Annotated in this window: 57 protein-coding genes and 3 pseudogenes (1 of these 60 running past the window's edge); 30 read left to right on the top strand and 30 right to left on the bottom strand. The window is 63.2% G+C overall.

Annotated features, from left to right (window positions below; translation table 11 throughout):
- Nucleotides 1–45, bottom strand: partial view of a 16S rRNA (cytidine(1402)-2'-O)-methyltransferase gene (gene rsmI / locus NKK47_RS05015; RefSeq protein ID WP_352575342.1) — the start only. Its footprint begins 882 nt before the window's first position; 45 of the gene's 927 nt are visible here — the first part of the coding sequence; it begins with the start codon at nt 43–45; its stop codon lies off the left edge, out of view.
- A 176-nt stretch (nt 46–221) separates the two neighbouring features.
- Between rsmI and NKK47_RS05010 the strand changes: the two genes are divergently transcribed.
- The gene (locus NKK47_RS05010) at nt 222–407 is read left to right on the top strand and encodes a hypothetical protein (protein ID WP_023678975.1); all 186 of its coding nucleotides are present in this window, start codon (nt 222–224) and stop codon (nt 405–407) included.
- Nucleotides 408–670: 263 nt separating this feature from the next.
- On the opposite strand, the gene NKK47_RS05005 is transcribed toward NKK47_RS05010, so the two are convergent.
- From NKK47_RS05005 to rph, 5 genes are read right to left on the bottom strand one after another with little or no spacing between them, the layout of a single operon-like run.
- Nucleotides 671–994: a low molecular weight protein tyrosine phosphatase family protein gene (locus NKK47_RS05005; protein ID WP_023678977.1), complete on the bottom strand. Its 324-nt coding sequence runs from the start codon at nt 992–994 to the stop codon at nt 671–673.
- 4 nt (nt 995–998) lie between these two features.
- Nucleotides 999–2,162, bottom strand: coding sequence for a radical SAM family heme chaperone HemW (hemW, locus tag NKK47_RS05000; protein ID WP_352575340.1), 1,164 nt, complete (start codon nt 2,160–2,162; stop codon nt 999–1,001).
- The gene (rdgB, locus tag NKK47_RS04995; protein WP_352575338.1) at nt 2,159–2,821 is read right to left on the bottom strand and encodes an RdgB/HAM1 family non-canonical purine NTP pyrophosphatase; all 663 of its coding nucleotides are present in this window, start codon (nt 2,819–2,821) and stop codon (nt 2,159–2,161) included. The genes hemW and rdgB overlap by 4 nt, the downstream gene beginning before the upstream one ends.
- Complete coding sequence (locus tag NKK47_RS04990) at nt 2,821–3,231, bottom strand: VOC family protein (RefSeq protein ID WP_023678980.1); 411 nt, start codon at nt 3,229–3,231, stop codon at nt 2,821–2,823. The genes rdgB and NKK47_RS04990 overlap by 1 nt, the downstream gene beginning before the upstream one ends.
- A gap of 32 nt (nt 3,232–3,263) precedes the next feature.
- A complete protein-coding gene (rph, locus tag NKK47_RS04985) occupies nt 3,264–3,980 on the bottom strand; it encodes a ribonuclease PH (protein WP_023678981.1) in 717 nt (238 codons plus the stop codon).
- Nucleotides 3,981–4,126: 146 nt separating this feature from the next.
- Between rph and hrcA the strand changes: the two genes are divergently transcribed.
- The 6 genes and pseudogenes from hrcA (at nt 4,127) to NKK47_RS04955 (ending at nt 9,560) form a co-directional block, all read left to right on the top strand.
- Complete coding sequence (hrcA, locus tag NKK47_RS04980) at nt 4,127–5,239, top strand: heat-inducible transcriptional repressor HrcA (RefSeq protein ID WP_502904973.1); 1,113 nt, start codon at nt 4,127–4,129, stop codon at nt 5,237–5,239.
- Nucleotides 5,240–5,275: 36 nt separating this feature from the next.
- A complete protein-coding gene (locus NKK47_RS04975) occupies nt 5,276–5,473 on the top strand; it encodes a hypothetical protein (RefSeq protein ID WP_023678983.1) in 198 nt (65 codons plus the stop codon).
- A gap of 99 nt (nt 5,474–5,572) precedes the next feature.
- Nucleotides 5,573–6,928 carry a PQQ-dependent sugar dehydrogenase gene (locus tag NKK47_RS04970; protein ID WP_352575336.1) on the top strand — a complete coding sequence of 452 codons (1,356 nt, stop codon included), beginning with the start codon at nt 5,573–5,575 and terminating at the stop codon, nt 6,926–6,928.
- Between the two features lie 87 nt (nt 6,929–7,015).
- Nucleotides 7,016–7,614 (top strand): annotated as a pseudogene (locus NKK47_RS04965) (LysE family translocator).
- Nucleotides 7,615–7,780: 166 nt separating this feature from the next.
- The gene (gene cysK / locus NKK47_RS04960) at nt 7,781–8,761 is read left to right on the top strand and encodes a cysteine synthase A (RefSeq protein ID WP_023678986.1); all 981 of its coding nucleotides are present in this window, start codon (nt 7,781–7,783) and stop codon (nt 8,759–8,761) included.
- A gap of 175 nt (nt 8,762–8,936) precedes the next feature.
- A complete protein-coding gene (locus NKK47_RS04955) occupies nt 8,937–9,560 on the top strand; it encodes a glutathione S-transferase family protein (protein ID WP_352575452.1) in 624 nt (207 codons plus the stop codon).
- 15 nt (nt 9,561–9,575) lie between these two features.
- On the opposite strand, the gene NKK47_RS04950 is transcribed toward NKK47_RS04955, so the two are convergent.
- Both NKK47_RS04950 and NKK47_RS04945 read right to left on the bottom strand, forming a co-directional pair.
- Nucleotides 9,576–10,832, bottom strand: a complete 1,257-nt coding sequence (locus NKK47_RS04950; protein WP_352575335.1) for an RNA polymerase sigma factor — start codon at nt 10,830–10,832, stop codon at nt 9,576–9,578.
- Nucleotides 10,832–11,185: a YciI family protein gene (locus NKK47_RS04945; RefSeq protein WP_023718846.1), complete on the bottom strand. Its 354-nt coding sequence runs from the start codon at nt 11,183–11,185 to the stop codon at nt 10,832–10,834. Before NKK47_RS04945 ends, NKK47_RS04950 begins: the two co-directional genes overlap by 1 nt.
- 258 nt (nt 11,186–11,443) lie before the next feature.
- On the opposite strand from NKK47_RS04945, the gene NKK47_RS04940 reads away from it, so the two are divergent.
- The 3 genes from NKK47_RS04940 (at nt 11,444) to NKK47_RS04930 (ending at nt 15,041) form a co-directional block, all read left to right on the top strand.
- Nucleotides 11,444–12,403, top strand: coding sequence for a TAXI family TRAP transporter solute-binding subunit (locus NKK47_RS04940; protein WP_352575333.1), 960 nt, complete (start codon nt 11,444–11,446; stop codon nt 12,401–12,403).
- A 161-nt stretch (nt 12,404–12,564) separates the two neighbouring features.
- On the top strand, nt 12,565–14,661 hold the full coding sequence (locus NKK47_RS04935; protein WP_352575331.1) for a TRAP transporter permease: 2,097 nt from the start codon (nt 12,565–12,567) through the stop codon (nt 14,659–14,661).
- Entirely contained in the window at nt 14,658–15,041 is a 384-nt protein-coding gene (locus tag NKK47_RS04930) for a DUF1850 domain-containing protein (protein WP_352575329.1), read from the top strand. Before NKK47_RS04935 ends, NKK47_RS04930 begins: the two co-directional genes overlap by 4 nt.
- Here the strand turns inward: NKK47_RS04930 and NKK47_RS04925 are convergent.
- The 4 genes from NKK47_RS04925 to NKK47_RS04910 form a co-directional block, all read right to left on the bottom strand.
- On the bottom strand, nt 14,954–15,478 hold the full coding sequence (locus NKK47_RS04925) for a DUF4166 domain-containing protein (RefSeq protein WP_352575327.1): 525 nt from the start codon (nt 15,476–15,478) through the stop codon (nt 14,954–14,956). The two genes, NKK47_RS04930 and NKK47_RS04925, sit on opposite strands and share 88 nt — an antisense overlap.
- A 27-nt stretch (nt 15,479–15,505) precedes the next feature.
- Nucleotides 15,506–16,681, bottom strand: a complete 1,176-nt coding sequence (locus NKK47_RS04920; protein ID WP_352575325.1) for a saccharopine dehydrogenase family protein — start codon at nt 16,679–16,681, stop codon at nt 15,506–15,508.
- 49 nt (nt 16,682–16,730) lie between these two features.
- Nucleotides 16,731–17,111 carry a thiol-disulfide oxidoreductase DCC family protein gene (locus NKK47_RS04915; RefSeq protein WP_245274773.1) on the bottom strand — a complete coding sequence of 127 codons (381 nt, stop codon included), beginning with the start codon at nt 17,109–17,111 and terminating at the stop codon, nt 16,731–16,733.
- A gap of 257 nt (nt 17,112–17,368) precedes the next feature.
- Nucleotides 17,369–17,515: a hypothetical protein gene (locus NKK47_RS04910; protein ID WP_023678994.1), complete on the bottom strand. Its 147-nt coding sequence runs from the start codon at nt 17,513–17,515 to the stop codon at nt 17,369–17,371.
- Between the two features lie 407 nt (nt 17,516–17,922).
- Here NKK47_RS04910 and NKK47_RS04905 point away from each other — a divergent pair, with 407 nt between their 5' ends.
- From NKK47_RS04905 to ligD, 3 genes are all read left to right on the top strand, one after another.
- On the top strand, nt 17,923–18,429 hold the full coding sequence (locus tag NKK47_RS04905) for a YciE/YciF ferroxidase family protein (RefSeq protein WP_352473615.1): 507 nt from the start codon (nt 17,923–17,925) through the stop codon (nt 18,427–18,429).
- A gap of 119 nt (nt 18,430–18,548) precedes the next feature.
- A complete protein-coding gene (gene ku / locus NKK47_RS04900; RefSeq protein WP_352575323.1) occupies nt 18,549–19,400 on the top strand; it encodes a non-homologous end joining protein Ku in 852 nt (283 codons plus the stop codon).
- Nucleotides 19,401–19,409: 9 nt separating this feature from the next.
- Nucleotides 19,410–21,911 (top strand): DNA ligase D, encoded by a 2,502-nt coding sequence (gene ligD / locus NKK47_RS04895; protein ID WP_352575321.1) that lies wholly within the window; start codon nt 19,410–19,412, stop codon nt 21,909–21,911.
- A 119-nt stretch (nt 21,912–22,030) separates the two neighbouring features.
- Here ligD and NKK47_RS04890 read toward each other — a convergent pair whose 3' ends face one another.
- Nucleotides 22,031–22,705 (bottom strand): ArsR/SmtB family transcription factor, encoded by a 675-nt coding sequence (locus tag NKK47_RS04890; RefSeq protein ID WP_023678998.1) that lies wholly within the window; start codon nt 22,703–22,705, stop codon nt 22,031–22,033.
- Between the two features lie 69 nt (nt 22,706–22,774).
- On the opposite strand from NKK47_RS04890, the gene NKK47_RS04885 reads away from it, so the two are divergent.
- The 3 genes from NKK47_RS04885 (at nt 22,775) to NKK47_RS04875 (ending at nt 23,760) form a co-directional block, all read left to right on the top strand.
- On the top strand, nt 22,775–22,990 hold the full coding sequence (locus tag NKK47_RS04885; protein ID WP_352575319.1) for a DUF1127 domain-containing protein: 216 nt from the start codon (nt 22,775–22,777) through the stop codon (nt 22,988–22,990).
- A 96-nt stretch (nt 22,991–23,086) separates the two neighbouring features.
- Entirely contained in the window at nt 23,087–23,419 is a 333-nt protein-coding gene (locus NKK47_RS04880; RefSeq protein WP_352575317.1) for an NIPSNAP family protein, read from the top strand.
- Nucleotides 23,416–23,760 (top strand): antibiotic biosynthesis monooxygenase family protein, encoded by a 345-nt coding sequence (locus tag NKK47_RS04875; protein WP_352575316.1) that lies wholly within the window; start codon nt 23,416–23,418, stop codon nt 23,758–23,760. Before NKK47_RS04880 ends, NKK47_RS04875 begins: the two co-directional genes overlap by 4 nt.
- 6 nt (nt 23,761–23,766) lie before the next feature.
- Here NKK47_RS04875 and mbfA read toward each other — a convergent pair whose 3' ends face one another.
- On the bottom strand, nt 23,767–24,750 hold the full coding sequence (mbfA, locus tag NKK47_RS04870; protein WP_352451856.1) for an iron exporter MbfA: 984 nt from the start codon (nt 24,748–24,750) through the stop codon (nt 23,767–23,769).
- Between the two features lie 181 nt (nt 24,751–24,931).
- Here mbfA and NKK47_RS04865 point away from each other — a divergent pair, with 181 nt between their 5' ends.
- The 3 genes from NKK47_RS04865 to NKK47_RS04855 all read left to right on the top strand — a co-directional run bounded on the left by NKK47_RS04865 (nt 24,932) and on the right by NKK47_RS04855 (nt 27,175).
- Nucleotides 24,932–25,249 (top strand): hypothetical protein, encoded by a 318-nt coding sequence (locus tag NKK47_RS04865; RefSeq protein ID WP_023718860.1) that lies wholly within the window; start codon nt 24,932–24,934, stop codon nt 25,247–25,249.
- 202 nt (nt 25,250–25,451) lie between these two features.
- Nucleotides 25,452–26,429, top strand: coding sequence for a threonine ammonia-lyase (locus NKK47_RS04860; RefSeq protein ID WP_352575314.1), 978 nt, complete (start codon nt 25,452–25,454; stop codon nt 26,427–26,429).
- Between the two features lie 92 nt (nt 26,430–26,521).
- Nucleotides 26,522–27,175: a glutathione S-transferase family protein gene (locus tag NKK47_RS04855; RefSeq protein WP_352575312.1), complete on the top strand. Its 654-nt coding sequence runs from the start codon at nt 26,522–26,524 to the stop codon at nt 27,173–27,175.
- 36 nt (nt 27,176–27,211) lie between these two features.
- On the opposite strand, the gene NKK47_RS04850 is transcribed toward NKK47_RS04855, so the two are convergent.
- From NKK47_RS04850 to NKK47_RS04835, 4 genes are read right to left on the bottom strand one after another with little or no spacing between them, the layout of a single operon-like run.
- Nucleotides 27,212–28,348, bottom strand: a complete 1,137-nt coding sequence (locus NKK47_RS04850; protein WP_023679006.1) for an ABC transporter permease — start codon at nt 28,346–28,348, stop codon at nt 27,212–27,214.
- Nucleotides 28,349–28,356: 8 nt separating this feature from the next.
- Nucleotides 28,357–29,277, bottom strand: coding sequence for an ABC transporter ATP-binding protein (locus NKK47_RS04845; protein WP_023679007.1), 921 nt, complete (start codon nt 29,275–29,277; stop codon nt 28,357–28,359).
- Nucleotides 29,274–30,227, bottom strand: a complete 954-nt coding sequence (locus NKK47_RS04840) for an HlyD family secretion protein (protein WP_352575311.1) — start codon at nt 30,225–30,227, stop codon at nt 29,274–29,276. Before NKK47_RS04840 ends, NKK47_RS04845 begins: the two co-directional genes overlap by 4 nt.
- Nucleotides 30,224–30,940 (bottom strand): CerR family C-terminal domain-containing protein, encoded by a 717-nt coding sequence (locus tag NKK47_RS04835; RefSeq protein ID WP_352575450.1) that lies wholly within the window; start codon nt 30,938–30,940, stop codon nt 30,224–30,226. Before NKK47_RS04835 ends, NKK47_RS04840 begins: the two co-directional genes overlap by 4 nt.
- Before the next feature lie 88 nt (nt 30,941–31,028).
- Here NKK47_RS04835 and NKK47_RS04830 point away from each other — a divergent pair, with 88 nt between their 5' ends.
- From NKK47_RS04830 to NKK47_RS04820, 3 genes and pseudogenes are all read left to right on the top strand, one after another.
- The gene (locus tag NKK47_RS04830) at nt 31,029–31,502 is read left to right on the top strand and encodes a CYTH domain-containing protein (protein ID WP_352571575.1); all 474 of its coding nucleotides are present in this window, start codon (nt 31,029–31,031) and stop codon (nt 31,500–31,502) included.
- Entirely contained in the window at nt 31,499–32,446 is a 948-nt protein-coding gene (locus NKK47_RS04825) for a CHAD domain-containing protein (RefSeq protein WP_352575310.1), read from the top strand. The genes NKK47_RS04830 and NKK47_RS04825 overlap by 4 nt, the downstream gene beginning before the upstream one ends.
- A 41-nt stretch (nt 32,447–32,487) precedes the next feature.
- Nucleotides 32,488–33,284, top strand: a pseudogene (locus NKK47_RS04820) (C40 family peptidase).
- 126 nt (nt 33,285–33,410) lie between these two features.
- Here NKK47_RS04820 and NKK47_RS04815 read toward each other — a convergent pair.
- Complete coding sequence (locus NKK47_RS04815) at nt 33,411–34,214, bottom strand: helix-turn-helix domain-containing protein (protein WP_352575308.1); 804 nt, start codon at nt 34,212–34,214, stop codon at nt 33,411–33,413.
- A gap of 115 nt (nt 34,215–34,329) precedes the next feature.
- Here NKK47_RS04815 and NKK47_RS04810 point away from each other — a divergent pair, with 115 nt between their 5' ends.
- Nucleotides 34,330–35,190, top strand: a complete 861-nt coding sequence (locus tag NKK47_RS04810) for an SMP-30/gluconolactonase/LRE family protein (protein ID WP_352575306.1) — start codon at nt 34,330–34,332, stop codon at nt 35,188–35,190.
- A 36-nt stretch (nt 35,191–35,226) separates the two neighbouring features.
- Here the strand turns inward: NKK47_RS04810 and NKK47_RS04805 are convergent.
- From NKK47_RS04805 to NKK47_RS04795, 3 genes and pseudogenes are all read right to left on the bottom strand, one after another.
- Nucleotides 35,227–35,450: pseudogene (locus tag NKK47_RS04805) on the bottom strand (sodium-independent anion transporter); the annotation flags it as partial.
- A gap of 259 nt (nt 35,451–35,709) precedes the next feature.
- Complete coding sequence (locus tag NKK47_RS04800; RefSeq protein WP_023679016.1) at nt 35,710–36,411, bottom strand: phosphatase PAP2 family protein; 702 nt, start codon at nt 36,409–36,411, stop codon at nt 35,710–35,712.
- A gap of 14 nt (nt 36,412–36,425) precedes the next feature.
- Nucleotides 36,426–36,764 carry a hypothetical protein gene (locus tag NKK47_RS04795; RefSeq protein ID WP_023679017.1) on the bottom strand — a complete coding sequence of 113 codons (339 nt, stop codon included), beginning with the start codon at nt 36,762–36,764 and terminating at the stop codon, nt 36,426–36,428.
- Between the two features lie 201 nt (nt 36,765–36,965).
- Between NKK47_RS04795 and NKK47_RS04790 the strand changes: the two genes are divergently transcribed.
- Nucleotides 36,966–38,957, top strand: a complete 1,992-nt coding sequence (locus NKK47_RS04790) for a PhoX family protein (protein ID WP_352575305.1) — start codon at nt 36,966–36,968, stop codon at nt 38,955–38,957.
- A gap of 101 nt (nt 38,958–39,058) precedes the next feature.
- Here the strand turns inward: NKK47_RS04790 and NKK47_RS04785 are convergent, their stop codons facing one another.
- From NKK47_RS04785 to NKK47_RS04770, 4 genes are all read right to left on the bottom strand, one after another.
- Entirely contained in the window at nt 39,059–39,739 is a 681-nt protein-coding gene (locus tag NKK47_RS04785) for a GNAT family N-acetyltransferase (protein ID WP_352575304.1), read from the bottom strand.
- A complete protein-coding gene (locus NKK47_RS04780; RefSeq protein ID WP_352575302.1) occupies nt 39,736–40,227 on the bottom strand; it encodes a MarR family winged helix-turn-helix transcriptional regulator in 492 nt (163 codons plus the stop codon). Before NKK47_RS04780 ends, NKK47_RS04785 begins: the two co-directional genes overlap by 4 nt.
- 161 nt (nt 40,228–40,388) lie before the next feature.
- On the bottom strand, nt 40,389–41,150 hold the full coding sequence (locus tag NKK47_RS04775; RefSeq protein ID WP_352575448.1) for an ABC transporter permease: 762 nt from the start codon (nt 41,148–41,150) through the stop codon (nt 40,389–40,391).
- 14 nt (nt 41,151–41,164) lie between these two features.
- On the bottom strand, nt 41,165–42,091 hold the full coding sequence (locus NKK47_RS04770) for an ABC transporter ATP-binding protein (protein WP_352571566.1): 927 nt from the start codon (nt 42,089–42,091) through the stop codon (nt 41,165–41,167).
- A 263-nt stretch (nt 42,092–42,354) separates the two neighbouring features.
- On the opposite strand from NKK47_RS04770, the gene NKK47_RS04765 reads away from it, so the two are divergent.
- The 3 genes from NKK47_RS04765 to NKK47_RS04755 all read left to right on the top strand — a co-directional run bounded on the left by NKK47_RS04765 (nt 42,355) and on the right by NKK47_RS04755 (nt 47,468).
- Nucleotides 42,355–43,728 carry a cytochrome ubiquinol oxidase subunit I gene (locus tag NKK47_RS04765; protein ID WP_352571565.1) on the top strand — a complete coding sequence of 458 codons (1,374 nt, stop codon included), beginning with the start codon at nt 42,355–42,357 and terminating at the stop codon, nt 43,726–43,728.
- Nucleotides 43,725–44,729, top strand: coding sequence for a cytochrome d ubiquinol oxidase subunit II (locus tag NKK47_RS04760; protein WP_352571564.1), 1,005 nt, complete (start codon nt 43,725–43,727; stop codon nt 44,727–44,729). The genes NKK47_RS04765 and NKK47_RS04760 overlap by 4 nt, the downstream gene beginning before the upstream one ends.
- 204 nt (nt 44,730–44,933) lie before the next feature.
- Nucleotides 44,934–47,468 carry a mechanosensitive ion channel family protein gene (locus NKK47_RS04755; RefSeq protein ID WP_352575300.1) on the top strand — a complete coding sequence of 845 codons (2,535 nt, stop codon included), beginning with the start codon at nt 44,934–44,936 and terminating at the stop codon, nt 47,466–47,468.
- A 201-nt stretch (nt 47,469–47,669) separates the two neighbouring features.
- On the opposite strand, the gene msrA is transcribed toward NKK47_RS04755, so the two are convergent.
- From msrA to NKK47_RS04735, 4 genes are all read right to left on the bottom strand, one after another.
- Nucleotides 47,670–48,398 (bottom strand): peptide-methionine (S)-S-oxide reductase MsrA, encoded by a 729-nt coding sequence (gene msrA / locus NKK47_RS04750; protein WP_352575298.1) that lies wholly within the window; start codon nt 48,396–48,398, stop codon nt 47,670–47,672.
- 75 nt (nt 48,399–48,473) lie between these two features.
- Nucleotides 48,474–48,794, bottom strand: coding sequence for a hypothetical protein (locus NKK47_RS04745; RefSeq protein ID WP_352575296.1), 321 nt, complete (start codon nt 48,792–48,794; stop codon nt 48,474–48,476).
- Nucleotides 48,795–48,873: 79 nt separating this feature from the next.
- Nucleotides 48,874–49,584 (bottom strand): DUF1223 domain-containing protein, encoded by a 711-nt coding sequence (locus tag NKK47_RS04740; protein WP_352575294.1) that lies wholly within the window; start codon nt 49,582–49,584, stop codon nt 48,874–48,876.
- 179 nt (nt 49,585–49,763) lie between these two features.
- Nucleotides 49,764–50,834 carry a TadE/TadG family type IV pilus assembly protein gene (locus tag NKK47_RS04735; protein WP_352575292.1) on the bottom strand — a complete coding sequence of 357 codons (1,071 nt, stop codon included), beginning with the start codon at nt 50,832–50,834 and terminating at the stop codon, nt 49,764–49,766.
- Between the two features lie 157 nt (nt 50,835–50,991).
- On the opposite strand from NKK47_RS04735, the gene lepA reads away from it, so the two are divergent.
- The 3 genes from lepA (at nt 50,992) to NKK47_RS04720 (ending at nt 54,221) form a co-directional block, all read left to right on the top strand.
- Nucleotides 50,992–52,797, top strand: coding sequence for a translation elongation factor 4 (lepA, locus tag NKK47_RS04730; protein ID WP_352575290.1), 1,806 nt, complete (start codon nt 50,992–50,994; stop codon nt 52,795–52,797).
- A 213-nt stretch (nt 52,798–53,010) separates the two neighbouring features.
- Nucleotides 53,011–53,565 carry a hypothetical protein gene (locus NKK47_RS04725; protein WP_352575288.1) on the top strand — a complete coding sequence of 185 codons (555 nt, stop codon included), beginning with the start codon at nt 53,011–53,013 and terminating at the stop codon, nt 53,563–53,565.
- 281 nt (nt 53,566–53,846) lie between these two features.
- Nucleotides 53,847–54,221 (top strand): hypothetical protein, encoded by a 375-nt coding sequence (locus tag NKK47_RS04720; protein ID WP_352575286.1) that lies wholly within the window; start codon nt 53,847–53,849, stop codon nt 54,219–54,221.
- The last annotated feature ends 167 nt before the right edge of the window (nt 54,222–54,388 follow it).

Genomic DNA, 54,388 nt, shown 5'->3' with positions numbered 1-54,388 from the left:
GGTCTGCCCGACCACATAACTGCGTTTGGCCGATTCGCCGGTCACCTGCACAACTCCGTTCGACCCTGTTTGGCACGGCTCACGCTTGGTTGCAAAAGCCTGGGTTGCAAAGGCCCTGGTTCCAAAAGGGATGCCGACGTGAACCGGCCGCCATGCCTTCGCCACAGTAGGGAACGAAACCGTTGCCGGCGAATTTTACCCCTGATCTCGGGAGGAGCAGGATGAACAGCCTGACGATACAGGACGTTTTCGAACCCTACTATGCCGGCCGCAAACGCTTCGCCGCGCCATGCGACAAGAGCCTGCCTGCCGAAGCCGCAGATGGCAGAGCCAAGAAGCCGCTTGCACGCCAGCGATCGGCAGAGAGCAAGCCCGCAAACGAAACCGACCGCACGATGGAGCACTGACCGGACGATGCCCAATCGCTTCGACATTTTCATCACCCGCCTCGAAACAAAAAGCGCCCGCGATGGCGCAGCGTCACATTCCACAGACGACCAGCACCATGCCTCACGCGACAAAAGCGAGATCAAGCCGGCCCGTTCCGGAGAGACCAGCGAAAAAGATCGCGCCAAACACCGCCACAAGCACGAGGCTTGACCCCGCAAACCTTAGCGATCGGTCGAGACAGTTCTCGAAGCGCGGTTGCGAATGCTCCGCGATGTATCATTCAACCCAGATACTTCGAGACACGCGCCTCCAGCAGGCCCACCAGAGCCGGGTCCATGAATGCATAGTCGTCGGGAATATCGAGGCAGATTACTCGAGCCTTTTTCAGGCTTGTCTTGAATTTCTGCTGCAGTTTGGCGCGGTGCGTTTTTTCCATCACGAAGATGATGTCGGCCCAGGCGACGAGTTCATGCGTCAACGGTATGTCGGCATCGTGATTAGTGCCGGCCGAAGCGACCTCGATGTCCCGCCGCTTGGAAAACACCTGCTCCGCCGTCGGGCTGCGCAAGCGATTCTGGCTGCAGATGAAGAGAACGTTCTTCAACGTGCTATCTGGCCAAATCCGCCACGACCGCATCGAGCACGATCATGCCGGCCGGCGTGGCGCGCAGGCGGGCATTGCCGATCGGCGCCACCAGGCCTTCGTCCTGCAGCACCGACAGCCGTGCCGTCGACAGGCCGCGCCCTGAAAATGCCTCGTAGCGGGAAAGGTCGATGCCTTCCGCCAGCCTCAGCCCCATCAGCAGGAACTCGTCGGCCTCTTCCGACCGCGTCAGGACCTCGCCGCCGGTAACGCCATGACCCTTGGCCTCGACCAGATTGGCCCAGGTCTCCGGCATTTTCTCGGCGATCGTCACCACGCGGCGGCCATTTTCGACGAACCGGCCATGCGCGCCGGGACCGACGCCGACATATTCGCCATAACGCCAATAGGTGAGATTGTGCCGGCTTTCGGCGCCGGGCCTGGCGTGGTTGGAAATCTCGTAGGCCGGCAGTCCGCGCGCGGTGGTGATCTCCTGTGTCAACGCGTAGAGATCGGCGGCAAGCTCATTGTCTGGAATGATGAATTTCCTTGCCGCATGCAGTGCATGGAACGGCGTGCCTTCCTCGATGGTCAGCTGATAGAGCGACAGATGGTCTGCGGCGTGGCCGATCGCCTGCTCGAGCTCCGTCTGCCACGCTTTAAGCGTCTGGCCCGGCCGCGCGTAGATCAGGTCGAACGACAGCCGTGGGAATATCTCGCGCGCCAGGCCGATCGCATGCAGGGCCTCATCGACATTGTGCAAACGGCCGAGGAAGCGCAGATCCTTGTCGTGCAGCGCCTGCACGCCAAGCGATACCCGGTTGACGCCGGCCGCGCGATAGCCGCGAAAGCGCTCGGCCTCGACCGAGGAAGGATTGGCCTCCAGCGTCACCTCGATGCCATCAGGCACCGTCCAGTTCTTCGCCACTGCATCCAGCACCGCCGCCACGGTCTGCGGCTTCATCAGCGATGGCGTGCCGCCGCCAAGAAAGATGCTGGTCACCTCGCGCGGTCCGGTGCGGCCGCGCATCGTCGCCAGCTCGGTCTCGAAGGCGCGGGCAAAACGCTCCTGGTCGACCGGCTGGTGGCGGACATGGCTGTTGAAGTCGCAATACGGGCATTTGGCCGCGCAGAACGGCCAGTGGACGTAGACGCCGAAACCAGGCCTGCGGTCGAGCAGCATGGTCATACGCCAGCCAATCGGGCTTGCGCGAATTTCTGGAAGGCGCGGGCACGGTGCGACAATGTGGTTGGCTGGCCGGGCTTCCAGCCATGCTTTTCCTTCGCGCTCATCTCGCCGAAGGTCTTTTCGAACCCGTTGGGCAAGAACACCGGATCGTAGCCGAAGCCGAGCTCGCCGCGCGGTGGCCATACCAGCGTGCCCTCGACCTCACCGCGAAAATATTCCGCCTGGCCATCGGGAAAGGCCAGGCAGATGACCGCGACAAAGCGGCCCTTGCGCTGGGCAGGCGTGATCGCGCCAACTTCTTGCAAGGCCACTTCCGTGCGCTGCATGGCCATGCCGAAGTCGCGGGAGCCGTCCGGCGTCTCAGCCCAGTTGGCGGTGTAGACGCCGGGTGCGCCGTCGAGCGCATCGACACACAGGCCGGAATCGTCCGACAGCGCCGGCAGTCCAGTGGCCTTGGCGGCGGCCAAGGCTTTTATGAGGGCGTTCTGCTCGAAAGTGGTGCCGGTCTCGTCCGGCTCCGGCAAGCCGTATTTCTTTGCGGACTTCGCTTCTATGCCGAATGGCGCCATCAGATCGGCGAATTCCCGCAATTTACCGGCATTATGGCTGGCGACGACGATCTTATGCCCGTCAAGCGAATGGACAGTTGGCGAATGCATCAGATGCCCCAGATTCTTGGCTCGGCGAATTCGATCGAATTGCCCGACGGGTCGCGAATATAGATCGAGCGGCCGCCCTGCGGCCATTCGAACTCGCTTTCGATGGCAATTTTCTTCGCCTCAAGATGCGCTTTCCAGCGTGGGATTTCATCCGCGCTTGCGGCGAAGCAAAGATGGCCCTGGCCGACCGCGCCATGCGGCGGTACTTTGAGCTTGGCGTCGGCCGGCGGCGGCACTTTGGTCGCCTCGGCATTGAACATAAGCAGCACGCTGTCGCCGCAGCGGAAGAAGAGATGCCTGCCATCGACCTTGCCGAGCAGATCGAGCCCGAGCACGCCCGAATAGAACCGTTCCGCGGCAGCAAGGTCCGTCACGTAGAGTGCTGATTCCAGGATTGCAGAAGGGGTCACAGGATCGCCAATCTCATCAATATTGACCGCAGCTAAGCCACCGCCATTTGCTGCAAGCTGACCAGGCGCTGAATACCTTTCTTGGCGAGCCCCATCAGCGCCGCGAACTGCTCTTCCGAGAACGGCTCGCCCTCGGCCGTGCCTTGGATCTCGACGATGCCGCCCTTGCCGGTCATGACGAAATTGGCGTCGGTGCCGGCCGAGGAATCCTCGATATAGTCGAGGTCGATGACCGGCTGGCCATCATGGATGCCGCAGGAGATCGCCGCAACGTGATCCTTCAGCACCTTGCCCAGGCTCGCCATCTGGCGGGTTTCCATCCAGCGCAGGCAGTCGTAGAGCGCCACCCAGCCGCCGGTGATCGAAGCGGTGCGCGTGCCGCCGTCGGCCTGGATCACGTCGCAGTCGACGGTGATCTGCTGCTCGCCGAGCGCCTGCAGATCGACCACGGCGCGCAGGGAGCGGCCGATCAGCCGCTGGATTTCCAGCGTGCGGCCGCCTTGTTTGCCGGCCGAAGCCTCGCGGCGCATGCGCTCGCCGGTCGAACGCGGCAGCATGCCGTATTCCGCCGTCACCCAGCCCTTGCCGGAGTTGCGCATCCAGCCCGGCACCTTTTCCTCCAGGCTGGCCGTACACAGCACATGCGTGTCGCCGAACTTCACCAGGCACGAGCCTTCCGCATGCTTGGAGACGCCGCGCTCGAAGGAGATGGGGCGCATTTCGTCGAATTGGCGTTTGGAAGGGCGCATTCAGGCTTCTTTCTTTCTTCGGAATCTTGGCCGGGGAATCTTGGCCGGCTTGTAGCCGCACGGGGCGTGAGGCGCAAAGGAAAATGGACCGGTTGCGCCGACACCGCGGAAGTCTATATCTTCGGGGCGGAGGTTTTTGGCTCGAAATGACAAAGGCAGTCGATCCCGGTTTGCAGTCGCACGTGCTCCCGTCGCACGCGCTGCAATCGCCCGCGCTTCAATCGCTCGACATGCGTTCGCGCGACATCTTCCGGCGCATCGTCGATTCCTATTTGAGGGATGGCGAGCCGGTCGGTTCGCGCAGCCTGTCGCGCATCCTGCCGTCGTCGCTGTCGCCGGCCACCATCCGCAACGTGATGAGCGACCTTGAGCATCTCGGCCTGATCTATGCGCCGCACATTTCGGCTGGCCGGCTGCCGACCCAGGCAGGCCTGCGCTTCTTCGTCGATGCTTTCATGGAACTTGGTGACCTCTCCGACGAGGAGCGCCGCACCATCGAGGCCCAGGTGCGCGCCTCCGGCTCGGGCGCGACGCTGGAGCATATGCTGACCGAGGCCAGCCAGATGCTGTCCGGCATGTCGCGCGGCGCCGGCCTCGTGCTCGCCGCCAAGAATGAGGTGGCGCTTAAGCACATCGAATTCATCCAGCTAGAGCCGACCAAGGCGCTGGCCGTGCTGGTCTCGCAGAACGGCGACGTCGAAAATCGCGTCATCGATCTGCCCGCCGGCATCACCATCTCGCAATTGCACGAAGCCTCCAACTTCCTCAACGCCCATATCCGCGGTCGCACCCTGGCCGAGGCGCGGGTCGAGATCGCCCGCCTCAAGGAAGAGACCAGGGCAGCCCTCGACACGCTGTCGCAGGATCTGGTCGAGAAGGGCCTGGCGGTCTGGGCAGGCGCTGAAAGCGGCGTGCCTGGGCGGCTTATCGTGCGCGGCCGCGCCAATCTCCTGGAAAACGTCACTGCCCAGGCCGACATAGAATTGCTGCGGCATCTGTTTGAGGATCTGGAGACGCAGGATGGGCTGATCCAGCTTCTCGACCTCGCCGAGGCAGGCCCAGGCGTGCGCATATTCATCGGTTCGGAAAACAAGCTGTTTTCGCTGTCTGGCTCCTCGCTGGTGGTGGCACCCTATCGCGACAAGGACGCGCGCGTCGTCGGTGCGCTCGGCGTCATCGGGCCGACGCGGCTGAATTATGCGCGCATAGTACCGATGGTCGACTATACCGCGCAGCTGATTTCGCGCATGCTGAGCTAGGAGCCGCCGCGGGCCTGCCGCAAGGAGGAGAAAAGAATGGCGCTGGAATCGTTCAAGGCCCAGATCAGTCTGCTGCTCGAAGAAATGATCAACCAACCAGAGGATCAGCACGAGGTGCAAGAGCAGTTGCGCGAGAAGCTGCAAGAGATGCGGGCGATGGGTTTGCCGCTGCCGGCCGATCTGGTCGCGCTGGAAAAGCGCCTCGACGACGACTTTTACGCCTCGGGCAACTGAACGGGTTCGGCTTCAAATCCTCGTGTGCTGGACGGCCGCTTGGAACGATCAATACCTGATGCCGTTTGCCCTGTTCGAGGCGAATCCCGGAGGACGTTGATGATCCGATCTGGCGGCTTTGCGGCCGTTGCCGCTGCCCTCCTTGTTGCGACACCGGCAGCCGCCCAGCAGGCGGACCAGAATGTGCTCAAAGGCGAAGCCGCGTTTGGCGATTGGCACGCCGACAGGCCTGGCGTCAGACGCCTGATTGGGCCGCGAGACATGCCGGCAGCCGACCCCGCCCAATCCGCTTCGAACGGCGCCGGCGTGGCGGAACGGCCCGAGAGCGCCAAGCCAGAATTGCCGTCGGGCTTTTCGGCTGAAATGATCGCATCCGGCATCGTCAATCCACGTGTCGTGCGCGTCGCTCCGAATGGCGACCTGTTTGTTGCCAACAGCCATGCCGACCAAATACGCGTCTATCGTCTCGCCGAGGGCAGCGCCAAGCCCATCGAGAAAGCGATCTTCGCCAAGGGGCTCAATTATCCCTACGGCATCGCCTTCTATCCGCCAGGAGACAAACCGCAATGGGTTTATGTCGCGAACAGCGACAGCATCGTCCGCTTCCCCTATCGCGATGGCGACCTGAAGACATCCGGCAAACCAGAAACCATTGTCGCCCAAATCCCGTCGGGTGGTCACACGACCCGCGACATCGCCTTCTCGCAGGACGGCAAAACGCTTTATTTGTCGGTTGGCTCCGCCTCGAACGTCGCCGAGGATATAGGCAAGGAGCCGGATAGCGGCCTCGACGCCTGGGCCAAATCAAAGCCGCTCGGGGCGGCCTGGGGCTCCGAGGACGGCCGTGCCGATGTGCTCGCCTTTGACCCGGATGGGAAAAATCCCCGAACTGTCGCCACCGGCCTGCGCAACTGTACGGGCATGACCGTGCAGCCCTCCACCGGCGCATTGTGGTGCGTCGTCAATGAGCGCGACGAACTCGGCGACAATGTGCCGTTCGAATTTGCAACAGCGGTCAAGGACGGCGGATTCTATGGTTGGCCTTGGTACTACATCGGCAATAACGAGGATCCGCGCCATCAGGGCGAGCGGCCAGACCTCGCCGGCAAGGCCACTGTCCCCGATGTATTGATGCAGGCGCATTCGGCGCCGATGAATATAGCCTTCTACGACGGCAAGAACTTCCCGGCGGATTACCAGGGTGACGCCTTCGTCGCCATGCATGGTTCGTGGAACCGTGGCGCCAGGACCGGCTACAAGGTGGTGAGGCTCAAATTCAGGGATGGCAAGCCGACCGGCGAATATGAGGACTTCATGACCGGCTTCGTCATCTCGAACGACGCCGTCTGGGGCCGCCCGGTCGGTGTCGCGATGGCCAAGGACGGCTCGCTGATCGTCACCGAGGACGGCAACGGCACCATCTGGCGCATTACCTACGAAGACCGCCGCTCCTGAACGGCGGGGTCGCCAGCTGCGCTGGCGCAATCGAATCCGGGCCGAGGGAATTCACCCAACTTCAACATTGTGCGACAAGCGCGAATCATGACACTCACCGGGTTTCTCGCCTATAGTGCTGCCCTCGGCATCGCCGCGGCCATCCCCGGCCCCGGCGTCACCGCGCTCGTTGCGCGTGCGCTGGGCTGGCCATGTCGTTCGGGCTGATGCTCGGCGACCTGACCTATCTCACTGCCGTGGTGCTCGGCCTGGCTTTCGTCGCGCAAACTTTCGGCATGGTCTTCCTGGCCATCAAATGGCTGGGCGTCGCCTACCTCGCCTTTCTTGGCTGGCGTTTCTGGACGAGCGGCATCACGCCGGAGACGGTGGAGGCGAAGAAAGGCAAGGGCGGCTTGGCATCCAGCTTTGTAGCCGGCCTCGCCGTCACGCTCGGCAATCCGAAGACGATGATCTTCTATCTTGCCATCACCCCGACCATCGTCGATCTGAAGACGATCACGCTGGCCGATTACGGCATCCTCGTCGCGCTCACCATCGTCGTCCTGCTCGTCGTGCTGGTGCCCTATCTGGCGCTGGCGGCCAAGGCGCGCTGGTTCCTGAAGTCGCCGCGGGCGCTGAGGGCACTCAACCGCACCGCCGCGGGCTTCATGGTCGGTGCGGCGGCGGCAATTGCCGCCCGCCAATAGATCTCCTTCGCCAATCCGCCCAAGGATTGCCACGCCTTGCAAGGGCGGGGGTACTCAGCACGAACTTCACTCGGATATTTTTCGATCGACAGCCTATCTTGCGCGGCGGATGGCTCTATCCTAGGCCCCGCCCGACTCTTGCCGCTTGACCTCTGGGAGGAAATCAATGAACAAGCCCGCCACCCCCGCACACGTGCCCGGCCGCGGCCGCATCTACAATTCGATCACCGAGACGATCGGCGACACGCCGCTGGTGCGGCTTGATAAATTCGCCAGGGAGAAGGGCGTCGTCGCCAATCTGCTGGCCAAGCTCGAATTCTTCAACCCGATCGCCTCGGTCAAGGACCGCATCGGCGTGTCGATGATCGAGGCATTGGAGGCTTCGGGCAGGATTACGCCCGGCAAGACCACCCTGATCGAGCCGACCTCGGGCAATACCGGCATCGCGCTCGCCTTTGCCGCCGCTGCCAAGGGCTACAAGCTGATCCTGACCATGCCGGAAACCATGTCCGTCGAACGCCGCAAGATGCTGGCTCTGCTCGGTGCCGAACTGGTGCTGACCGAAGGGCCGAAAGGCATGAAGGGCGCCATCGCCAAGGCGGACGAGCTGGCGGCAACGCTGCCCGACGCTGTCATTCCGCAGCAATTCGAAAACCCGGCCAATCCGGAAATCCATCGCCGCACCACGGCCGAGGAAATCTGGAACGACACCCATGGCGAAGTCGATATCTTCGTTGCCGGCATCGGGACCGGCGGCACCATCACCGGCGTCGGCCAGGTGCTGAAGAAGCGTAAGCCCTCGGTGCATGTCGTCGCCGTCGAACCGGAAGCCTCGCCGGTGCTGTCGGGCGGCCAGCCAGGCCCGCACAAGATCCAGGGCATTGGCGCCGGCTTCGCGCCAAAAATCCTCGACACGACGATCTATGACGAAATCGTCAAGGTCTCGAACGAGGATTCGGTTGCCAATGCACGGCTCGTCGCTCGGCTCGAAGGTGTGCCGGTCGGCATCTCGTCGGGGGCCGCCCTGCAAGCGGCGATCGTCGTCGGCTCGCGGGCCGAGAACAAGGGCAAGAACCTCGTCGTCGTCATCCCCTCTTTCGCCGAGCGCTATCTCTCGACGATCCTGTTCGAGGGATTGGGCGCTTAGACACGAGCGTTTTTGACCGGTCAGTAGCGATCCTTCGCGATGCCCTCCGACATCAAATACTCTGTATCACGCGTCGGCGTGGACCGCTGAAAAACCACCTGTGGCGGGCGTCGTTCGCTTGAGCGGCGGGTCCCTTCCGTATCAAATCGTCGCTGCCCGGCAGGTGGAGGACTTCATGTACAAGCTCTATACGCGTGCCAATACCGGCGGCTTTGTCATCGAGGCGGCGCTCGCTTTGGCGGGCGTGCCTTTCGACCAGATCGACGTTCCGAAGGGCCGACCCGACCAGGCCTTTTTAGATATCAGCCCCTTGAACCAGGTGCCGGTCCTGATCTTGCCGGACGGACGCTCGATGACCGAATCGGCGGCGATCTGCATCCTGCTGGCCGAGCGCCACCCGGAAGCAGGACTGGCGCCCGCAGCAAGTTCGGCTGACCGTGCCGACTTCCTGCGCTGGATGTTTTTCATGTCCTCCGTCATCTATTCGGCTGACCTGCGGTTCTTCTACGCTCATCGCTACACGACCGATCCCCGCGGCGTGGACGCTGTCAAACGGGCGGCGGTCTCGGAAATGGATCGCAGCTTCGCCATTCTCGATGCCGCCCTCGCAGGCCATGACTGGCTGGCCGGCGACCGGCTCTCGCTGGCCGACATCTATCTCGTCATGTTGGTGGCCTGGCATCCGGAGGTCGCGAAGGTTCCAACCGCTTGGCCGAATATCGAACGCCTGTGGGCCAATTTGCGGGAACATCGAGTGATAAAGAGGCTGAATGCTTCCCACGACATGTGGCCGGCCTAAGCACTCCGCCTTGTCTCAGTGTCTTTCCACGTGGCCGAGCCATGCCCGTCGTTCCTGCAGGAACCGGCGCACGGCCGGATCGCGTTCGAGGCCGATAGCCCGGTCATAGGCCTCGCTCGCTTGCGGAACTTTGCCGAGTCTGGCCAGCAGGCCCGCGCGGGCGGCCCAGTAAGGTTGATAGTCATACAGCCGCTTGTCGCCGCTGAGTTGATCAAGCGCGCCCAATCCTGCTGAAGCACCTTCGGCCTCGGCAATCGCCACCGCACGGTTGATCGACACCACCGGCGAGCCGGCAATCACCGACAGCGCGTCGTAGAGCTCCTTGATCGCGACCCAGTCGGTACAACCGGTCAGCCGCCGTGTCGTATGGGCGGATTGCACGGCGGCCTCGAGCTGGTAGCGGCCGACAACACCCTCGGCGGCCGCGCGCCCGAGCAGCGCCTCCGCTTCATCGATCAGGGTGTCGTCCCACAATGCAAGATCCTGCTCGGCCAGCGGCACATAGTCACCCGCCGCATTGCGCCGGGCTGCACGCCGCGCCTCGGCGAACAGCATCAGCGCCAGCAGGCCGAGTGCTTCCGGCTCATCCGGCATCAGCGAGGCGATCAGACGGCCGAGCCAGATGCCTTCGGTCGCGAGATTGCGGCGCCGCGTTTCGGTGCCGGCCGGGTCGGACCAACCTTCGGCAAACGCCGCGTAGATCGCTTCCAGAACGGTGCCCAGCCGCTCGCCGAGCTCGGCCCGCTCCGGCACGCGGAACGGAATGCCTGTCTCGCGAATTCGCGTCTTGGCGCGCACCAGCCGCTGGCTCATCGTGGCTGGCGAGACAAGAAAAGCCGAGGCGATGGTCGCTGCGTCGAAGCCCAGGACCGTCTGCAGGATCAGCGGTGCTCGCACGCCGGCCTCAATCGCGGGATGGGCGCAGGCAAACATGAGCCTGAGCCGCTCGTCCGGCAGGTCTTCCTCGGCCATGCGCGCCTCCATCTCCTCGGCGATCAGTCTCAGGTGGTCGCGGCCCGCCTCGCGTGTCAGCCGCCGTCTGACCGCGTCGACGCGGCGCTTGCGTGCCACCGCCAGCAGCCAGGCTTCCGGCTTGTCGGGCACGCCCGCCTGTGGCCAACGCTCGAGCGCCGCTGCAAAGGCATCGGCCAATGCGTCCTCTGCAGCGGCCACGTCGCGCGTGCGTGCGGCGAGATAGGCGACCAGCTTGCCGTAGCTTTGCCGGGCGGCCGCTTCCGCCGCCGCCCGCGCAGTATCGGGCAATTCCGGCATCACATGGTGAGTTCCCAGATCGGCCGCACCTCTACCGTGCCGGTGCTGGCGCCCGGGCAGCGCGCCGCCCAGGCAATGGCGGCGTCGACGTCCTCCGCTTCGATCATATAGAAGCCGGCAAGCTGCTCCTTGGTGTCGGCATAGGGGCCGTCGAGCACGTTGGTCTTGCCATTGGCCATCCGCACCGAGGTAGCGGATTGCGTCGGCTTCAGCCGGTCGCCGGCGAGCCAGGCGCCGGATTTCTTCAACGCTTCGGTGTAGGCGACGTACGCGCTCGACATCTGTGTCACCGCATCTGCTGGCGCGGCTGCCATCCCCGCTTCGTTTCCATAGATCAAAAGCATGTATCGCATGGTCTTCTCCCGTTTCTCGAAGGCCGCATCGTTGCGAGCCGGACTTATGTCGCGCGGCCCTGCCGGATTTCGACAAGCGCTGGAAAAATCTTTCTGCCGCGATGCGACCTCGCGCAAGCGCCAACGTGTTGCGGCACTGCTTAGCCGTTCGTCTAATCGCTGCTATTGCGGGTTGGCATTTCCCGCCCGCTGTCTAAACTCGCTTCGCTTCGTGCCGCCGAGGAGGGCACGGCGGCGAATTTTCAGGGAGGAAATCGCATGCTCAATTTCAGGACGAAATTTGTTGCAGCCGGCGTGCTGGCGCTGTCGCTTGGCCTTGGCGCGGTATCGGTCAAGGCACAGGAATTCATCAACGTGCTGACCGGCGGCACGTCCGGCGTCTACTATCCGCTCGGCGTCGCCCTGTCGGAAATCTACGGCAAGGGCATCGAAGGCGCGCGCACCCAGGTGCAGGCGACGAAAGCGTCGGTCGAAAACCTCAATCTCTTGCAGCAGGGCAAGGGCGAGATTGCTTTCGCGCTTGGCGATTCCGTCAAGCTGGCCGCCGAAGGCAATACCGAAGCAGGCTTCCCAGGCAAGCTCGACAAGCTGCGCGGCATTGCCGCCATCTATCCCAATTACATCCAGATCGTCGCCAGCAAGGAATCCGGCATCAAGACGCTCGCCGATCTCAAGGGCAAGAGCCTTTCGGTCGGCGCGCCGGCCTCAGGCACCGAGCTCAACGCCCGCACGATATTTGCCGCTGCCGGGCTGAAATACGAAGACCTCGGGCGGATCGAATATCTGCCCTTCGCCGAATCGGTGGAGCTGATCAAGAACCGCCAGCTCGACGCCACGCTGCAGTCGGCTGGCCTTGGGGTCGCGTCGATCCGTGACCTCGCCACCTCAGTGCCGGTAAACGTCGTTGCCGTGCCGGCGGAGGACGTCGCCAAGATCGGCTCGCCCTATCTTTCCGTGGTCATCCCCAAGGGCACCTACGAGGGCCAGACCGAGGATGTTGCGACCGCCGCCGTCGGCAATTTCCTGATCACCAGCGCCGATGTCTCCGACGAGACCGCCTACCAGATGACGAAACTGCTGTTCGAGCATCTCGACCAGCTCACCGCTGCCCACGCCGCCGCCAAGGCGATCGACCCGGCCAAGGCGCTCGACGGCATGCCGGTGCCGCTGCATCCAGGCGCCGAGAGGTATTACAAGGAAAAGGGATTGGTGAAGTAAGGAGCCATCCCTCCCCCTTGAGGAGAAGGTGAACAGCTGCCGAAGGCGAATGGACGGGTAGGGTCGGTTGAGGCCGCGCACTGCCGCACCGACCTCACCCGCCTCGCTTCGCTCGGCACCCTCCCCTCGAGGAGGGGACCGCCCCGCCAGGAACCCCGCTAATGACCGTAACCCCGACCGTTCTTTCCCCCACAGCGGAAGCTCCTGTCGAAGGATTGCCGCCTGGCTTCGGCGAAGGCATCGCCGGCAAGGCGGCTTTTTTTATCGCCATCGCCTTCTCCATCTTCCAAATCTACATCGCCGCCTATGGCAGCCTGCCGAGCCAGGTCATACGCGCCATGCATGTCGGCTTCCTGCTGCTGCTCGGCTTTGCCCTAATCGCCAATCTGCGCGCCAAAAGCGTCCCGGCGAAAGCAGTGTTCTGGACGCTCGGCCTGCTTGGTTTCGCCACCGGTCTGTACAATTGGGTGTTCTATGCCGACCTCATCCGCCGCTCCGGCTTTCTCACCACGCCTGACCTGATCGTCGGCGCGGTGCTGGTCGTGCTGGTCTTCGAGGCGGCGCGGCGGTTAATGGGGCTGCCGCTCGCCGTCATTGCCTTCATCTTTCTCGCCTACGCATTTGCCGGCAATCATCTGCCGCCGCCGTTCATCCATCGCGGTTATGATTTCGCCCAGCTCGTCGACACCTTCGCCTATGGCACCGAAGGCATCTACGGCACGCCGATCTATGTCTCGGCCGCCTACATCTTCATCTTCGTCGTTTTCGCCGCCTTTCTTGAGCGCGCCGGCATGATCGCGCTGTTCAACGATTTTGCGCTTGGCCTGGTCGGCTCATGGCGCGGCGGCCCGGCGCAAGTCTGCGTGCTGTCCTCGGCGCTGATGGGCACCATTTCCGGCTCCGGCGTCGCCAATGTGGTGGCCAGCGGCCAGTTCACCATCCCGCTGATGAAACGCTTCGGTTTCCGCTCGGCTTTCGCTGGCGCCGTCGAGGCGACCTCGTCGATGGGCGGCCAGATCATGCCGCCGGTGATGGGAGCGGTTGCCTTTATCATGGCCGAGACCCTGAACATCCCCTATGCCGCGGTGGTCAAGGCGGCGATCATTCCGGCGCTGCTCTATTTCGGCGCCTGTTTCTGGCAGGTGCACCTGGAAGCTGGCAAGGCCGGCCTGCACGGCATGGCCAAGGCCGACCTGCCCAATCCGTGGGATGCGGTGAAACAACACTGGCCGCTGGTGCTGCCGCTGGCAGCGCTGATCTACCTGCTGTTTGCCGGCTATACGCCGGTCTTCGCCGGCACCATGGGCCTGGCGTTGACCATTGTGCTTATCCTCGGCACGCCGCTGGCAGCATCGATCGGGCCGCTCGCCTTCCGCATCGTCTTCTGGCTGGCGCTCGGGCTTGCCGCGGCTTCCTTCATGAAATTCGGCGTCAACATCCTCAGCCTGGTCATCGCCGTGCTGGTCGCCGCCTGCCTCACCTTCAAGGGCGGGCGCGAGACGCTGCGCATATGCGTGGATTCCCTTGCCGAAGGAGCGAAGAACGCGCTGCCGGTCGGCATTGCCTGCGCCATTGTCGGCATCGTCATCGGCACGTTGACGCTTACCGGCATCGCCTCGACCTTCATCGGCTGGATCATCTCGATCGGCGAGAACAATCTGTTCCTGTCGCTGCTTTTGACCATGCTCACCTGCTTGGTGCTCGGCATGGGCATACCGACAATTCCCAACTACATCATCACTTCGTCGCTGGCCGGGCCAGCGCTGCTGTCGCTCGGCGTGCCGTTGGTGGTCAGCCATATGTTCGTCTTCTATTTCGGCATCATGGCCGATCTCACCCCGCCTGTGGCGCTGGCCGCCTTCGCCGCCGCGCCCATGGCCAAGGAAAGCGGCCTCAAGATCGGCATCCAGGCCACCAAGCTTGCCATTGCCGGCTTCGTTGTGCCGTTCATGGCGGTCTATACCCCGGCGCTGATGCTGCAGGACCCCGGCCCGATCGCCGCCCAGTTCGGCTATCCCGTCGAGGTCGCCTATATCGTCATCAAAGCCTGCATGGGTATCGTCCTGTGGGGCGCCGCGGCCGTCGGATTTCTCGCCCGGCGCATGGCGTGGTGGGAACGCCTCGTCGCCTTCGCCGCCGGCGTGCTGCTGGTTGCGGCGCTGCCGCTCACCGACGAGGCGGGCTGGGCGCTGTCCCTTGCCTGGATCGGCTGGCACTGCTGGCGCGCGCGGCAGGCTTCGCTGGCTAATTCAGCATGAGCCTCTGCATCGTCGCGGCCGGCAAGACGGTGACGCTCGCGGTCGCTGCCTTCACGCTCTCCTGGGTGCATTCGGTGGAGAAGACCCAGTGGCAGGAAGACTGGAAGGTGCTGCCGTCCGGCCTGCAGCTGGTCGAGGCCCGCATCAAGGGATCGGGCGCCGGGATGGAGCCGCCGCAAGGCTCGGCGCTGCGCGACGGCTGGTGGGTCTATGCGCCCAAAATCGGGCCACAGCTGCGCCTGGTGCTCGCGGCGTCCGGTGCGACCGGCGGAGGCTGGACGCTGTGCACGGCTCAGGACTGCCGTGAGCTGGGCAAGCTGGCAGGCGAGGCGGTCTCGCTGGAGCCGTGCGGGCCGGAAGGCTCCAGCCAGCCGCGATAGCGGGCGATCATGCCGGCAAGCGGATGCGAGATCTCGACATGGAAGCGGAAGCGGCCATCCTTCACCGTTTCGTAGGAAGTCGAGCGTGGACCGAGCCACATCGGAAGCGGCAGGCCAAAAAAACTCCAGCGGCGCAAGACCAGCGCCAGCCGGCCGTCTTCGGCAACCAGCGCCATCGCGAAGGTCAGCGGGCCGAAGCGTTCGCACAGCAAGCGCTGCGATCGACCCCGGCCTGCGGACTGTAGGCTCGAAAAACTGTGCTTGCCGAATGTCCGGGTCCAGGTCTCGCCGTCCTTGTCGGTGTCGAAGCGGACATGAACCGGGATGTCCTCGCTTGCCCCGGGGAAGACGACCGTCCAGGCCATTAGCCGGCCAAGAACATTGCGCCCGCGTTCGACGCGCGCGCGGCCTGCGGCCGTGATCGTACGGTCATGCATTGACCGAATTGCCTCGGGAAGGCCTTGTCAGGCGGCACCGAGCAGCTCGGCATAAAGCGGCTTGTCCTCGTCCGCCGCCCCGTTCCTGAAGCCGGTGTAGATTGTCCGCCCGGCGAACAGGGCTTCATAATCCCGGAGCTCCAAATCGCGCACCCCCGCCCGTGCGCCCGGCGCGGGCTGATGTCCGGCCAGCGCTTTGCGGGCCAGTGCTTCGACCGCCATCGACGGGATCAGCGGCCCGTCATTGCCCTCGGCCAAGAGATACCACGAGCGCTTGACGATGGCGCCCGCCCGATCCGATCCCTCCACCTCGACGAACATGCCGCCGCGATGCTCGCCCCAGCGCAGCCGGTTCGTTGCCTGATGCATCAGCGGCGCCAGTGGCGAAAGCGAACCGATCAATCCGGCGCGCCCCAGCCAGGCGAGGCCGATCAGGGCGCGGTGCAGCACCTCGGGTACCGGCCCGGCTCCCATCCAGATGGTCCTCGCCTCCGGCCAAAGCGCGGCCAAGGCGCGCAGGTCCGGAACGTCGACCAGAGAAAACAGCGCGTTTCGAAGCGGCAGCCGGCCCGGCGGCGCGATAGTGTAGCGCAGCTGCTCGGTAAACGGACGGCCTTGTTCGGGACGGCCATTGCGAACAAGCCGCACCGGCCGACCGGCATAACCGGCGATAGCCCGGATGACGTTCCCGCCGACGCCGGCAAAGGGCGAAGGCGCGATGCCGCCGCGAATGCCGTCGACCCGCGTCAGGTCCGAAGACAGGCGACGCACCACCGCCGCCGTCAGCACCGGAAAGCTCGAGACGCCGGACAGCACGAAGACGCCGGCGTTTCGCGCCGCCTCGTCGAACGCAGAGACACCGGCGACGAAATCCGAGCCGTCGGCTAGATCGAGATAGTTGATGCGCCGGGCGATGCAGGCCTCGATCAGGCGATAGCGTCCCTCGCCATAGGCCTGGAACGGACCACTCGCGTCGACTACAATATCAGGCTCAAATGCAGCGAGTTGCGCGGCGAGATCGCCGTCACGGTCGAACAGTGCCGGCACCAGCTGGGCTGCTGTCGGGGCGCTCTTCTTGCAATACGCGTCAGCCTTGGCGAGCGAGCGCCCGGCGACAAAGAGGATCAGATGCGGCTCGCCCTCCAAAAGCTCGACGGTGCGACCGCCAAAGGTGCCATAGCCGCCGACGACAAGAACCTTCATCCGCAGTTCCCCCAAAATGCCCCTCCCGCTCCCGGCCAAGGCAACGAACCTAGCCGATCAATCTTGCCCTCACCTCGGCGGAAGGGATTTCGCAATTGTCCTTCTTGCCGAACAGGGCGTAGCGGTTCTTTGCGATGCGGTCGTAGAGCCAGTCGCGAAGCGGGCGCGGCAACAGCAGCAGGATCCGCGCCGCCCGCCACGGCCAGCCGAGTTCGGCCATGACGGCAACGAAACTGTCCAGGCGGGTGAAAGCCGCGCCATCGACGATGACGAGATTGGTCTCGTAGCGATCCGTCCGCAGCCCGTATTTCTTGAACAGCATCTCGCCGAAGGGCGACTGCGCCGTTACGAAATGGAAGCGGCCCTTGCGGTCGAGCTTCACCACCATGCGCACAAAGCCCGAGCACAACACGCAAATACCGTCGAACACGATCAACGGGCGACTTGATTCGAATTCTGGCGGCTCAGGAGAATGGTTCGGCTTGACGATCACGTGACGCCCGGCAGCTGGTGTCAGGCGACACTAGGCCTGCCGGCGGCTGGATCAAAGCCCGGAATGCTAGAGGCTTGGCGTTGTCGCACGCCGTCTGTCGGTCAGCGCAGGGCGCTCGGCGCGATAGGTCGTTGACCGATTGTCGGCGTCGGGCCGGCAGATACGGCTGTCGTGACGGCTCTCCATGCTCATCATCAGCGCACGCTGATCCCAAGCGTGTTGCCACGGCGCGCGCAGGCGGGGCCTGGGCCGCGCATATAATAGCGCTCAGGCCGATAGGTCGGCGCGACGAATTCGCGGATGGCGGCGGCATAGCCGGCGATTTGATTCCAGAAGCTCATTTTACTCGGTCCCTGTCCCGTTTCGGATGTCCCTTCCGAATTGCGGGGATCATAGCGTCCAGGCGTGAATAGTCGGTGAACGCGATGTTAATCTCTGGTCGAAAATGCCTTTGTTCATGGCTGGAATGCGGCTGATTCGCGGTGTTTCCATGCAGTCCGTCGGCATTTCGTCCAGTGTGACTTTTGCATCACATATGTTTCGCCTGAATGTCGCAGAGGCGCGGTTTTGTTTCAGGTTTTGCCGGACCGCGAAATTTCCGTGCACGCGGCCGGAAAACCAGGAACCGGCCCGTCAGCCGCACGTTGATTTCCCAGTGCCGGGACGAACCGGCCTCGCAGACTGTGGTGCTCGGGTGGGCCGCAGCCAAAAAATCCGAAACTGCAAGAGCAATGGAAAGGCAAAGGCCATGGGTTTCTTTTCGAAGGATATCAAAACCCTCGACGACCTCTTCGTGCACACGCTGCGCGACATCTATTACGCTGAAAAACAGATCGAGAAATCGCTGCCGAAGATGATCGACAAGGCGAGTGATCCGCAGCTGAAAGCGGGCTTTGAGAAACATCTCGCTCAGACCAAGGGTCATATCCAGCGTGTCGAGCAGGTGTTCGAACTGCACGGCGTGAAGGCCAAGCAGGTCGACTGCCCGGCCATCGACGGCATTCTCGAAGAAGCCGACGACGTCAGCGGCGACATCGCCGACAAGGAGGTCCTCGACGCTGCGCTGATCGCCTCCGCCCAGGCGGTCGAGCATTATGAGATGACCCGTTACGGCACCCTGATTGCTTGGGCCAAGCAACTGGGCCGCAGCGACTGCGCCAATGTGTTGGCCAACAACCTCAAGGAGGAGCAGGCAACCGACCGCAAGCTTACCGAAATAGCGGAAAGCAAGGTCAACCTGCAAGCCGCCGAGTAGGGCAGTGAGCGAGAACAAGGCAAGGCTGGGTTGAAAGCTCGGACTTGCCTTTTGCGCCGCCGGAACCGGAACGGACTTTGCCCGTTCTCGGTTGAACATTGTCGCGCAGGGAGTTTGTCATGGCGCCGCGCCCGGCCTGGAGAGGGTATCTCAAGCTTTCGCTGGTCACTTGCGCCGTCGAACTGACCAATGTCGTCACCCAGGCCGAGAAAGTCTCGTTCCGCGTGCTCAACCGCAAGACCGGCAATACCGTCAAGCGCGTCTATGTCGATTCGGCAAGCGGCAAGCCGCTCGATGAAGGCGACGAGATCAAGGGCTACGAGATCGGCGACGGCGACTTCGTCCAAATCGAGGAGGAGGAGATCGAAGCCGTGCAGATCGACTCCTCGCATACGATGAGCCTCGATGGTTTCATCGAAAAATCCTCGATCCAGCAGATCTATCTCGATGCGCCCTATTATGTGACGCCTGCGGACGAGGTCTCGGAAGAGGCCTTCGCCGTCATCCGCGACGCCATGGCCGCCAAGAAGACGGCGGGGCTAGCCCGCATTGTGCTCTATCGCCGCGAACGCCCGGTGGTCATTGAGCCGTTGGGCAAGGGTCTGCTGCTGACGACCCTGCGCTATGGCGATACGGTTCGCAGGCCCGAGATGGTGTTCGGCGACATCAAGCCGGTGAAGACCGACGCCGAGATGATCAGGCTGGCCGAACACATCGTCGATGAGAAACAGGCGAAGTTCGATCCTTCCGAATTCGAGGACAAATACGAAAACGCCCTGATCGAGCTGGTCCGCGCCAAGAAGGCCGGCAAGAAGGCACCGAAGACCAAGGCGGAACCACGGCCCTCCAACGTCGTCAACCTCTTCGATGCGCTGAAGAAGAGCCTTTCGTCGGAAGCCGGTGCGCCGGCAAAGACCGGACGCCCGGCAAAAGGCGCCAAGTCCAAAGCCGCCCGGCGCAAATCTGCTTAGGATCCGCCCATGGCCAGCCTCGAGCAGTATCACGCCAAGCGCAATTTCAAGAAGACGGCCGAACCAGCCGGCAAGGTTTCGCGCGGCAAGAAAGCCGTGCCGGGTGGGATCTTCGTCATCCACAAGCATGCCGCCACCAGGCTTCACTACGACCTTCGTCTCGAGCACGGCGGCGTGCTGTGGAGCTGGGCGGTGACGCGAGGCCCGAGCCTCGACCCGCACGAAAAGCGGCTCGCCGTGCATGTCGAGGACCACCCGATCGACTATGCGCCGTTTGAAGGCACCATCCCGAAGGACCAATATGGCGGCGGCTCGGTCATTGTCTGGGATGAGGGAACTTGGGTCCCCGATGGCGACCCGGCAAAGGCGATGAAGAAAGGCCATATCAGTTTCGAACTGCATGGCCACAAATTGCATGGCGCATGGCATCTGGTGCGGCTGAAGCCGCGTCCGGGCGAAAAGCGTGACAACTGGTTGCTGATCAAATCCGACGATGCCGCCGCGCGTCCGGGCGAGGACATTTTGCAGGAGGCGCCGCAATCGGTGAAATCCGGCCTGACCATCGAGGAGGTCGGCGAAGGCAAGACCGCCGACGGCAAGAAGCCAAGGGTCTGGCAGTCCGACAGGCCGGCTACCGGCAAGAAGGCAGTCGCGGCAAGGCGGCTCGAATTCATCGAACCGGCGCTCGCAACGCTGGAGCGGGACGCGCCGCCCGGCAAGGACTGGCTGCATGAGGTGAAGTTCGACGGCTATCGCATGCAGGCGCAGCTTGCCGGCACTGAGGTGCGGCTTTTGACACGCGCCGGCCTCGACTGGACCGACAAATTCGGTGGCGCAATTGTCGCGGCACTTGGCGGCCTGAAATGCACCGATGCGATCATCGACGGCGAAATCGTCGTGCTGGCGGATAACGGCGTGTCGTCCTTCTCGCTGCTGCAGCAAGATCTGTCGGCGGGCCGCACGGATCGTTTCATCTACTACGTTTTCGACCTGTTGCGTCTCAACGGTGAGGATATCCGTTCCGAGCCGCTGGTCGAGCGCAAGGAAAGGCTGCGCACTTTGCTCGCCGGACAGGCCGAGGATCAGGCCGTGCGCTTCAGCGACCACTTTGCCGAGCCCGGCAAGATCATGCTGGAGCATGCTTGCCGGCTGGGGCTCGAAGGCGTCGTCTCCAAGCGTGCCGATGCGCCCTACCGCAGCGGTCGTGTTCCCTCGTGGGTGAAGTCGAAATGCACGGCGCGCCAGGAATTCGTCATCGGCGGCTATATGCCGTCGGACAAGACCGGGCGCGGCCTGCGCTCGCTGCTGGTCGGCTATCACGAGGGCGGCAAGCTGCGCTATGCCGGCCGCGTCGGCACCGGCTTCACGGCCAAAAGCACCAACGAGCTGAAGAAGAGGCTTGATGCGCTGAAGACGACAACCTCGCCCTTCGACAGGGCGGTGCCAAGGGGCAAGGGGCTGGTCTGGGTCAAGCCCGAACTTGTCGGCGAAGTGGAGTTTCGCAGTTGGACGTCGGACCGTATAATACGCCACGCGTCGTTCCAGGGATTGCGCGAGGACAAGCCGGCGGAGGAAGTCGTGCAGGAGAAACCGAAAGCACACTCAGCGCCGGCAGAGCAGCCCAAGGCAAAGCCCGCCAAACCCGCCGGGACGGCGAAAACGTCGGTTACGCTGTCTCGCCCGGACAAGCTTCTGTGGCCGCAGGAGAAGGTATCGAAGCAGGATCTGGTCGATCATTATGCGCTTGTCTGGCCGCGCATGAAGCAGTTCATCGTCAATCGGCCGCTCAGCTTGGTGCGGGCGCCGGACGGCGTCGGCGGCCCACGCTTTTTCCAGAAGCATGCCTCAGCGGGCATGAGTGAAAAAATAGCCGTGATGAAGGATCCGACGGACGGCGAGGAAATCCTGTTCATCCGCGATTTCGACGGTGTCGTGGCCCTGGTGCAGCTCGGCGTCGTCGAGATCCACATCTGGGGCTCGACCACGGACGAACTGGAAAAACCCGACCAGATCATCTTCGATCTCGATCCCGACGAGGGTGTCGACGTGAAGGCGGTGCGTGCCGCGGCGCTCGATATCCGCAGCCGGCTCGACGAACTGTCCCTGCCGAATTTCGTCAAGACCTCGGGCGGCAAGGGCTATCATGTCGTCGTGCCGCTGAAGCCGTCGGCGGATTGGGACGAGGTCAAAGGCTTCGCCCATGAGTTCGCCCGAGCGCTCGAACAGGCCGCACCCGACCGCTACACGGCGACGCTGTCGAAGAAGGCGCGCACGGGCAAGATTTTCGTCGATTATCTGCGCAACGGCCGCGGCGCCACCACGGTTGCGCCTTATTCGTCGCGCGCCAAAAAAGGCGCCACGATATCGATGCCAGTGACCTGGGCGGAGATCGAGGCCGGATTGCCGCCGAACGCCTTTCCGATCGGCGACAAGACGACGCTGAAGCGGCTCGGGCAAGCCGATCCCTGGGCGGATTTTTTCAAGCAGGCCAAGCCGCTCAAGCGCGGCTAATGCATGTCGCGCAAAAATGTGCAGCGGTTTGCGACAACGACATGCTTCAAAACAAAAAGTTACAGCGGTTCGGCGTTTCCGTGAAACGACGAACCGTTCTAGCGCATTGAAGCGAGCCGTCAGGCGAGAAACGTCGTCTCGAAGGCCTGCTTGCCTACCGGTGAAAAGATCACGGCACGGCTGTCCTTCTCGCGCCGCGCCCATTTCTCGGCGAGGATCTTGTCGAGAATGGCGGCGCCCAGCGTGCCGGCGAGATGCGAACGCCGCACGCTCCAGTCGAGGCAGGCGCGGCACACCGGTCGCCGCGCTTTGGTATGGATGTCGATGCCGATCGCGGCGAAATGCGAGGCGGCCGACGGCCCAAGCTGGATCACCTTGTCGTCGCGCAGGAGCACTTGTCGAGCCACAAGACGGTCCAGCATCGCCACCGCCCGCTCGCCGGCGAGGTGATCGTAGCAGACCCGCGCCACGCGCATGGCCGCGTCGCGAGGGCCGGGTCGCACCCTCTGCGGTCCGACCGCAGCGGCAACGCCGGTGATGGCTTCGATCATTCCCGCCACCTGCGGGCCGGCGAGGCCGTAATAGCGGTGCCGCCCCTGGCTCGCCAGTGTCAGCAGCCCGCCTTCCATCAGCTTCGACAGATGCGAGCTCGCTGTCGGAAGCGACACCCCGGCTTCGAGTGCCAGTTCGCTCGCCGTCAGTGCCGTGCCGCCCATCAGTGCGGACAGCATGTTTGCCCGCGCCGGATCGCCCACCAGGCTGGCAATTCGGGCTATGTCAGGTCCTTCGCGCATAGTTCGTTCCTCATCGAAGCGTCCTCGACAGATAAAGCATTAGTCTCGATGCAAATCAAGGAGACAACGATGCCTGCAAGGACCATTCTCAGCGCCGCGCCTGCTCGCCGGCCGTTCCCGTTCATTGTCTTGCGCCGCTTGCGGCTGCGGCTCCTGAAGCGGTGGTACGACCGTCATTTGCAGCGTCTCGACCTCGCCGAGATCGACGATCATCTGCTGCGTGACCTTGGCCTGACACCTGAAGACGTCCGCCGCGAATGCGTGAAATCGTTCTGGCAGGCATGATCAGCGAGGGATTTGTCTAGCATATCGACCTTCGGAACGTTTCGATCCGGCTCGAACTGTGACCGCAAGAAAACATCCACCGCCAAGGAGGCGAAAATGACCATCACCTGCTTCATCCGCTACGAGATCGATCCGTTCGGCAAGGCGGCGTTCGAGGAATATGCACGCAATTGGGGGCAGGCGATCCCGCGCTGCGGCGCCGATCTGATCGGCTATTTCGCGCCGCACGAAGGCTCGGCCAACACGGCTTATGCCGCCTACAACATCGACAGTCTTGCGGCCTACGAAGCCTACCGCGCCCGGCTCGCCGCCGATCCCGCCGGCAAGGCGAACTACGAGTTCGCCCGACGGGAAAAATTCATTCTGAAGGAGGACCGCATCTTCCTCAAGCTGGCCTCCGGGCCGCATGCTCCTTTGGTGAAGCCATGATCGCCGTCATCTTCGAGGTCGAGCCGGCGGCGGGCAAGCGCGATGCCTATCTCGGCATCGCCGCCGACCTGCGCCCACTGCTCGACGGCATCGACGGTTTCCTGTCGATCGAGCGCTTCCAGAGCCTTGCCGATCCGAACCGCATCCTGTCGCTGTCCTTCTGGCGCGACGAGGACGCGGTGAAGGCCTGGCGCAACACGCAGGAACATCGGCAGGCCCAGAAGGCCGGGCGCGGCGGTATCTTTGCGGACTATCGTTTGCGCATCGCCCATGTCGTGCGCGATTACGGCCTGACCGAACGCGCCGAGGCGCCTCAGGACAGCCAGGCGGTAAATGGTTAAGGACTGTTAGGCATTCCCGATCAGCACCCCTGCCGCAAACACCAGCGCGCCACCCAGCACCACCTGGAAGGCGGCGCGCCAGAATGGCGTCTGCATGTAGCGGTTCTGCACGAAGGCGATCGCCCACAGCTCGAAGAAAACCACCACGGCGGCGACAATGGTCGCCGTCCAAAAAAGCGGGATTAGATAGGGCAGCGCATGGCCGAGCCCGCCCAGCGTCGTCATGACGCCGACGGTCAGCCCGCGTTTTGCCGGCGAGCCGCGGCCCGATAATTTGCCGTCGTCGGAAGCCACCTCGGTGAAACCCATCGAGATGCCAGCGCCGATCGAGGCGGCAAGCCCGACCAGAAAGGTCTGGAACGTATCATGCGTGGCAAAGGCGGCGGCAAAGATCGGCGCCAGCGTCGACACCGAGCCATCCATCAGCCCGGCCAGCCCCGGTTGGACATAGGTCAAGATGAACTGGCGCTGCTCGGCTGCCGTTTCTTCGTCCTTGACCGCGCCCGGCACATGCTTTTGCTCCAGCCGCTGCGCCAGTGTCTCGTGGCCCTGTTCTGCGATCGCCAGGTCGTCGAGCAGCTTTCGCGTCGACGCATCGCCTGTGCGTTTGGCCGCCTCGATATAGAACAGGTAGGCCTGCCGCTCCATGGCCTCGGCTTGGCTGCGCACATGATCGATGCCGAGTGGCCTCACCAGCCAGTCCGGCTTGCGTTCGTAATAGCCCTTCACATGTTCGCGCCGGATCAGCGGTATGCGCTCGCCGAAACGCTTGCGGTAAAGCTCGATCAGCGAATCGCGATGGCCGTCCTCCTCCTCCGCCATCTCCTCGAACACCTTGGCCGATTGCGGAAAGCTCTCCGCCAGCCCGTCGGCATAGGCGCGATAGATGCGCCCGTCATCCTCCTCGGAGGAGATGGCGAGCGCCAGAATCTCCTGTTCCGAGAGCGATTCAAAGGGACGGCGGCCGAAGCCGAAAACGCGGGAAAGCATGAGAAATTCACCCCAGTTTAGAACAGTTCTAAACTAGGGCCTCGCACGTCGCCGGTCAATCGTGTGCGCTCCACTCATGCTCAAAAGGTACAGGCTTCAAAATCCCGAACACATCGCCGTTGCTATCGGCAAACGTTCACTTATATAACCGAATCTCAACCAAGAGAAAGGAACGCCGCAGATGCCGGAAAAACAGCAGCCGTTTGATCCCAAACCGGTTCTCGATCTTATCGCTAATATCGAGGCGGATCTGCAGCGCCTGAAAGGCCTGGTCGAGCAGCAGGTCGAAAAATTTGATCCCGCCAATCCGCACAACAAGGCTCCCGACGGCAAGTTGACCGAGGAGGGTGTCGAGTGCTGCTATCGCCTGTTCGACGAGGGCAAGTCGCGCTATTCGGTTGCCCAGCAGATGAAGATCTCCTTCGCCGCCGCCACCCACCGCTTCAACACCTGGCGCAAGATGGGCGGCCCCAAACGGCAAAAGACGCTGTTGGGGTGAGGAGCGGCAGGCTATGCCGGTCAATCGACAACGATTTGTCGACTGAAGCGACGAACGCATGGCAGAGGGCCGAGGAGGCGGTGGGGACAGTCACGCCCCACTCTCCTGCCTCCAAGGACGAATTGTAACGGTCACATTTTTTCATTGGTGCGCCGCCTCCCTTTCCGTGCAGCATAGGCGGTCTCATCTCAGGACCCTAGCCATGACCACCCCTCCCGGCATCGCCGATATTCACAGCGCAGCAGCGCGATTGTCCGGACTGATCGTCGAAACGCCGCTGATCGAATCGCCGGAGTTGAACAATCGCTTCGGCGCCAGGATCCTGTTCAAGCCGGAGACGTTGCAGCGCACCGGCTCGTTCAAGTTCCGCGGTGCATACAACAAGCTCTCCTCGCTCTCGGCGGAAGAACGCGCCCGCGGCGTCGTCGCCTTCTCGTCGGGTAATCACGCGCAAGGCGTTGCCGCCGCAGCGGCGATGTTCGGCGTCAAGGCCGTAATCGCCATGCCTACCGACGCGCCGGCGATGAAGGTCGGCAATGTCAGGAAGATGGGCGCCGAAGTGATCACCTTCGACCGGGTCCGCGACGATCGCACTGCCGTCGTCCGTTCTTACGTGGAAAACGGCATGGTCCTGGTGCCGCCCTACGACGATCCGGCCATCATCGCCGGCCAGGGCACGATCGGCCTCGAATTGATGCGCCAAGCAAGAGCGCTTGGCGTCAGCCTCGATGCGGTGGTGGTTCCCTGCGGCGGTGGCGGCTTGAGCAGCGGCATTTCGATCGCGGTCAAGGACGCCTCGCCGGGCACCGCCGTCTGGGTCGTGGAACCCGAGCATTTCGACGACACACGCCGTTCGCTGATCAAAGGCGCCAGGGTGTCGAACGCGCCCGGCCACACCTCGATCTGCGATGCCCTTCTCGTCGCCGAGCCCGGCGCGATCACTTTCGAGATCAACCGCAGGAATCTCGCCGGCGCCATCGCCGTTTCCGACAGCGCGGTGACACAGGCGATGCGCGACGCTATGGCTTGTCTGAAGCTGGTGGTCGAACCTGGCGGTTGCGTCGGCTTGGCCGCGCTGTCGTCAGGCGAAATCGACCTTGCCGGCAAATGCATTGCCGTGGTGCTCTCCGGTGGCAATGTCGATCTCAGCACCTATGCCGAGATCATTGCTGCCGGCTAGGATAGCAACCAGTTCCAGCTCATGTGCCGATTCGAGGTGCTCAAGCGTCCGTTGCACCCGGTCGAACCGGTACCCTTCAAAGACTGAGATCAATGAAACTGTTCTTCAGCCGCAATCCCAATCCTCGCCTCGCGGTCGCGGTGGCACGGTATCTCAACGCCAAGGTCGAGTTTGAATTCGCCTCTCCCTTCGCTCCGGGCCAGGCCGAGCGATTTCGGCCGCTCAATCCAAATCTTTCATTGCCCATCCTTATAGGTTCGGGAAAAAGCCTCTGGGAGGCCGACGCCATAGCCTGTCGGCTTTCGCGCGATATGCATTCGGATTTCTGGCGCGCTGGCGACGACGAGCCCGAGATGATCCGATGGCTGAGTTGGGGGAAAGAGAACTTCGCAACAGCCTGCGATGTCGTGCATTTCGAACGCGGGACCAAACAGCGCTATGGGCTCGGCCCGATAAATCAGGCGCGGGTTGAGGAGGGCCTGAGCGACTTCCGGACGGCCGCTGCCATACTTGATGCCGAGCTTTCCCAGCGAGAATGGCTGGTCGGCAATTCGGTTTCCTATGCCGACTTTCGAATGGCGACGTTTCTGCCCTTCAACGATGTCGCCCGATTGCCGCTCGATGACTATCCCTCTGTCAGTCGCTGGTATCTTCAACTCGAAGAAATCGACGCCTGGCGCGATCCCTTCGAAGGGCTCAATGCGCCTGAATTGACACCGGTCCCGGGCCAGGCCGAGTCCGTGTGAATCTCGATCATTTGCACAAGCGGATCGAGTTCGACCCTAATCCAGCGTCCGGCGGAACCGCACCAGCGCAATACCGGCGAACAGCGCCACGAACACCACCAGCCAACCGATTTCCGTTGCCACCGCCGGCAGTTCGGCGCCCTTCAGCATCACCGCGCGGATGATGCGCAGGAAGTGCGTCAGCGGCAGCACCTCGCCAAAGACCTGCGCCCAGTCCGGCATGCCGCGATAGGGGAACATGAAGCCGGACAGCATGATCGACGGCAAGAAGAAGAAGAAAGTGAGCTGCAGGGCCTGCATTTGCGTGCGGGCGATCGTCGAGATCGTGTAGCCGAGCAGCACCAGCGCCAAGACGAAGATCAGGACCGCCGTCAACAGCAGCGACATCGACCCGGTGAAGGGGATGGCAAACAGAAGCTTCGAGGCTGCCAGCACCACCAGCACCTGCACGGCGCCGACCGCCAGATAGGGCAGCACCTTGCCCAGCATGATCTCGAGCGGGCTTGACGGCATCGCCAGAAGGTTCTCCATCGTGCCGCGCTCGGTCTCGCGCGTCAGCGCGATCGAGGTCATCATCACCATCGTCATCTGCAGGATGACGCCGAGCAGGCCGGGCACGATGTTGTATTGCGAGACGGCTTCCGGATTGTAGCGCCGGTGCACCACCACCTGGAGCTGGCCCCGGGCAGCCTCGGCCGCCGTTTCCTGCATGCCGCGTGCCCTGAGCAGCGCCTGGTTGGCGACGGTGCCGAGCGTCGAGATGGCGCCGCTGGCGACGGCCGGATCGGTCGCATCCGCCTCGATCAGAATCTGCGGGCTGTCGCCGCGCTCGACCCGCCGGGCAAAATCGGCGGGAATGGTGACGACGAAGGCGACGTCGCCGCGCGCCATCAGGAATTCGGCTTCGGCGGCACTTTGCGCGACGTGGTCGAAGCGGTAATAGCCGGTGGTCTGCAGCGCCGAAACCATGGCTCGTGTGTAAGGATCGCTGCTCATCGCCACCAGCGCTGCCGGCAGGCTCTTCGGATCGTTGTTGATGGCATAGCCGAACAGCACCAGCTGCATCAACGGCACGCCGAGCATCATGGCGAAGGTGATGCGGTCGCGCCGCATCTGGATGAACTCCTTGATCAGCAGCGCGCCTAGCCTGGCGAACGAAAAGATGCTGTTTATCCCATTTTTCATCCCATGTTGTCCTTCGAACCGGACATGAACTGGATGAACACATCCTCCAGGCTGGTCTCGCCGGGCGTCACCGTAACGCCCTCGTGCTCTTTCTCGACATCGGCGAGCGCTGCCTGAAGTGCCGTCCTGTCGGAGCCGACGACATGCAGCGTCGCGCCGAACGGCGCCACCTGGTCGACGCCGGGGCGGCCATGAAGTGCGGCAGCGACCTGATCGAGCCGCGGCCCTTGCAGGACGAAGGTGGTCAGCCCGGCATTCCTCACCACGTCCTCGACCGTGCCGGTGGCCAGCATCTTGCCGTAGGAGATGTAGCTGATGCGATGGCAGCGCTCGGCCTCATCCATGTAATGGGTGGAGACCAGCACGGTCAGGCCGCCGCTCGCCAGCCGGTGGATCTCGTCCCAGAATTCGCGTCGCGCTTTCGGGTCGACGCCCGCCGTCGGTTCATCGAGCAGCAGCAGTTTCGGCTTGTGCATGATGCAGGCGGCCAGCGCCAGCCGCTGCTTCCAGCCGCCGGACAGGGTACCGGCCAACTGGTTCCTGCGCGATGTCAGGCCGAGCTCCTCAAGCGTCTTAGCCACGTGCTCGTCGAGCGGCTTCAGCCGGTACAGCCGAGCCACGAATTCGAGATTCTCGCCGATCGTCAGATCTTCGTAGAACGAGAATCTCTGCGTCATGTAGCCGACTTCGCGTTTGATCCGCAGGCTGTCGGTGCGGATGTCGAAGCCCAGAACCGTGCCTTCGCCCTCATCCGGCGTCAGCAAGCCGCACATGATGCGGATGGTCGTCGTCTTGCCCGAGCCGTTCGGCCCGAGGAAGCCGACGATCTCGCCCTCGGCCACAGCCATAGTCACATGATCGACGACGGTCTTGTCGCCAAAGCGTTTGACCAGGCCGTGCACGTCGATGACGTTCATTTTCCGATGTCCGCCAGATCGACGTCGACGATCTGCCCGGGCTGCAAGGCGCTGGCGTCGCCCTCCGGCCGCGCTTCGACCAGATAGACCAGCTTTTGCCGGGTCTCGAGCGAGTAGATCACCGGCGGCGTGAATTCCGGATCGGGCGACACATAGCTGACGCGTGCCTTCACGCCCGACCCGCAGCCGTCGCAATGGACGTTGAGCAGCGTGCCGACGTCGACCGAGGAGAACGCGCTTTCCGGCACATAGACGCTGAGCTTCACCGCGCCGTCCGGCAGTATCGAGATAACCGGTGCCGTCGGCCCGGCCGTATCGCCGGGATTGCGGATCACGTCGTTGACCCGGCCGGGCGAAGGCGCCGTCAGCACGCGCTTCGACAGCCGCCATTGCGCTTGCTCCAGCGCCGATTGCGCCTGCCTGACCTGATTGTCGGCGGCCTTGATAGTCTCGGGCCGTGCCGGCAGGCCGCCGACCGCGAGATTGGCCTCCGCCTGGCCGACCTGCGCGTTGGCCGTCTCCAGCGTCGCGGAAGCCGTGTCGTAGTCGGCCTGTGTGCCGGTGCCGCGTTTGAACAGATCGCTGGCGCGGATGTAACGGCGTTTGGCGTCGGCGGCTTGCGCCTTGGCCATGTCGACCTGCGCCTTGAGCACCGCAATCTCTTCCGGCCGCTTGCCGACCTGTAGGTCGGCAAGTTGCGCCTGGGCCTGCGCAAGGGCCGCCTCGGCTTGTGCGATGGCGATCTTGGCGTCGGCGTTTTCCAGCGTCACCACCGGCGTGCCGGGCGCGACGCGGTCGCCGCGCTTGACCGCAATCGTCTCGACCTGCGCCACCTCGATCGGCGCGAGCAGGATGTAGTCGCCCTCGACGTAGCCGACGGCGAGCGGTGCTGCCGGCGCGCAGGCGCTGAAAAGCTGGGCGGCAAACGGCAAAGAACAGAGCAGGCTCATGATCCACGATCCTTCCGGACAGCCAAATCGCGCCGAGCTAAAATCGCGCTGAGATTGTCGGTTATTGTTGCCGCGATCTTGCCGGCCTCGTCGTCGCCGATCTCGCGCCAGCCCATCCGGCGCATAACTGCCTCGCGGCCGATGCGGAAATAGACGACCTGGCCGATCAGCGTAAATACGGTGAGTTTAGTGCGCTCGCTCTCGGCCGGCTCGCCCGTCGCCTGTTCCCAGATCAGGCAGAGTCGGTGATGCGCCGGTTCGAACACGCCATCATAGATACGGTCGAGCGCGGCGGTTGGATGCGACAGCTCACGCAGGACGAACTGTACAATCTCGCCGGCTTCCGGCCTTGCCGCGATGAAGGCGACCATCCGCTCCAGTGCGACGGCCAAATTTGCCCGCGCGGCCTCGGTGTCCGCCAATGCCGCGGCCGGCGCTTGCAGATTGCCGATCGCCTGGCCGGCAACGGTCTGGATGGTGTCGACGATGTAGTCGGCCGCGGCGTTGCGGAGCCCTTCCTTGCCGCCGAAATGATAGGCGATCGAGCCGATATTGGCCTTGGCCTCAGCCGCGATCTGGCGCGTTGACGTGCCGTCGAAACCCTGGCGTCCGAACAGCTTCAGCGCCGCGCGCACGAGTGCCGTCCGCGTCATATCCGCGGCGGTCTTGGGCGCCTCATGAGGAAGGCCGCTGGCGCTGGGCGATTTGATCATGGCCAACAATTTAATCAATCGAATGATTAAAGTCAAGTGCGGTCAAGCGGCTTGCCAACTCTGGCCGTGCGCGCTTTAGTGCCTGGCCATGGGCAAGGAAATCGAGCGTAAGTTCCTGGTCTCAGGTGACGAATGGCGGGCAATGGTCGAGGCGGACATTCATATCCGTCAATTCTACCTAGTCGCCGAACCCAGCCGCACGGTGCGTGTGCGCATCAGCAACGATGCGGCCGCCAAGCTGACGCTCAAGTTCGGCAGCCAGGCACGCGAGCGCGATGAATTCGAATATCCGGTACCTTTGGCGGAGGCGCAGGAGATGCAGGCCTTTGCCATCGGACATGTCATCGAGAAGACACGCCACCATGTTAGACACCGCGGCTATCGCTACGAAGTCGATGTCTTCGGCGGGACGCTTGCGGGGTTGGTGATCGCCGAGCTCGAGACGCCGGATGATGTACAGGACGAAATGCTGCCACATTGGCTCGGCCGTGAAGTCACCGGCGAGCCGAGATTTTACAACGCGTCGCTCGCCCTTGGGGGGATTCCGGAGATCGTCGCATGAGCTTTCGTATCGATCCGCGCATGTCGCTGACCGGAGAGGTCAGGCGCATCTTCGCCGAGGAGATCGGCAAGGCGCTTGTCCATCTGGACGCCGCGCGTGACAGGCCCGAACAGGGGCTGCACAAATGCCGCAAACGGCTGAAGAACATCCGCGCCTTGCTGCGCCTTGTCCGTTCCGGAGACGAAACATTCTGCGTGACGGAGAATCAGTGCTACCGCCAGGTGGCGGCCCTGCTTGCCGGTCCGCGCGAGGCGACCGCACTGGTGGAAACAATCGACCGGCTGGCGGCAAGCTTTCCCGAGCAAAGTGCCGGTGATGGCCTCGGCGCCGTGCGTGACAGGCTCGTCGCGCGCCAGCATGAACTGCATGGCGGAGCAGGCCTCGATGCTGCGATAGGCGCGGCGATTTCCGCTTGCGAGGAAGGTGTCGCCCGGATCGACAAGCTCGCTCTGCCCGACCAGCCGGAGCAGGCTGCCGACGTGCTCGCCGAAGGCGCGCGCACCACTTTGCGCCGCGCCAGGAAAGCGCTGGACAAGGCGGCTTCGCGCGGCGAAGCCGATGACTTTCACGATCTGCGCAAGGCGGCCAAGACGCATGGCATGCACCTGTCGCTGCTCGGCAGGCTGTGGCCGACGCCGATCAAGACGCGGCGCAAGGCCGTCGACGAATTGGGCGAGCGGCTTGGCGAGCTCCACGATGTGTTCGTCATGCGCGCGCTTCTAGATGCCGAGGACCAACCGCTCGGCCCCCCTGAGGAGACGCGGTTGCTTGCCAAGCTGCTGAAGCGCTCGGAAAAGGGCCTGAAAAAGACCTGCCTCGCCGAGGCGGCCGAGCTTTTCGGCGACAGTCCGAAGCGCTCGACGAGGAAGCTCGCCCGCAAGGTGCGCGAAGATCTCACAGCGGCACCGCAGCACGAAGACGCCGGCGCGCCTGGCGTGGGCTGATCATGGTCTAATTTGCCGCCCTGTGGTAATCGCCGTCTGGCATGACCGAGCCCGGCGACACGCTTCTGACCGACTTGGCCGCTGGCTTGCAGGCCGGCTGCAGGAGGAATCGTCCGGCTACGAGCCTTACACGCCGTCGGATGCCGAAACGCTGCGCCGCACGCTTGAGCGCGGCGACATCCTGCTCATCGAAGGTAACCAGAAGATCTCGGCGGCGATCAAATACCTCACCCAGTCGACCTGGTCGCATGCCGCCTTCTATGTCGGCGATGCATTACCGGAGCCGGAGGACGGATCGGAGCGGCGGCGCCTGATCGAGGTCACGCTCGGCGATGGCTGCATCGCCGTGCCGCTATCGCGCTATCGCAGCTACAACACCCGCATCTGCCGTGCGAGTGGCCTGGCTCCGGATGACCGCGAAGCGGTCGTCGCCTTCATGATCGGCAGGCTCGGTCTCAGATACGATCTCAAGAACATATTCGACATGCTGCGCTACTTCTTGCCGACGCCGCCGGTGCCGGTGCGCTGGCGCCGCCGCATGCTGGCTTTCGGTTCCGGCGACCCGACGCGTGCCATCTGCTCGTCGCTGATTGCCGAGGCCTATGGCCTGATCCGCTACCCGATCCTGCCGGAGATTACGCGGGCGCCTGGCCGTGCCTCGGCCCAGTCGAGCTATTCGCGCAGGGAAATCCTGCACATCCGCCATCACTCGCTCTACACTCCGCGCGATTTCGACCTGTCGCCCTATTTCCGTATTGTCAAGCCGACGCTGGAATACGGCTTCGACTACCGGCAGATGGTCTGGGATGACAAGGTGGCGAACAAGACCGCCGAATAGCCGCTCGATCTTGTGTTTGAGCAGGGGACCCTCTGAGAACCGGTTTGCTGCCGATACTCAGGGGTAAGAAGCTCAGTCAGACTGGCTGCCGCCAACAGCCCGGACTCGGTCGTTCTGCATTTAGACCTAGGCCGGCAGACGTCGTCCGTTTGCGGCAGCCGCAACTCGATCGTCCGTCCGTGCGCCTGCGTCGCGCGGATGCGGCCCGATCGGCATGATCACCGGGAACGGCGTTGCGCCGAACGCAAACGTCCATTTGTAGCCGACCAGTCCGTCTTCGGGCGTCGTGTGCTGGTCGTGATGAGCAAGCAATTTGGCGCGCTCCGCCAATTCCTCCGCCTCGCGCCTGACCATTTCCGCCGTTTCCGGCCGCATCCGCCTGGAGAAGCTGACGAACGTCGACTCGCGCTCAAGATGGGTGATGGCCCAGCCGATGAAATTCTTGTTGGTCGTCTCGAACAGCGGCCGCAATGGCCCGTCGAAATTCCACTGGATCGGCGCCTCGACCAGCAGCCTTGCCGACAGGCCGCGACCGAGCGCGACCAGGCCGAGTTCCTCGAGCTCGCGCAGATAGAGGAACATCGAAGCCTCGCTCAGCCCTTGTGAGCGCATGATGCCTTCGGGCGTGAATTTCTCGGAAAGCATGACAAAGACGAACAGCAGTGCCGGCTGCCCAGCGAGCTTGCGCTCGATCTCCGGCGCGATCTGGTTGGCGGGTCCTGGTCCTCTGTTCATAGAGCCGAGCACGTTCTCCAACTCTACGCCGGCGGCAGTGCAGATCTCCATCAGCCGGTCGAGCTTGCAGTTGCGCTCGTGGAAGATGCGCTTCACCGTCGGCTCGGAAACACCCATCCGCTCGGCAAGGACGCGATAGGTGATGCCCTTTGCCTTAAGCGTCCGCTTCAGCGCTTCGAAGATCAGGCCGTTCATGGGATGCACCTCTTTTGCACGATTTGGTATCAGCCTTCGGTACTAGTCCTGATAGATCTTCCCGAAAAGTATCGAAAGGCCTAGCTCTCCGCTAGTCCATTACAGGAGACTAGCCATGAAGAGCCTCTTCACCTCGATACTTCTCGCCCTGGTCGGCATCGCGGCCGCGCCGGCAGTTCAGGCCGCTGAACTCTGGCGCACCGGCGGCCTCGAGCAGCCTGAATCGGCGCTGTTCGACGCCGCCGGCCAGCGCGTTATCGTCTCGAACATCGTCGGTAATCCCGGCGAAGCCGACGGCAACGGCTATCTGTCGATCCTGTCGATGGACGGCAAGCTAGTCACGCAACACTGGACCGACGGCATGGACGCGCCCAAGGGCATGGCGATTGCCGGCGGCAAACTCTACGTCGCCGACATCACCCATGTGCGCGTCGTCGATCTCGCAAGCGGCAAGCTAACATCGACGATCGACGTGCCGAACGCGGTCTTCCTCAACGACGTGACCGCCGACGCGTCCGGCAAGATCTACGTCACGGATATGCTTGCCGATACGATCTATCGCATCGACGGCGACCGGCCCGAACTGTTCGTCAGGGATGCGGCGCTTGCTTCGCCGAATGGCATCTTCGCCGATGGCGGCCGGCTGATCGTCGCTTCCTGGGGCAAGGGCATCAAGCCCGACTTCAGCACCGCGGAGCCCGGCGGCCTGCTCTCGGTCGATCTTGCTACCAAGGCCGTTTCGCCACTGCCCGGCGCGGAAAAGTTTGCCAACCTCGATGGCGTCGTTGCCATCGGCGGCAGCATCTACGCCACCGCGTATATGACCGGCACGCTCTACCGCTACAAAGCCGGCGGCACGCCGCAAGCGGTTGCGACGTTCAAGCCGGGCAGCGCCGACATCGGCACCGACGGCAAGTCGACAATCTTCGTGCCGCTGATGAACGACGGCGAGATCGCGGCATTGGGCCTCGACTAAGCCAGCCATCGGCTCAGGCGGCGGGCGCGGCTTTCTTCAGCTGCGCCCGCGATCCGTGATCGAGGCGGCATAAGTCACCAGCGGCCGCTTGACGCCGTGGTTGATCAGCATGCGGCGTATCTGCGGCGAAGCGCCTGATATAATGAAGCGAACGCCGGCGCGGCTCGCCTTGTGGGCCGCACCCTCGATGACATTGGCCGCCGTTGATCGAAGAACGGCACCGCCGAACAGTCGAGGATGAAGTTCCTGCGCTGGCGCGGTCGGCGACGTCTTCCTGCACCAAGGATTGATGGTCTGCCTCCAAACATGCAGCACTCTTTGCCAGCCGATGCGCTGTCATGCTACAAACCTCGGCATCGTTTGGCGGGACATCCACTGCGATCCCGATTTCACAGGCACGACTTCAAAAGGATGAGCGGGTGAAGATATTCAAAGCGTTGGCGACCTCGACAGCCTTGCTGTCGATGGTTTTCCTGCTGGCAGGCTGCGGTCATGGCCTGATCAACAGGCTGATTTGAGTCAGGTGCCGTCGGCCCGCCCAAGCCATCGCTGCAGGAACCGTGCCGCAAGCCAGCACAGCATCGCCCAGGCAAAGCCGGCGCACCAGCCGGCCAATACGTCGGACGGCCAGTGGACGCCGAGATAGATGCGGCTGATGCCGACCACCACCGTCGTCAGCACCGCCAGCCCGAGTACATAGATCTTCGTTGTCCGCCCGGGCAAAAACCGCGCCGCCATGCTGCCCAGCGTCAAATATGTCACCGCCGACAGCATGGCGTGGCCGCTCGGAAACGAAAGCGATGCCACATCGGCGAGATGCGAGACCAGATCAGGGCGCGGCCGGTCGATGTCGAATTTCAGCACGCTTGACAGGAGCTGGCCGCCCGCTACCGCGACGAACATGAGAAGCGCCGCGCCTGGCCTGCGGATAAGGAGCAGGTAGACGATCATTGCTGCCGTGATCACCACCAGTACGCTGGCGCTGCCGAGGCTGGTGATGTCGCGCATCGCCCCTTCCAGCCACGCCGGTCCGATCGGATTGTCGGGCTGCCCGGCCTTGCGGAAGGCAAGCAGGATTTCGGTGTCGAAGGCATGCGGCGTGGTGGCCCGCGCCAGCTCCATCAGCTCCTCGAACCCCCACAGCCCGCCGGCAATGACCAGCCCGGCCAGCAGAACCGGGAACTCCAGCCAGTTGCGCAGTCTGCTTGCAATCTTCTTCATCGGCCCGATCGCAGTTACAGCCTTTGCAGATAGGGCCCGAGCGTGATCAGCGCCACAGCTGCGATGGCAAGCACGATGCCGGTTGCCTGTAAGGCATTGACGCGCTCGCCGAAGAAGACCAGCGCCACCACATTCACCGACACCAGCTGGATCACCGCCGACAGGCTGAACGACACCGACATGCCGAATTCACGGATCAGCCTCAGCATGATCAGATTGCCCAGCGAATAGAGCGCCAACGTCAGCACAATCTTGCCGAGGCTCGGCGCCAGCCCCCACTGTTTTGCGGCCATCGCCGCCAGCAGGAAGATCACCGTCGAAACGCAGAGCTGCCCAAGTCCCCAGAAACTCACTTTTGTTCCTCCCGATGCGGTCCCTACGCGCCTGCCGCAGCTCTTGTTTCCGAAGCGCCGGTCGCGGTCAAGCGGGGCCGATGTTGGATACGAAATCGCAGGTGGCAATTAGCCGGCATGTCATCAAACTGTGACCTGCCGGCGATACCGGACTGGCCAGGCAACACGCTCCAGCAATCCATCCAGCCAGAGGCAGGCCCTATGACCGAACATCGCACCCCTGACGCCCATTTCCGAACCAGCCTGCTCGAGGAAAACGACGGGCCAGGAGCCAATCCCACCGACAACCGCACCATGGGTGAGATCATCGCCGCGCGGTTCTCGCGCCGCGGCTTCCTCAAGAGCTCGCTTGCCGTCTCGGCCATAGCCGCTACCGTCAGCCCGCTGGCGCTGATCACCGCCGACAACGCCCGCGCCGCCGAAGGCTCCGCCTTCGCTTTTGACGAGCTCGAGGCCGGCATCGACGACAAGCATCACGTTGCATCCGGCTATGACGCCGATGTACTGCTGCGCTGGGGCGATCCGCTGTTCGCCGATTCGCCGGAATTCGATCCGACAAAACAGTCGGCGGAAGCCCAGGCCAGACAATTCGGCTACAACAACGACTATGTCGGCTATATCCCGATCGACGGCTCGGCCGAGCACGGCTTCCTGGTGGTCAACCACGAATACACCAATCCGCACCTGATGTTTCCGGGCCTCGTCACCATCGTCGACGGCAAGGCCAAGCAGGCGCCCCTCAGCAAGGAACAAGTCGACGTCGAGATGACGGCGCATGGCGGCACTATCGTCGAGATACGCAAGGTATCAGGCAAATGGCAGGTCGTTCGCGACGGCAAGCTCAACCGCCGCATCACCTCCAACACCGAGATCGCGCTCTCCGGCCCGGTCGCCGGCCACGACCGCGTCAAGACCAGCGCCGATCCGACCGGCACGAAGATCATCGGCACCATCAACAATTGCGCCGGCGGCGTCACGCCATGGGGCACCTATGTCATGGCCGAGGAGAACATCCACGGCTATTTCTCGGGCGAGCTGCCGCAGGGGCATAAGGAAGCCGCCAATTACAAGCGCCTCGGCATTCCCGAAGGTGCCTATGAATGGGCAGCGCATTACGACCGTTTCGACATCGGCAAGGAGCCGAACGAGCCGAACCGCTTCGGCTGGATCGTCGAGGTCGACGTCCAGGATCCGACTTCGGCGCCGAGGAAGCGCACCGCGATGGGGCGCTTCAAGCATGAGGGCGCCGAATCAATCGTCGCCAAGGATGGCCGTGTCGTCTTCTATCTCGGCGACGACGAGCGCTTCGACTATGTCTATAAGTTCGTCACCACAGGCAAGTTCGATCCGGACGACCGCGCCGCCAACATGGATTTGCTCGACGACGGCACCTTGCATGTCGCCAAGTTTGCCGACGACGGTTCGGTCGAGTGGCTGCCGATCGTCTTCGGCCAAGGGCCGCTGACGGCGGAGAACGGCTTTGCCAGCCAGGCCGACGTGCTGATCGAGACGCGCCGCGCCGCCGACCTGCTCGGCGCCACCAAGATGGACCGTCCGGAAGACATCCAGCCCAATGCCACCAACGGCAGGGTCTATGTCATGCTGACCAACAATTCGAAGCGCAAGGCCGACCAGGTCGACGCCGCCAACCCGCGTGCCGAAAATGCCTTTGGCCACATCATCGAGATCGTCGAGGACGGCGGTGATTTCACCGCGACAAAGGGCAGGTGGGAAATCCTGCTGAAATGCGGCGATCCCGCTGTGGCCGACGTCGGCGCCACCTTCTCGACCGCAACCACCGCCAATGGCTGGTTCGGCATGCCGGATAATTGCGCGGTCGATTCGGCCGGCCGCCTCTGGGTCGCCACCGACGGCCAAGGCCCGAAAGCCACCGGCCGCACCGATGGTCTGTGGGCTGTCGATACGGAGGGGACGGCACGGGCGACATCAAAGCTGTTCTTCCGCGTGCCGATCGGCGCCGAAATGTGCGGTCCCCTGTTTGCGCCGGACGACCAGACCGCCTTCGTTGCCGTCCAGCATCCGGGCGACGGCGGCGAGGACTGGGAGGCTTTCGGCCGTCCGTCCTACTATGAGGATTTGTCGACGCGCTGGCCCGACTTCAAGCCGGACATGCCGGTGCGCCCGGCGGTCGTTGCCATCACCAGGCAAGGCGGCGGCAAGATCGCGGTCTGACACGCAGCAAGGTCTTGCAGTCTCAAGGAAGGATTTCGGCCATACGAAATCCTTCCTTCCGATACGGGATGCATCCATGCTGCGCATCAGGCGCCGACTAATCATTCGCTGCGCTGAGCCACGGCGACATTCATTGTGCTTCGCAACCTGAAGCCGATGGACTCGTATAACGCTATGGCCGCGGCGTTGCTGGCATAGGCGTGGAGATAGGGAACTTCGCCGCGCGCCACTATCCGGTTTGCCACGAATAGGGACAGCAGCTTGCCCAGGCCACCGCCGCGAAATTCCGGATGTGAGCACACCCCGCTGAGTTCGGTATAGCCAGGTTGCTTCATGCGCTCGCCGGCCATTGCCGCAAGCCTGCCCTCGATTTTCACACCCCAAAAATCGCCCAGGCTCAAGGCTTCGAGCGTGAATGGGCCAGGCTTGGTGAGCAATGCCAGGGCGAGCATCTCAGCAGCATCGTCTCGGGTCAGACGATGCACGCGCGGGTCGGAGACGATCTGCAATGGCTGCTCGGCGATCATCTGAACCCCGGCTGCGGTCGAAGTCGCGGAAAGCCCGGTGGGCAGAGCAATCGCGTCCGCTTGAAGCAGGATCACACTCTCGCCCGGGGAGACAAGCTTTTCGAGCGCCCGCAGGCTTTCCGGGTCGTCCGCGCCAGTGGCGGCGAAAGGGACGATCGACGGCCGATATCGCATGGCGAGGTTGTCACCCTCCGCGAAGGCCCGATGTCGCGTCTGAAGCGCGCTCCAGATAGGGCGGTCGAGCAGATGTCTCATTGCGCGGCACCCTCAGGCTTATTTACACGACGGTCGGGAGGGGCAGCGGCGAGGCCGTCCTCGATGGCAGCCAGCTGCTCAAGAAGCGGCCCCGAAAAACCTGCGCACAAATCCGCGACCACGTTCTCGATGCAAGGCCAGACGTCGCGCTTTGCGACATCGACCAGCCGCCGGCCGTCCCGAGTAAGCGAGACGATCCTGCGCCGCTGGTCATCGGTCGACGGACTGACCTCGAGCAGTCCCAATCCGGCCAGAAGCGAGACGCTTCGCGTCACACCCGGCTGCGCGATGCCAAGGGATTGCGCCAGTTCCCCGACCGACAGCGGACCCAGCCTGTCGAGCGCGGCCAGCAGCGGGTATTGGCTCGCCTGAACCGGGACATCCAGCCTGTCGAGCAGGCGCTGCGCCTCCGCTTGCAGTTGCTCGCCTATACGCTTCAGCCTGCTGCCCAGGCACAGGAAGCCAAGCGATCGTATGACGTCTTCCATAGGTCGATTCATCCCATGAACATCGATAACATGATATATAACAATGCATGAAAAGCAAGATCGAGGCATTCAAGCGCGGGTTCCAGGCATCGGGCGTATGTCGCCTTCGGCAAGGAAAGGTCGATCGATAAGGCTGCTTCGCCTGGACGAGGCCCGTTCGATCAGTTGCGCAGCCGGTAGCCGGTCCTGAAGATCCAGGCGACGATCGCTATGCAGATGAGCAGGAAGACCACCGTCATGCCGAGGCTGACGCCGACCGAAACGTCGGACTTGCCGTAGAAGCTCCAGCGGAACCCACTGACCAGGTAGACCACCGGGTTGAACAGCGTCACCGTGCGCCAGATGCCGGGCAGCATGTTGATCGAATAGAAGCTGCCGCCGAGGAAGGTCAGCGGCGTGATGATCAGCAGCGGCACCAGCTGCAGCTGCTCGAAGCTCTTCGCCCAGATGCCGATGATAAAGCCGAACAGGCTGAAGGTCACCGCCGTCAGCACCAGGAAGGCGAGCATCCAGAACGGATGCTCGATCGTCAGCGGCACGAACAGCGCGGCCGTCGCCAGGATGATCAGGCCAAGCACGATCGACTTTGTCGCCGCGCCCCCGACATAGGCGATGACGATCTCCAGATAGGACACCGGCGCGGACAGCAATTCGTAGATCGAGCCGACGAATTTCGGAAAATAGATGGCGAAGGAGGCGTTGGAGATCGATTGCGTCAGCAGCGACAGCATGATCAGCCCCGGTACGATGAAGGCGCCGTAGCTGATGCCGTCGATCTCGGTGATGCGCGAGCCGATGGCCGAACCGAAGACGACGAAATAGAGCGACGTCGAAATGACCGGCGAAACGATGCTCTGCAGCACAGTGCGAAGGGCGCGCGCCATCTCCACCCGATAGATCGCCCATACCGCATGAAGATTCATGGCCGCGCGCGGGTTCATGCCGGTTTCCTCACCAGATTGACGAAGATCTCCTCGAGCGAGCTGTTTTCCGTATCGATGTCGCGGAACTGGATGCCGGCCGCCTCGAGCTCGCGGATCAGCGAGGCGACGCCCGGCCGTTCGCTCTGGTTGTCATAAGTATAGGTCAGCTGTCCGCCATCCGGCGAAAGCTCCAGCGCGTAGTGCGAAAAAGCATCGGGAACGGTGGCCAGGGGACTGCGCAGTTCCAGCACAAGCCGTTTGCGGCCAAGCTTGCGCATCAGCTCGGCCTTGTCCTCCACCAGCACGATCTCGCCGCGGTTGATGACGCCGACGCGGTCGGCCATCGCCTCGGCTTCTTCGATGTAATGCGTGGTCAGGATGATGGTGACGCCGTCTTCGCGCAGCCGGCGCACCATCGCCCACATGTCCTGGCGCAGTTCGACATCGACGCCTGCCGTCGGTTCGTCGAGGAACAGGATGCGCGGCTCGTGCGACAGCGCCTTGGCAATCATCAGCCGGCGCTTCATGCCGCCGGACAGCGTGATCGCCTTGGCGTCCTTCTTGTCCCAGAGCGACAGGTCGCGCAGCACCTTTTCGACGAACGCCCTGTCCGCCGGCTTGCCGAACAGGCCGCGGCTGTAGTTAACCGTCGCCCACACGCTCTCGAAGGCGTCGATGGTCAGTTCCTGCGGCACCAGCCCGATCAGACTGCGCGCGGCGCGGTAGTCGCGGTTGATGTCATGGCCGTCGACGGTGACGGAACCCGACGAGCGGTTGACGATGCCGCAGACGATCGAGATCAGCGTTGTCTTGCCGGCGCCATTCGGCCCGAGCAGCGCAAAGATCTCGCCGCGCACGATGTCGAGATTGATCTCCTTCAGCGCCTTGAAGCCGGTGGCGTAGGTCTTGGTGACCCCGGAAATCGAGATGATCGGCTGCATGGCTGAAAACGACTGCTTGAAACAGAGTTGTTGATTTAATCCGCTGAATGTCGGTTCGCAAATCCGGATGTCAATGGCGCTCCTGACAGTTCTGGACCATCGAGGTTCGCCGGAATAGGCAACACCTGCCCGGTCGTCCAGCCAAATTCCACGCAAAAGCAGATTAACCGCACTGCGGCGTTCCGCCTCGCGGCGGGACGCCGCTTTGACCGTCCGGTGCATCAAGCCTATCCTTCAACAAACAAGCAGCAGCCGGAGCCGCCATGGACCCGCTCATTCTGTCGCGCATACAGTTCGGCGCGAACATCTCGTTCCACATCCTGTTCCCGGCGATCACCATCGCGCTCGGCTGGGTGCTGCTGTTCTTCAAGCTCCGCTACAACGCGACAAACGATTCCGCCTGGATGCGCGCTTATTTCACCTGGGTTAAGGTATTCGCGCTGTCCTTCGCCATGGGCGTGGTTTCCGGCGTCACCATGAGTTTTCAGTTCGGCACCAACTGGCCGGGCTATATGGAGACGGTCGGCAACATTGCCGGCCCGCTGCTGGCCTACGAAATCTTGACCGCCTTCTTCCTCGAGGCGGCGTTCCTCGGCATCATGCTGTTCGGCTTCCGCCGTGTCTCGAACCGCGTCCACACGCTGGCGACGGTGCTGGTGGCCGGCGGCACCACCTTGTCCGCCTTCTGGATCATCGCGCTCAATTCGTGGATGCAGACGCCGGCCGGCTTCGAAATGCGCGATGGTGTTGCGCACGCCACCGACTGGTGGGCCGTTGTCTTCAATCCGTCCATGCCCTACCGGCTCGTCCATATGCTGCTTGCTTCGGGCCTGACCGTCTCGTTCCTGGTCGCCGGCCTGTCGGCGCTGCGCTATCTCTACGGCGATCGCTCGGAATCGATGTGGAAGGCGCTGCGCACCGGCGTCTTCACCGCCGCGATCCTGATCCCCATCCAGATCTTTGCCGGCGACCAGCACGGCCTCAACACGCTGGAACACCAGCCGCAGAAGATCGCCGCGATGGAGGCCAACTGGAACACCGGTCCCAACGTGCCGCTGGTGCTGTTTGCGCTTCCCGATGAAGCGGCCAAGGAGAACAGGTTCGAGCTCACCATTCCCGATGGCGCCAGCCTCATCCTCAGGCACAGCGCCGGCGGCGTCGTACCGGGGCTGAACGATTATGCCGGCAACCATCCCCCGGTATTTCCGGTGTTCTGGGGCTTTCGCATCATGGTCGGCACCGGCCTCCTGATGCTCGCCGTCTCCTGGTCGGCGGCCTTCTTCCTCAAGCGCCGCCACGGCCTGCCCAAGCCGCTGGCGCTTGTCATGGTGCCGATGGCGCTGTCCGGCTGGCTGGCGACGCTGGCCGGCTGGTACACCACCGAGATCGGCCGCCAGCCCTGGCTGGTCACCGGCGTGCTGCGTACCGCCGATGCTGTCGGGCCGGTCGCCGGCAGCCATGTCGCGCTGTCGCTCGCGGTCTATCTCATCCTCTATGTGCTGCTCTTGATCGCCTATCTCGGCGTGTTGGTGCATCTGGCATTGAAGGCGGCGAAGGATGGTGACACCTCGCCGCTGCCGGGCGTCATGAACAGGCCGCTGTCGCAGCCGGTTGCGCAACCAGGAGAAACATCATGAGCTTCGACTGGCCGACCCTGCTGCCTCTGATCTTCGCCGGCCTGATGGGCCTCGCTATCCTGATCTACGTCATCCTCGACGGCTTCGATCTCGGCATCGGCATCCTGTTCGCCGCAGCCGAAGACACCGAACAGGATACGATGATCGCCGCCATCGGCCCGTTCTGGGACGCTAACGAGACCTGGCTGGTGCTGGCGGTGGGCTTGCTGCTGGTCGCCTTTCCATTGGCGCACGGCACCATTCTGACGGCGCTCTACATTCCGGTCTTCGTGCTGCTGGTCGGCTTGATCCTGCGCGGCGTCGCCTTCGATTTCCGCGCCAAGGTGCCGGCCGGCAGGAAGCACCGCTGGAACCGCATCTTCTTCCTCGGCTCGGTCATCGCTTCGCTGGCGCAAGGTTATATGCTCGGCGTCTATGTGCTCGGCCTCGACGTCGGCCCTGGCGGCATGGCGTTCGGCGCGCTGGTGGCGCTCTGCCTTGCCGCGGCCTACGCGGCGATGGGCGCGGCCTGGGTCATCTATAAGACCGAAGGCGATCTGCAGAAGAAGGCGGTGCTGTGGCTGCGCACGGCGTTGGTGCTGACCGCGCTCGGCATGGTCGCGGTATCGCTGGCCACGCCCTTTGCCAGCGCGCGCATCTTCGACAAATGGTTCGTCTGGCCGGCCATGCTCTATTTGTCGCCGCTGCCGATCCTGTCGGCAGTGCTGTTCCTGTGGCTGTGGCGCCAGACCTTCCATCTGCCGAAGCCCGACGACCGCCACGCGCTGCTCCCGTTCCTGACATTGGCCGCGATCTTCACGCTCGGCTTTGCCGGCCTCGCCTGGTCGTTCTACCCCTTCGTGGTGCCCGACCGGCTGACCATCTGGCAGGCTGCTTCGGCACCCGAAAGCCTGGCCGTCATCCTGGTCGGGACGGTCGTCGTGCTGCCGATCATCATCTTCTATTCGTTCTTTGCCTACCGGGTGTTCGCCGGCAAGGCGACGGATCTGACCTATGACTGACCGGCTTCGCCTAGAGCAATTTCCAGGAAAAGTGTGAACGGTTTTCCGTCTGGAATTGCGTCAAAACAAAGAGATAGACCGGTTCGGCGTTTCTGTGAAAGGATGAACCGTTCTAGGCCGCCTGAAACAGAATATTCATCTTCAAGCGGAATAACCTTCTCTGGCCGGCCCAGCAGAATCGCCGGCAAGAAGAAGGGCAACAGAATGAACCCCTTTTCTGCGGCAGGACAGGATCGGCTGCTGCTTTTGCTGATCCGGACGGTCGCGCTGATCGGCGCACTCGCGCTTGCCGGCCTGCTGCCGGCCATGCCGCAGGCGCATGCCCAGGACGCGGCCAACTGGACGGGCGTGTGGGACACGAAGTGGCGCGGCGGCGGCGCCCAGATCAAGTTCGAGCAGACGGGCACTGACGTAAAGGGCGTGTACCCGCTTTATAACGGCCGTATCGAGGCCAAGGCCGAAGGCGACAAGCTTGTCGGCCACTGGTTCGAAGGCGACCGCCAGGGCGCCTTCACCTTCGTCCAATCGCCTGACGGCGGCAGCTTCATGGGCCGCTTCGATGCCGCCACCGCCGAATGGTGGACAGGTGTGCGCGTCAGCGCCGTCGAGGACGTCCGTGTCGACCAGTCGAGCCCGATGAGCACCATGCGCTCGTTCCTGCAGACGATGAACGAGAGCGGCGCCGACAACGTGCCGCGCGCCACCGGCGGCGGCATGGGTCTTGCCGGTCTGGCAGCGGGTCTCGTCGACGTCACCGAGGCCGACCGCGGCGGCCTCAACATGCCCGATTACACCAAGCTTCTGTTCACCGTCATCGACAACGCGACGTTCCGTCTGTGGAGCCTGCCGCATGATGCGATTTCCGGAGACGAGGTGACGGCGACGCTGCCGCAATACGGCACCAGGGTCTCCTTCGCCGTCACTTTTCGCCGCAAGAATGGCGACTGGTTCATCGTCGGGCCGCCACTTGGCCAGCTCCAGGCAAAGCTCGCCGAATTCCAGGAAGCGCGTGGGGAAGCCGTCGACATGGTCGACGATCCGAGCAGGCTCGCCTCGCCGCGCGACACGTTCAAGGTACTGTTGAGCGGCCTCACCGAAGCCGGCGACCCGGCCCAGGCGGCGCTCGACCTGCGCAACTACAGTCAGGCGGTGCGTGGCGACGAGGCGTTCCTGCTCGAGCGCTATCTCAAAAAGGTCATCGACCGCATCGGCTACGTCTATTGGCAGGAGATCCCCGACGATCCGAAGAGCAACACCCCCTTCGTCTATTTCGAGCATCCCGCCGGCAACATCGTCATCGGCCCGGTCGAGACTGAGAAGGGCAAGATCTGGCAGTTCACGCCCGAGACGCTCGCCCACATCCGCGCGCTCTACGCCGATGTCGAAGACGTGCCGGTGGCGCCGGAGTTCGCCGCCTTCGCCAGCACCGACCCGTTCTTCATCGCCCGTGGCCTCGCCCGCGAGATCAGCCCCGGCCTGCTCACCCGCGCCGGCCCGATGGAGCGCTGGCAATGGTCGATGCTCGGCCTTGCCGCACTGGCCGGCATCGTCTTCGGCTTCATCGCCAATGCGCTGATTTCCTTGTTTGTGCGAAGGACGGACAGCCCGGCCTTCTTCCGCATTGTCGAATGGGCGGTGCGCTCGATCGTGCTTGGCTTCTTCCTGCTGTTGACGCTGCGCCCGCTCGGTCTGCCGCAAGTGGTCGCCGCCCCGGTCAAGGCAATCGCCTGGAGCCTGGTCGTGATCGGCGCCGTGCCGGTGGTCTGGCACCTGATCGGCAAGCTCGCCGACCATTACCGTGGACTGTGGCAGGTGCCCGGCTATCACGACACGCTGATTTCGCTGTCCACCGGCGTGGCGCGCGTCGCCGTGCTGGTCGTCGCCTTCCTGCTGCTGGCCGAAGTGCTCGCCATCCCCTACGAAGGCGTCATTGCCGGTCTCGGCATCGGCGGTCTGGCGGTGGCGCTGGCCGCGCAGCCGACGCTGCAGAACTTCCTCTCCGGCCTGACGCTCTATGCCGATCGGCCGGTCAGCGTCGGCGACTTCTGCAAGTTCGGCGACCAGTCCGGCACGATCGAGCATATCGGCATGCGCTCCACCCGCATCCGGTCGCTCGACCGCACGATCATCTCGGTGCCAAACTCGGATTTCGCCGGCATGCAGATCGAGAACTACGCGCATCGCGACCGCACCCGGTTCGCGACGACGCTGCAGCTGCGCTACGAAACGACGCCCGATCAGCTACGTTACGTCCTGGCCGAGCTGCGCAAGCTGCTGATTGCCCATCCGCGCATCATCGATGAGCCGTGCCGCGTGCGCTTTGCCGGCTTCGGCGCCTATTCGCTCGATATCGACGTGTTCACTTATATCAAAACCGCCGACGTGGCCGATTTTCAAGCCATCCGCGAGGACATCCTGTTGTCCATGATCAACATCATGGATGATGCCGGCGCGCAGTTCGCCTTCCCTTCGTCACTGGAATACAGAGCCACCGACCTTCCGGTCGACGACGAAAAACGCATCGCCGCAGAGAAAAGGGTCAGCGATTGGCGCGAGGCGCAAAACCTGCCTTTCCCCGACTTCAGCCAGATCGACAAATTCGCCCTCAACAACACACTTGCCTACCCGCCTGAGGGCTCGGCGCATTATCGTGAGACAGAACCCGACCCGGACTCGGCCGAGGCAAAGGCGACGCTGGAGAAGGTGCGCTGGAGCCTGCCTTGGAAAAAGGGGGAGTAGTGCGAAGCGCGGAAACTGCTGATCTCCCCCCTTGAGAGGGAGATGTCGCTAAAAGCGACAGAGGGGGTCGCCGCGGGTGGAGTGCCAACTTCGTCTTCCCTCGATATGCCGGACCGCGTCGCGCCAACCGAACCGGCCCCCTCTGGCCTGCCGGCCATCTCCCCCTCAAGGGGGGAGATCAGCAGGCCCCCCCGCAAAAGCTCAGCTCTTGTTGGCGGCCAGCACCAGCACCGGCTTTTCGCTGTAAAGATTGGGGAACAGCCGCTTCAGGTTCTCGACCTTGGGCAGATCGTTGTAGACGATATAGGGATAGGTCGGGTTGAGCGTCAGAAAATCCTGGTGATAGTCCTCGGCCGGATAGAAGGTCTTGCCGGTCTCCAGCGTCGTCACGATCGGCTTGGGAAACACCTTGGCCTTGTCGAGCTGGGCGATGTAGCTTTCGGCGATCTTTTTCTGTGTGTCGTTTTCGGCAAAGATCGTCGAACGGTATTGGGTGCCGCTGTCCGGGCCCTGGTAGTTCAGCTGCGTCGGATTGTGCGCGACCGAGAAATACACCTGCAGCAGCTGGCCATAGCTGACTTTGGATGGCTCGTAGATAATCTCGACGGATTCGGCATGGCCCGTCCGGCTGGTGCCGACCATTTCATAGACGGCCGTGTCCTTGTCGCCGCCGGCATAGCCGGAAACGGCGCTGGTGACGCCCTTGACGTGCTGGAACACGCCTTGCACACCCCAGAAGCAGCCGCCGGCGAAGACCGCCTTTTCGGTGCCGGCGGTGGCCTTCTCGTCCATTGCCGGCGGCGGGATCACCACCGCGTCTTCGGCCGAGACTGCCGGCGTCTGCCAGAATACGGCCGCGGCGGCCGTGAGGATGAGCGCGGCAAGCGCTGCTTTTGCGAAAATCGACGATCGTTTCACGGCTCCGGTCATGTCTGATCTCCCATGATGCTGGTGGATTATACGACGGATAGGTCCGCCGGGCTCTCACATTGCTGTGCGCATCGCCTATTTGGCCGGAGCCATGGCATCGCAGGCCTTGGTCGCTTCGGCTTTCTTCATGGCGTCCGTCTCGGCGGCGGCCTTGTTCATGCAGTCGGCCTTCATCGGATCGCCCGCCTTCATCGCGGTCGTGGCCATCGCGTCAGGCGCCATGGCGCCGGCCGGCTTCATTGCGTCCGTTGCCGGTTTCATGGCGTTTGTTGCCATGGCGTTCGCCGGCTTCATCGCATCTTCGGCCCGCGCCGCGCCTCCTGCGAACAGCGCCGTCGAGCAAAGTGCGAAGGCGAGTGCCGCCAGGGTCGGGCGATTGGTCAAAGGATTGGTCATGATGATCTCCTAGGGTTTGGCACGGGTTGACGGCATGCAGCGGCGCCGCTGCGGCGTTGCGCAAATTTCGGAACGGGTTCTAATTCGCTGCGGCAGCGAGGATCGGCCCGCCGCCCGGCACCTGCACCAGCACCGCTGTGCTGAGGCCGCCCGTCGCCGCCGGCAGCGGCAGTGCGGTGGCGTCGCCGGTCCAACTGCCCAGCCTGGTCAGCGAATGCACGACATTGGCGTGCGGCAGCGTGCGGCCGGTGTTTTCTCCGCGCGCCACCGGCACCTCGACGACGCCCTTGCCGTAACGCACCAGCCAGACATCGGCCCTGCCGCCGGGCACCGGACCGGCGCCGATGCTGACCTTTCCGCCGGCGAGCGACAACGAAGGTCCGTCAGCGTGGCCGCCACTCGAAATCAGCTGCTCGATCTCGCCCGGCCTGGCGCCGACGGCATCGGCCCTGCCGTTGACCACCACTTGCGGCGTGAACGGGCCGGAACGGCCGAGCGACGGTTCATAGCGGACCTGGCGCTGCGTGAATTCTTCTTTGCCGAATGTGTCCTTCCAGCCGAGATAGTCCCAGTAGGTGACGTTGAAGGACAGCGCCAGCACGCCGGGCCGGTCCTTGACCTTGATCAGATTGGCGTTGGCCGGCGGACAGGACGAGCAGCCCTGGCTGGTGAACAGCTCTACGACGGTCAGCGTCTGGCCGGCGGCCGCGCTGGTTGCCGACAGCACAGTCGCGGAAAACAGTGCCGCGGCGAGCCCCATCAGGGCTGTGCTTCGTTCCGATCCGGTCATCGCTGTTCTCCTGTGCGGTTCCATGTCCACACTTCGCCGCCGACACACGGTTCGTTACAGCATCACCGCTTCGTGATTGAGGAGAAGTCCGAGTTCCTAGAGCATTAGCGAGAGCCGAGGGGATGTCCGATCTCCCCCCTTGAGGACCCACAAGGGGGAGATCGGCACTCAAGTCGCCCCTATTGTGTGAGCACGGTTTCCGAAGGCCGCTTGTTGAACGCGCACTTGCCGGTCACAAAATAGGAAAAATCGGCATCGTCTATGGTGTTGTTGGTAAGTGATCCGCCATCTTCCCACGCTTGACTGCTGGTGATGCCGCACGGCACGGCCTCAAAGATGTCGACAGTCGTATTGGCCAGCGTCTTGACCTTGTCGATAAACAATCGGTCGGACGTGGCCGGATCGTCCGATCGCAGGGTTTCTTTCGTGCCCGAGGCCAGATAGCCGCCGCCAAGACCAGGATTGGGATTCGGAATCTTCATCTCCAGAGACAGGTTATCCATGTCCTTCACGTCGATCACCGCACCGGCGCCGGTCGCGGGATACATCGTGTTGACGCAGGTGGTTGCGTATTTCCTGGTACCGCTGATCTGAGTGATTGTGCCGGTGGGCAAGCCATAGAAGCTGGTCACCGTGACGGTCGTGCATACTTGTTTCTGGACCAGCGTCTCCGTCGTTCCGTTGATCGTGTAAACAGAGGACGTCCCGTAGCCTTTGGGATCGCCAAACCTGTTGTACGCGTAGGAGATCCTCATCAGCTTGTTGGCCGCCGCGTCACCGGGTTTGGTGCCGTAGAGCGTCACCGTCTTGTCCCACCAGCCAGAGATCTTGTCGACCTTGAACGTGGCTTGCACCAATGCCGGCCGCTTTGTCACTGCCGACGCAACACCGATCTGCACCGTGTTGATCCTGGCGATCTGCATGAAATTCGTCGGCATGGCAAAGCCGGCCGAAGCCTTGATGCTGGCGGCGCCGTCGGTGGCGACGACGAAGCTGTCGAGCTTGGCCGTGCCCAGGTATGCCTCCTGCAGTTTTACCTGGCGGTCCGCCAGTGAGGTGTCCGTCGAAAGCGTCGTGATCGACAGCGACGCTGCATCGAGGGCGTTCTGCATCGATGCCCTGGTTGAAACCGCAGAGGTATAGTCGATGGAAAAACCCAATGCGGCAACCATCGGGATAAGCAAGATGGCGAGCAATGGCGCGAACGAGCCGCTCACCGATTTGAGAAATTTGCGTGCTGACAACGGCATTCCGATCCCCCCGAAACGGCGATGGCCAGTGGCTATCACGCCGGGCGCGAACTATGCTCTAATCTCATGGATCAAAGTTTAACGACTTTGCCGCCCCGCCGCCGCACCCGCGCCCCGCCGCTTGCCGATGTAGCGTGCCCCTGCTAAAGCGCGGCGCATGACCACGCCGATCAAAAACATCCGCAACTTCTCCATCGTTGCCCATATCGACCATGGCAAATCCACGCTTGCCGACCGGCTGATCCAGTCGACCGGCGGGCTGGAGCTGCGCGACATGAAGGAGCAGGTGCTGGACTCGATGGACATCGAGCGCGAGCGCGGCATCACCATCAAGGCGCAGACGGTGCGGCTGAAATACCGCGCCAACAATGGACAGGAGTATGTCCTCAACCTGATCGACACGCCCGGCCATGTCGACTTCGCCTATGAAGTGTCGCGCTCGCTCGCCGCCTGCGAAGGTTCGCTGCTGGTCGTCGACGCCTCGCAAGGCGTCGAGGCGCAGACGCTGGCCAATGTCTACCAGGCGATCGACAACAACCACGAGATCGTCGTGGTGCTGAACAAGGTCGACCTGCCCGCCGCCGAGCCCGAGCGCATCCGCGAACAGGTCGAGGAGGTGATCGGCATCGACGCCTCCAACGCCGTGCTGATCTCGGCCAAGACGGGGCTTGGCATTCCCGACGTGCTGGAGGCGATCGTCAACGATCTGCCGCCGCCGCGCGAGGGCGACATCACGGCCCCGCTGAAGGCGATGCTGGTCGACTCCTGGTACGATGCCTATCTCGGCGTCATCGTGCTGGTCCGCATCATCGACGGCGTCTTGAAGAAGGGCCAGACCATCCGCATGATGGGCACCGGCGCCAGATACCTGGTCGAGCGCACCGGCGTCTTTACGCCCGCCCGCATCAATGCTGACGAGCTCGGCCCCGGCGAGTTCGGTTTCTTCACCGGCTCGATCAAGGAGGTTGCCGACACCCGCGTCGGCGACACCATCACCGAGGACAAGCGGCCGACGGCGCAAGCCCTGCCCGGCTTCAAGCCGGCACAGCCGGTGGTGTTCTGCGGCCTGTTCCCGGTCGACGCCGCCGATTTCGAGGATTTGCGCGCCGCGGTCGGCAAGCTGCGCCTCAATGACGCGTCCTTCTCCTTTGAAATGGAAACCAGCGCCGCGCTCGGCTTCGGCTATCGCTGCGGCTTCCTCGGGCTGCTGCATCTCGAAATCATCCAGGAGCGGCTGGAGCGCGAATTCAATCTCGACCTCATCGCCACCGCACCTAGTGTCGTCTATCGCCTGCTGTTGAACGATGGCACGGTCAAGGAACTGCACAACCCAGCCGACATGCCCGACGTGGTCAAAATATCGGCCATCGAGGAGCCGTGGATCCGCGCCACCATCCTCACCCCCGACGACTATCTCGGCGGCATCCTAAAACTCTGTCAGGACCGGCGCGGCATCCAGGCCGACCTGTCCTATGTCGGCAAGCGCGCCATGCTGATCTACGATTTGCCGCTCAACGAGGTGGTCTTCGACTTCTACGACCGGCTGAAGTCGATCTCCAAGGGCTACGCCTCGTTCGACTATCATTTGACCGACTACAAGGAAGGCGACCTGGTCAAGATGTCGATCCTGGTCAACGAAGAGCCGGTCGATGCGCTGTCGATGCTGGTCCACCGTACGGCGGCGGAAAAGCGCGGCCGCCAGATGTGCGAGAAACTGAAGGAGCTGATCCCGCACCATCTGTTCAAGATCCCGATCCAGGCGGCGATCGGCGGCAAGGTCATCGCCCGCGAGACCATCTCGGCGCTGCGCAAGGACGTCACCGCCAAATGCTACGGCGGCGACGTCTCACGCAAGCGCAAGCTGCTCGACAAGCAGAAAGAGGGCAAGAAGCGGATGCGCCAGTTCGGCAAGGTGGACATCCCGCAGGAAGCGTTTATCCAGGCCTTGAAAATGGGGGATTGAGAAGCCGGTTGGCGCGCACAGCGCGCCAACCCATCGATCCAGTGAATCGATGGCAGGCTTCGAAAGCGGGGGAGCTGCCGGAGGCAGCGGGCCCCCCGCCAGCGCGGCGCTGAAGGTGCATGGTGGAGATTGGGCAGAAGAGTGCGACAGGTCAGCAAGCTGGATACGCGCCGGCCATTGCGACCCTTCAGGACAGCGGACCATCATTGGAGAATGTCCCGCCTTGAAGTATCCTTGCGGCTTCGGGGGAGACATCTGCGCTCCACTCTGGACCTCGTCGCCGCGATCGGCCTCGCCATCGGCGGCGCTTTCGGACTCGCCGGCACCTTCGTCGAGAGCGCCGAACTTCGCGAAACGCTCTGGACGATCGACGGCGTGGCGCTCGTGGTGGCGACCGCGCTGTTGACGATGAAATATCAGCGCCAGGGCAATGACTGCGTGGCGGCTGGATTTTTGATCTTTCTCGCCGGCGAAAGCCTGCTGCTCTCCGGCAATGCGGCGGGGCTTGAGGCCAGCGTGCCCTCCTATGTCGGCGGTATCTCGCTTTGGGCGGCGGCGCTGGTCATGGTCAGCGCGCCGAAAACCTTCGCGCTGTGGATGCGGCTCACGGCTGTCGTGGCCGCCGTGCTGTTTGTCGTGTCGGCCGGCCTGATCCTGTGGGGGGCGCCTTTGCTGCCGACCTCGGCGCCGCTGCCTGCTGCCGGATATCCCTTTCTGGTGCTCACATTCATCGGCTGGATCTGGACGCTGCTGAAGCCCGGGCGTTGAGTCCAGTCGGACCGCCCCCTCTCCGGCCGCTTCGCGGCCACCACACCCCCACTTTGTGGGGGCGAGGAACCCAGGTGTTGTGAGGCTTCGGTGATTGGCATTCCTCGCCCCACGAAGTGGGGAGAGGTGGTTTGCGAAGCAAACCGGAGAGGGGTCTTCCTTGGCAACCTCGCGCGTCACGCGGAGCGCAAATGCGGGAATCACCTCTTCCACCCATCCCGCCGCCATGCCATGTTCCCGTCGCGGCCGGGCAGGCCGTGTCATTCCGGGGGGAAATCATCATGTCGTCTTACGCTTTCGCGCGCCGCGTCGCCGCGTCGCTGTTCATTGTCATGCTGTTTGCGCCCGTCGCGCATGCCGGCGATGTCACTTTCGAGATCAGGAACAGCCATCCGAACGCCATGCGCGTCGAGCTCTACAGCCAGGACCGCGACCATGTCTGGCCGGGCAACAATCAGGATTACTATCTCAATGACGGCGAGACCAAGGCGATCCCGCTGTCCTGCAAGGACGGCGAATCGATCTGCTACGGCGCCTGGGTCGATGGCGACGAGAATACCTATTGGGGCGTCGGCCCCGGCAATACGGAAAAGTGCGACGATTGCTGCTACACCTGCAGTGGCGGCGAGACCGAGGAAATCGATCTGGTTCCGTGACGTGGCAGATCTCCCCCCTTGAGGGGGAGATGTCGCCAAAGGCGACAGAGGGGGTCGCCGCGCATAGAGCGCCAACCTGTTCTGCAGCAGTAGGCCGAGTCCGGTCGTGCCGACCCCCTCTGGCCGCTGCGCGGCCATCTCCCCCGCGAGGGGGGAGAGGGCCGTCC

Source organism: Mesorhizobium sp. M0019, from assembly GCF_040323975.1.
Lineage (GTDB): Bacteria > Pseudomonadota > Alphaproteobacteria > Rhizobiales > Rhizobiaceae > Mesorhizobium.
Note: the sequence above shows the minus strand (reverse complement) of the source record. Positions and strands in the feature narration are given on the sequence as shown.

Bases quoted from the DNA above. Each gene is read 5' to 3' on its own strand.
- NKK47_RS04770 (WP_352571566.1), bottom strand. From the start codon at position 42,091: ATGCAGCCGATCATCTCGATTTCCGGGGTCACCAAGACCTACGCCACC.
- NKK47_RS04885 (WP_352575319.1), top strand. From the start codon at position 22,775: ATGCCTGCAAGGACCATTCTCAGCGCCGCGCCTGCTCGCCGGCCGTTC.
- NKK47_RS04905 (WP_352473615.1), top strand. From the start codon at position 17,923: ATGGGTTTCTTTTCGAAGGATATCAAAACCCTCGACGACCTCTTCGTG.
- NKK47_RS04955 (WP_352575452.1), top strand. From the start codon at position 8,937: ATGTACAAGCTCTATACGCGTGCCAATACCGGCGGCTTTGTCATCGAG.
- NKK47_RS04840 (WP_352575311.1), bottom strand. From the start codon at position 30,227: ATGAGCCTGCTCTGTTCTTTGCCGTTTGCCGCCCAGCTTTTCAGCGCC.
- mbfA (WP_352451856.1), bottom strand. From the start codon at position 24,750: ATGCTTTCCCGCGTTTTCGGCTTCGGCCGCCGTCCCTTTGAATCGCTC.
- NKK47_RS04765 (WP_352571565.1), top strand. From the start codon at position 42,355: ATGGACCCGCTCATTCTGTCGCGCATACAGTTCGGCGCGAACATCTCG.
- NKK47_RS04800 (WP_023679016.1), bottom strand. From the start codon at position 36,411: ATGAAGAAGATTGCAAGCAGACTGCGCAACTGGCTGGAGTTCCCGGTT.
- NKK47_RS04950 (WP_352575335.1), bottom strand. From the start codon at position 10,832: ATGCCGGAATTGCCCGATACTGCGCGGGCGGCGGCGGAAGCGGCCGCC.
- NKK47_RS04945 (WP_023718846.1), bottom strand. From the start codon at position 11,185: ATGCGATACATGCTTTTGATCTATGGAAACGAAGCGGGGATGGCAGCC.
- NKK47_RS04890 (WP_023678998.1), bottom strand. From the start codon at position 22,705: ATGCGCGAAGGACCTGACATAGCCCGAATTGCCAGCCTGGTGGGCGAT.
- lepA (WP_352575290.1), top strand. From the start codon at position 50,992: ATGACCACGCCGATCAAAAACATCCGCAACTTCTCCATCGTTGCCCAT.
- NKK47_RS04845 (WP_023679007.1), bottom strand. From the start codon at position 29,277: ATGAACGTCATCGACGTGCACGGCCTGGTCAAACGCTTTGGCGACAAG.
- rph (WP_023678981.1), bottom strand. From the start codon at position 3,980: ATGCGCCCTTCCAAACGCCAATTCGACGAAATGCGCCCCATCTCCTTC.
- NKK47_RS04810 (WP_352575306.1), top strand. From the start codon at position 34,330: ATGAAGAGCCTCTTCACCTCGATACTTCTCGCCCTGGTCGGCATCGCG.
- NKK47_RS04920 (WP_352575325.1), bottom strand. From the start codon at position 16,681: ATGAAGGTTCTTGTCGTCGGCGGCTATGGCACCTTTGGCGGTCGCACC.
- NKK47_RS04760 (WP_352571564.1), top strand. From the start codon at position 43,725: ATGAGCTTCGACTGGCCGACCCTGCTGCCTCTGATCTTCGCCGGCCTG.
- NKK47_RS04940 (WP_352575333.1), top strand. From the start codon at position 11,444: ATGCTCAATTTCAGGACGAAATTTGTTGCAGCCGGCGTGCTGGCGCTG.
- hrcA (WP_502904973.1), top strand. From the start codon at position 4,127: ATGACAAAGGCAGTCGATCCCGGTTTGCAGTCGCACGTGCTCCCGTCG.
- ligD (WP_352575321.1), top strand. From the start codon at position 19,410: ATGGCCAGCCTCGAGCAGTATCACGCCAAGCGCAATTTCAAGAAGACG.
- NKK47_RS04830 (WP_352571575.1), top strand. From the start codon at position 31,029: ATGGGCAAGGAAATCGAGCGTAAGTTCCTGGTCTCAGGTGACGAATGG.
- ku (WP_352575323.1), top strand. From the start codon at position 18,549: ATGGCGCCGCGCCCGGCCTGGAGAGGGTATCTCAAGCTTTCGCTGGTC.
- NKK47_RS04875 (WP_352575316.1), top strand. From the start codon at position 23,416: ATGATCGCCGTCATCTTCGAGGTCGAGCCGGCGGCGGGCAAGCGCGAT.
- NKK47_RS04775 (WP_352575448.1), bottom strand. From the start codon at position 41,150: ATGAATCTTCATGCGGTATGGGCGATCTATCGGGTGGAGATGGCGCGC.
- NKK47_RS04815 (WP_352575308.1), bottom strand. From the start codon at position 34,214: ATGAACGGCCTGATCTTCGAAGCGCTGAAGCGGACGCTTAAGGCAAAG.
- NKK47_RS04825 (WP_352575310.1), top strand. From the start codon at position 31,499: ATGAGCTTTCGTATCGATCCGCGCATGTCGCTGACCGGAGAGGTCAGG.
- NKK47_RS04935 (WP_352575331.1), top strand. From the start codon at position 12,565: ATGACCGTAACCCCGACCGTTCTTTCCCCCACAGCGGAAGCTCCTGTC.
- hemW (WP_352575340.1), bottom strand. From the start codon at position 2,162: ATGACCATGCTGCTCGACCGCAGGCCTGGTTTCGGCGTCTACGTCCAC.
- NKK47_RS04910 (WP_023678994.1), bottom strand. From the start codon at position 17,515: ATGAGCTTCTGGAATCAAATCGCCGGCTATGCCGCCGCCATCCGCGAA.
- NKK47_RS04740 (WP_352575294.1), bottom strand. From the start codon at position 49,584: ATGACCGGATCGGAACGAAGCACAGCCCTGATGGGGCTCGCCGCGGCA.
- NKK47_RS04780 (WP_352575302.1), bottom strand. From the start codon at position 40,227: ATGGAAGACGTCATACGATCGCTTGGCTTCCTGTGCCTGGGCAGCAGG.
- NKK47_RS04745 (WP_352575296.1), bottom strand. From the start codon at position 48,794: ATGACCAATCCTTTGACCAATCGCCCGACCCTGGCGGCACTCGCCTTC.
- NKK47_RS04720 (WP_352575286.1), top strand. From the start codon at position 53,847: ATGTCGTCTTACGCTTTCGCGCGCCGCGTCGCCGCGTCGCTGTTCATT.
- NKK47_RS04860 (WP_352575314.1), top strand. From the start codon at position 25,452: ATGACCACCCCTCCCGGCATCGCCGATATTCACAGCGCAGCAGCGCGA.
- NKK47_RS04970 (WP_352575336.1), top strand. From the start codon at position 5,573: ATGATCCGATCTGGCGGCTTTGCGGCCGTTGCCGCTGCCCTCCTTGTT.
- NKK47_RS04880 (WP_352575317.1), top strand. From the start codon at position 23,087: ATGACCATCACCTGCTTCATCCGCTACGAGATCGATCCGTTCGGCAAG.
- rdgB (WP_352575338.1), bottom strand. From the start codon at position 2,821: ATGCATTCGCCAACTGTCCATTCGCTTGACGGGCATAAGATCGTCGTC.
- cysK (WP_023678986.1), top strand. From the start codon at position 7,781: ATGAACAAGCCCGCCACCCCCGCACACGTGCCCGGCCGCGGCCGCATC.
- NKK47_RS04755 (WP_352575300.1), top strand. From the start codon at position 44,934: ATGAACCCCTTTTCTGCGGCAGGACAGGATCGGCTGCTGCTTTTGCTG.
- NKK47_RS04975 (WP_023678983.1), top strand. From the start codon at position 5,276: ATGGCGCTGGAATCGTTCAAGGCCCAGATCAGTCTGCTGCTCGAAGAA.
- NKK47_RS04790 (WP_352575305.1), top strand. From the start codon at position 36,966: ATGACCGAACATCGCACCCCTGACGCCCATTTCCGAACCAGCCTGCTC.
- NKK47_RS04735 (WP_352575292.1), bottom strand. From the start codon at position 50,834: ATGCCGTTGTCAGCACGCAAATTTCTCAAATCGGTGAGCGGCTCGTTC.
- NKK47_RS05010 (WP_023678975.1), top strand. From the start codon at position 222: ATGAACAGCCTGACGATACAGGACGTTTTCGAACCCTACTATGCCGGC.
- NKK47_RS04925 (WP_352575327.1), bottom strand. From the start codon at position 15,478: ATGCATGACCGTACGATCACGGCCGCAGGCCGCGCGCGCGTCGAACGC.
- NKK47_RS04835 (WP_352575450.1), bottom strand. From the start codon at position 30,940: ATGATCAAATCGCCCAGCGCCAGCGGCCTTCCTCATGAGGCGCCCAAG.
- NKK47_RS04855 (WP_352575312.1), top strand. From the start codon at position 26,522: ATGAAACTGTTCTTCAGCCGCAATCCCAATCCTCGCCTCGCGGTCGCG.
- NKK47_RS04930 (WP_352575329.1), top strand. From the start codon at position 14,658: ATGAGCCTCTGCATCGTCGCGGCCGGCAAGACGGTGACGCTCGCGGTC.
- NKK47_RS04785 (WP_352575304.1), bottom strand. From the start codon at position 39,739: ATGAGACATCTGCTCGACCGCCCTATCTGGAGCGCGCTTCAGACGCGA.
- NKK47_RS04725 (WP_352575288.1), top strand. From the start codon at position 53,011: ATGTCCCGCCTTGAAGTATCCTTGCGGCTTCGGGGGAGACATCTGCGC.
- msrA (WP_352575298.1), bottom strand. From the start codon at position 48,398: ATGACCGGAGCCGTGAAACGATCGTCGATTTTCGCAAAAGCAGCGCTT.
- NKK47_RS04865 (WP_023718860.1), top strand. From the start codon at position 24,932: ATGCCGGAAAAACAGCAGCCGTTTGATCCCAAACCGGTTCTCGATCTT.